General features: G+C 71.4%; 48 protein-coding genes, 1 tRNA gene and 1 pseudogene. 19 read left to right on the top strand and 31 right to left on the bottom strand.

Going from position 1 to position 53211, the window contains the following annotated elements:
- Positions 1–45: 45 nt before the first annotated feature.
- Positions 46–456, bottom strand: coding sequence for a VOC family protein (locus AB0O00_RS01145; RefSeq protein WP_363647761.1), 411 nt, complete (start codon positions 454–456; stop codon positions 46–48).
- 79 nt (positions 457–535) lie between these two features.
- Here AB0O00_RS01145 and AB0O00_RS01140 point away from each other — a divergent pair, with 79 nt between their 5' ends.
- From AB0O00_RS01140 to AB0O00_RS01130, 3 genes are all read left to right on the top strand, one after another.
- Entirely contained in the window at positions 536–1414 is an 879-nt protein-coding gene (locus AB0O00_RS01140; RefSeq protein WP_363647759.1) for a sigma-70 family RNA polymerase sigma factor, read from the top strand.
- A gap of 177 nt (positions 1415–1591) precedes the next feature.
- Positions 1592–2260, top strand: coding sequence for an HAD family phosphatase (locus AB0O00_RS01135; protein WP_363647757.1), 669 nt, complete (start codon positions 1592–1594; stop codon positions 2258–2260).
- Between the two features lie 295 nt (positions 2261–2555).
- On the top strand, positions 2556–2816 hold the full coding sequence (locus tag AB0O00_RS01130) for an ATP-binding protein (RefSeq protein WP_363647755.1): 261 nt from the start codon (positions 2556–2558) through the stop codon (positions 2814–2816).
- A gap of 226 nt (positions 2817–3042) precedes the next feature.
- Here the strand turns inward: AB0O00_RS01130 and AB0O00_RS01125 are convergent, their stop codons facing one another.
- From AB0O00_RS01125 to polA, 6 genes and pseudogenes are all read right to left on the bottom strand, one after another.
- Positions 3043–3816, bottom strand: coding sequence for a GNAT family N-acetyltransferase (locus AB0O00_RS01125; RefSeq protein WP_363647753.1), 774 nt, complete (start codon positions 3814–3816; stop codon positions 3043–3045).
- A 257-nt stretch (positions 3817–4073) separates the two neighbouring features.
- Positions 4074–5046: pseudogene (locus AB0O00_RS01120) on the bottom strand (glycosyltransferase).
- 167 nt (positions 5047–5213) lie between these two features.
- Complete coding sequence (locus tag AB0O00_RS01115; protein ID WP_363647751.1) at positions 5214–6554, bottom strand: cation:dicarboxylase symporter family transporter; 1341 nt, start codon at positions 6552–6554, stop codon at positions 5214–5216.
- A gap of 197 nt (positions 6555–6751) precedes the next feature.
- Positions 6752–7678: a hydroxymethylbilane synthase gene (gene hemC / locus AB0O00_RS01110; protein WP_363647749.1), complete on the bottom strand. Its 927-nt coding sequence runs from the start codon at positions 7676–7678 to the stop codon at positions 6752–6754.
- A 146-nt stretch (positions 7679–7824) separates the two neighbouring features.
- Positions 7825–8526, bottom strand: a complete 702-nt coding sequence (locus AB0O00_RS01105) for a hypothetical protein (RefSeq protein ID WP_363647747.1) — start codon at positions 8524–8526, stop codon at positions 7825–7827.
- A gap of 67 nt (positions 8527–8593) precedes the next feature.
- Entirely contained in the window at positions 8594–11296 is a 2703-nt protein-coding gene (polA, locus tag AB0O00_RS01100) for a DNA polymerase I (RefSeq protein ID WP_363647769.1), read from the bottom strand.
- Between the two features lie 344 nt (positions 11297–11640).
- On the opposite strand from polA, the gene AB0O00_RS01095 reads away from it, so the two are divergent.
- The 6 genes from AB0O00_RS01095 (at position 11641) to AB0O00_RS01070 (ending at position 18553) form a co-directional block, all read left to right on the top strand.
- Complete coding sequence (locus AB0O00_RS01095) at positions 11641–12105, top strand: hotdog fold thioesterase (protein WP_363647745.1); 465 nt, start codon at positions 11641–11643, stop codon at positions 12103–12105.
- Between the two features lie 606 nt (positions 12106–12711).
- Positions 12712–13944, top strand: coding sequence for a branched-chain amino acid ABC transporter substrate-binding protein (locus tag AB0O00_RS01090; RefSeq protein WP_363647743.1), 1233 nt, complete (start codon positions 12712–12714; stop codon positions 13942–13944).
- Between the two features lie 187 nt (positions 13945–14131).
- Positions 14132–15061 (top strand): branched-chain amino acid ABC transporter permease, encoded by a 930-nt coding sequence (locus AB0O00_RS01085; RefSeq protein ID WP_363647741.1) that lies wholly within the window; start codon positions 14132–14134, stop codon positions 15059–15061.
- A gap of 5 nt (positions 15062–15066) precedes the next feature.
- Positions 15067–16995 (top strand): branched-chain amino acid ABC transporter permease, encoded by a 1929-nt coding sequence (locus AB0O00_RS01080; protein WP_363647739.1) that lies wholly within the window; start codon positions 15067–15069, stop codon positions 16993–16995.
- Between the two features lie 8 nt (positions 16996–17003).
- On the top strand, positions 17004–17840 hold the full coding sequence (locus tag AB0O00_RS01075; protein ID WP_363647767.1) for an ABC transporter ATP-binding protein: 837 nt from the start codon (positions 17004–17006) through the stop codon (positions 17838–17840).
- The gene (locus AB0O00_RS01070) at positions 17837–18553 is read left to right on the top strand and encodes an ABC transporter ATP-binding protein (RefSeq protein WP_363647737.1); all 717 of its coding nucleotides are present in this window, start codon (positions 17837–17839) and stop codon (positions 18551–18553) included. Before AB0O00_RS01075 ends, AB0O00_RS01070 begins: the two co-directional genes overlap by 4 nt.
- A 59-nt stretch (positions 18554–18612) precedes the next feature.
- On the opposite strand, the gene AB0O00_RS01065 is transcribed toward AB0O00_RS01070, so the two are convergent.
- Positions 18613–19230 (bottom strand): response regulator, encoded by a 618-nt coding sequence (locus tag AB0O00_RS01065; protein WP_363647765.1) that lies wholly within the window; start codon positions 19228–19230, stop codon positions 18613–18615.
- 135 nt (positions 19231–19365) lie between these two features.
- Here AB0O00_RS01065 and AB0O00_RS01060 point away from each other — a divergent pair.
- Positions 19366–19448, top strand: a tRNA-Leu gene (locus tag AB0O00_RS01060).
- Positions 19449–19521: 73 nt separating this feature from the next.
- Here AB0O00_RS01060 and AB0O00_RS01055 read toward each other — a convergent pair.
- From AB0O00_RS01055 to pyk, 3 genes are all read right to left on the bottom strand, one after another.
- On the bottom strand, positions 19522–19821 hold the full coding sequence (locus AB0O00_RS01055) for a helix-turn-helix transcriptional regulator (protein ID WP_363647735.1): 300 nt from the start codon (positions 19819–19821) through the stop codon (positions 19522–19524).
- Positions 19818–20162: a type II toxin-antitoxin system RelE/ParE family toxin gene (locus tag AB0O00_RS01050; protein WP_363647733.1), complete on the bottom strand. Its 345-nt coding sequence runs from the start codon at positions 20160–20162 to the stop codon at positions 19818–19820. The genes AB0O00_RS01055 and AB0O00_RS01050 overlap by 4 nt, the downstream gene beginning before the upstream one ends.
- A gap of 125 nt (positions 20163–20287) precedes the next feature.
- On the bottom strand, positions 20288–21718 hold the full coding sequence (pyk, locus tag AB0O00_RS01045) for a pyruvate kinase (RefSeq protein ID WP_363647731.1): 1431 nt from the start codon (positions 21716–21718) through the stop codon (positions 20288–20290).
- 337 nt (positions 21719–22055) lie between these two features.
- On the opposite strand from pyk, the gene AB0O00_RS01040 reads away from it, so the two are divergent.
- The 7 genes from AB0O00_RS01040 to AB0O00_RS01010 all read left to right on the top strand — a co-directional run bounded on the left by AB0O00_RS01040 (position 22056) and on the right by AB0O00_RS01010 (position 30010).
- On the top strand, positions 22056–23150 hold the full coding sequence (locus tag AB0O00_RS01040; protein WP_363647729.1) for a hypothetical protein: 1095 nt from the start codon (positions 22056–22058) through the stop codon (positions 23148–23150).
- Complete coding sequence (locus AB0O00_RS01035) at positions 23147–24805, top strand: VWA domain-containing protein (RefSeq protein WP_363647727.1); 1659 nt, start codon at positions 23147–23149, stop codon at positions 24803–24805. Before AB0O00_RS01040 ends, AB0O00_RS01035 begins: the two co-directional genes overlap by 4 nt.
- Positions 24792–25259 carry a hypothetical protein gene (locus tag AB0O00_RS01030; protein WP_363647725.1) on the top strand — a complete coding sequence of 156 codons (468 nt, stop codon included), beginning with the start codon at positions 24792–24794 and terminating at the stop codon, positions 25257–25259. The genes AB0O00_RS01035 and AB0O00_RS01030 overlap by 14 nt, the downstream gene beginning before the upstream one ends.
- A 234-nt stretch (positions 25260–25493) precedes the next feature.
- Entirely contained in the window at positions 25494–27335 is a 1842-nt protein-coding gene (locus AB0O00_RS01025; protein ID WP_363647723.1) for a 5'-nucleotidase C-terminal domain-containing protein, read from the top strand.
- An 85-nt stretch (positions 27336–27420) separates the two neighbouring features.
- The gene (locus tag AB0O00_RS01020) at positions 27421–27981 is read left to right on the top strand and encodes a Uma2 family endonuclease (protein ID WP_363647721.1); all 561 of its coding nucleotides are present in this window, start codon (positions 27421–27423) and stop codon (positions 27979–27981) included.
- A gap of 136 nt (positions 27982–28117) precedes the next feature.
- Complete coding sequence (locus tag AB0O00_RS01015; RefSeq protein WP_363647719.1) at positions 28118–29044, top strand: NADP-dependent oxidoreductase; 927 nt, start codon at positions 28118–28120, stop codon at positions 29042–29044.
- A gap of 33 nt (positions 29045–29077) precedes the next feature.
- Positions 29078–30010 (top strand): AraC family transcriptional regulator, encoded by a 933-nt coding sequence (locus tag AB0O00_RS01010; RefSeq protein ID WP_363647717.1) that lies wholly within the window; start codon positions 29078–29080, stop codon positions 30008–30010.
- A gap of 15 nt (positions 30011–30025) precedes the next feature.
- Here the strand turns inward: AB0O00_RS01010 and AB0O00_RS01005 are convergent, their stop codons facing one another.
- From AB0O00_RS01005 to AB0O00_RS00910, 20 genes are all read right to left on the bottom strand, one after another.
- Entirely contained in the window at positions 30026–31483 is a 1458-nt protein-coding gene (locus tag AB0O00_RS01005; protein WP_363647715.1) for an aldehyde dehydrogenase family protein, read from the bottom strand.
- A 93-nt stretch (positions 31484–31576) separates the two neighbouring features.
- Entirely contained in the window at positions 31577–32443 is an 867-nt protein-coding gene (locus AB0O00_RS01000; RefSeq protein ID WP_363647713.1) for a helix-turn-helix transcriptional regulator, read from the bottom strand.
- Between the two features lie 479 nt (positions 32444–32922).
- Positions 32923–34383 (bottom strand): glutamate synthase subunit beta, encoded by a 1461-nt coding sequence (locus AB0O00_RS00995; RefSeq protein ID WP_363647711.1) that lies wholly within the window; start codon positions 34381–34383, stop codon positions 32923–32925.
- On the bottom strand, positions 34376–38977 hold the full coding sequence (gene gltB / locus AB0O00_RS00990) for a glutamate synthase large subunit (protein WP_363647709.1): 4602 nt from the start codon (positions 38975–38977) through the stop codon (positions 34376–34378). The genes AB0O00_RS00995 and gltB overlap by 8 nt, the downstream gene beginning before the upstream one ends.
- Before the next feature lie 451 nt (positions 38978–39428).
- Positions 39429–40157 carry a VIT1/CCC1 transporter family protein gene (locus AB0O00_RS00985; protein WP_363647763.1) on the bottom strand — a complete coding sequence of 243 codons (729 nt, stop codon included), beginning with the start codon at positions 40155–40157 and terminating at the stop codon, positions 39429–39431.
- Positions 40158–40313: 156 nt separating this feature from the next.
- Positions 40314–41324 carry a prolipoprotein diacylglyceryl transferase gene (gene lgt / locus AB0O00_RS00980; RefSeq protein ID WP_363647707.1) on the bottom strand — a complete coding sequence of 337 codons (1011 nt, stop codon included), beginning with the start codon at positions 41322–41324 and terminating at the stop codon, positions 40314–40316.
- A 150-nt stretch (positions 41325–41474) separates the two neighbouring features.
- The gene (locus AB0O00_RS00975; RefSeq protein ID WP_363647705.1) at positions 41475–42338 is read right to left on the bottom strand and encodes a thioredoxin domain-containing protein; all 864 of its coding nucleotides are present in this window, start codon (positions 42336–42338) and stop codon (positions 41475–41477) included.
- A gap of 62 nt (positions 42339–42400) precedes the next feature.
- Positions 42401–42895 (bottom strand): MauE/DoxX family redox-associated membrane protein, encoded by a 495-nt coding sequence (locus AB0O00_RS00970; protein ID WP_363647703.1) that lies wholly within the window; start codon positions 42893–42895, stop codon positions 42401–42403.
- Between the two features lie 203 nt (positions 42896–43098).
- Positions 43099–43344, bottom strand: a complete 246-nt coding sequence (locus tag AB0O00_RS00965; protein WP_363647701.1) for a hypothetical protein — start codon at positions 43342–43344, stop codon at positions 43099–43101.
- A 243-nt stretch (positions 43345–43587) separates the two neighbouring features.
- The gene (gene trpA / locus AB0O00_RS00960; RefSeq protein ID WP_363647699.1) at positions 43588–44412 is read right to left on the bottom strand and encodes a tryptophan synthase subunit alpha; all 825 of its coding nucleotides are present in this window, start codon (positions 44410–44412) and stop codon (positions 43588–43590) included.
- Position 44413: 1 nt separating this feature from the next.
- Positions 44414–45664 (bottom strand): tryptophan synthase subunit beta, encoded by a 1251-nt coding sequence (gene trpB, locus AB0O00_RS00955; RefSeq protein WP_363647697.1) that lies wholly within the window; start codon positions 45662–45664, stop codon positions 44414–44416.
- A 49-nt stretch (positions 45665–45713) separates the two neighbouring features.
- Positions 45714–45863, bottom strand: a complete 150-nt coding sequence (locus AB0O00_RS00950) for a hypothetical protein (RefSeq protein WP_363647695.1) — start codon at positions 45861–45863, stop codon at positions 45714–45716.
- A gap of 10 nt (positions 45864–45873) precedes the next feature.
- Positions 45874–46680: an indole-3-glycerol phosphate synthase TrpC gene (gene trpC, locus AB0O00_RS00945; RefSeq protein ID WP_363647693.1), complete on the bottom strand. Its 807-nt coding sequence runs from the start codon at positions 46678–46680 to the stop codon at positions 45874–45876.
- A gap of 304 nt (positions 46681–46984) precedes the next feature.
- The gene (locus AB0O00_RS00940; RefSeq protein WP_363647691.1) at positions 46985–47425 is read right to left on the bottom strand and encodes a DUF2752 domain-containing protein; all 441 of its coding nucleotides are present in this window, start codon (positions 47423–47425) and stop codon (positions 46985–46987) included.
- A gap of 87 nt (positions 47426–47512) precedes the next feature.
- A complete protein-coding gene (locus AB0O00_RS00935; RefSeq protein ID WP_363647689.1) occupies positions 47513–47776 on the bottom strand; it encodes an HGxxPAAW family protein in 264 nt (87 codons plus the stop codon).
- A 228-nt stretch (positions 47777–48004) separates the two neighbouring features.
- On the bottom strand, positions 48005–48634 hold the full coding sequence (locus AB0O00_RS00930; protein ID WP_363647687.1) for a TIGR02234 family membrane protein: 630 nt from the start codon (positions 48632–48634) through the stop codon (positions 48005–48007).
- Between the two features lie 26 nt (positions 48635–48660).
- Complete coding sequence (locus AB0O00_RS00925) at positions 48661–49137, bottom strand: Uma2 family endonuclease (RefSeq protein ID WP_363647685.1); 477 nt, start codon at positions 49135–49137, stop codon at positions 48661–48663.
- Positions 49138–49177: 40 nt separating this feature from the next.
- Entirely contained in the window at positions 49178–50701 is a 1524-nt protein-coding gene (locus AB0O00_RS00920; protein WP_363647683.1) for an anthranilate synthase component I, read from the bottom strand.
- A gap of 51 nt (positions 50702–50752) precedes the next feature.
- A complete protein-coding gene (hisI, locus tag AB0O00_RS00915; protein WP_350741272.1) occupies positions 50753–51124 on the bottom strand; it encodes a phosphoribosyl-AMP cyclohydrolase in 372 nt (123 codons plus the stop codon).
- A gap of 106 nt (positions 51125–51230) precedes the next feature.
- Positions 51231–51719 (bottom strand): hypothetical protein, encoded by a 489-nt coding sequence (locus tag AB0O00_RS00910; protein ID WP_363647681.1) that lies wholly within the window; start codon positions 51717–51719, stop codon positions 51231–51233.
- Between the two features lie 106 nt (positions 51720–51825).
- Between AB0O00_RS00910 and AB0O00_RS00905 the strand changes: the two genes are divergently transcribed.
- Together AB0O00_RS00905 and AB0O00_RS00900 are read left to right on the top strand one after the other, a co-directional pair.
- Complete coding sequence (locus AB0O00_RS00905) at positions 51826–52407, top strand: hypothetical protein (RefSeq protein WP_363647679.1); 582 nt, start codon at positions 51826–51828, stop codon at positions 52405–52407.
- Between the two features lie 25 nt (positions 52408–52432).
- Positions 52433–53077: a TIGR03085 family metal-binding protein gene (locus AB0O00_RS00900; RefSeq protein WP_363647677.1), complete on the top strand. Its 645-nt coding sequence runs from the start codon at positions 52433–52435 to the stop codon at positions 53075–53077.
- Positions 53078–53211 lie beyond the last annotated feature (134 nt).

Raw genomic sequence — 53211 nt, 5'->3', positions numbered from 1 at the left:
GTGGCTGGCGCCGGACGGCGCCAGCCACGCCGGGTCTACGAACGGTCAGCCATCGCCACGGCTCTGCCAGGCGGCGCGCTGGCGCAGCGAGATCCGGTTGCCGTCGGGGTCCACTGCCTCGATGCGAACGCCGTACCCGTAGTCCTCCGGTTCGGGCTGGTCGAACGTCACACCGCGCTCACGGAGCACCTCGAAGTCTGCGCGCAGGTCGTCCGACTCGAGGAAGACCGGGCCGGGTGTGGTGCCGGGCTGAAGCTCGGCCAGCTGCCCAGCGGCCGCGGCGTGAGGCCAGAGGATGATTTCGAGCGGGCTGCCGGGGACGCCTATGGTGAGGAAGCGTCCGTCAGGCCCCGGGTAGTCGACGCGCTTCTCCAGGCCGAGCTGGTCCGTGTAGAACCTCAGCGCGCGCTCCTGATCGGTGACATAGAGCGTCACGTACATGATGTTCGTCAGCATGGTGCTCCTTCAGCTGTTACCTGAGCCCCGTCGGGCCCGTCATCCCTCATGACGGAGCGGATTCAGGGAAGGTAACAACATGTTCGAGACCGGCTCGGCGGACCTGGTGGCCCAGGCGTTCGAAGCCCAGCGCGACCGGCTGCGTGCGGTCGCCCACCGCGTGCTCGGATCGCACGCCGACGCCGAGGACGTGGTCCAGGAAGCCTGGCTGCGGCTCTCCCGCCAGGACACGACCACCATCGAAAACCTCGGCGGCTGGCTCACCACCGTGGTCGGCCGGATCAGCCTCGACATCCTCCGGTCGCGCGCGGCCCGCCCCGAGGCATCCCTGGACGACCGTCTGCCCGATCTCGTGGTGACGCTCGACGACGCTCCCGCCCCGGACGACGACGCGGTGCTCGCCGACTCGGTCGGACTCGCGCTCCTCGTCGTCCTCGAATCGCTTCGGCCCAGCGAGCGGCTGGCGTTCGTGCTGCACGACCTGTTCGCGGTGCCCTTCGACGAGATCGGCCGCATCCTCGGCAAGTCCACCGACGCCGCCAAGATGCTCGCCAGCCGCGCCCGCAGAAAGGTCCAGGCAACCGAGCAGCCGGCCAGCGCACACCGGAAGCAGCGCCAAGTGGTTTCCGCCTTCCTGGCGGCCGCCCGCGGTGGAGACTTCGAGGGCCTGCTACGCGTGCTCGACCCCGAGGTGCGGCTCACCGTCGACACCCCCGGCGGCTTGGTCGTCACCCTCGGCGCCACCAAGGTCGCCGCCGGCGCGCAGCTGGCCGCCAGCGCGGCCACCCAGGGCCGGGCAGCCCTCGTGGGCGGCCTTCCCGGAGTTATCTCCTGGCGCGAGGACGGGACCCCTCTCTCCGTCCTCGCGTTCACCGTCACAGACGGCCGCATCACCGCCATCGGCGCCGTGGTCGACCCGGCCAAGCTCGCGCGGATGAATCTGCCGGACCCGGCGTGAGCAGCTGTGTCACGCCGCCCCCGTGACGCTCGACCAGGGCACCGCGTCCGGCGTCGCGCATGATCGGCCGGACAGCTCCTAGCCGAAGGACCTGACGACAGAAGCGCCCACCCGTCTCACCAACGCCCAGCGGGTACGGTCCTGGAGAGGCCACGACACCGGAGGACGACACCCGCCATGGCACTGACCACCCCGAGCGCCACTCACTTCCCCGCAGCCGAACGCCCGTTCTCAGCCCTGATCCTGGACTTCGTCGGCGTCCTGACCGCCGACGCCGGGTCCGCACTCCGCGCGTGGTGCCTCGCGCAGGGCCTCGACGCCGAGGCATGGCGGCGCACGCTCAACCACGACCCGGAAGCCAGCCGCCTGTACACCGAACTCGAAGCCGGACGACTGAGCCAGGCGGAGTGGAACCGGCGCGTGGCCCCCGTCCTCGGCGTGCCGGAGCACGAGAACCTGATGGGCCGGGCATGGACGGGCGTCCGACCCGCCGACGACATGATCACGCTCGCCCGCTCGGCACGTCAGGCCGGCCTGACGGTCGCGCTGCTGTCCAACTCCTTCGGCCTCGACCCGTACGACCCGTACGAGGCCCTGGGCGTATGGGAGCTGTTCGACGTGACGGTGATCTCCGAACGGGAGGGCATCGCCAAGCCCGACCCGGCGATCTACCAGCTCACCCTGGACCGGCTCGGGCTGCCCGGCGAAGCGTGCGTGTTCGTGGACGACCACCCCAGGAACCTGCCCCCGGCTGAAGCACTCGGCATCACCACCGTCCTAGCAGACGGCCAGCCCGGCACCGCAGCTCGCATCGCAGCCCTGCTTGGCGTCCCGGCAGCACCCTGAACGACCGTCAACGCGAGTGACCGGTCGAACTGTTCCGGTCCCTGGCGTGGGATGACGGGGTACCGTCCGGCTTGAGCCCGCTCACACTTCGCAGGCACCCAAGGACGCAGTGGTCCGACCACTCCACCGGCCGGCGCAGGAACGAGCCCAGCCGCTTCCGGAAGGCCGACGTCGGTCACATTGTCACAGCAGGTGTCGGCCGTCGTGTGTCCGGACGCTTGGTGCGCACCACCACCCCGGCGACGGACACCGAGTGGAGCGGCGTTGACTGGGACTTCCCGGCGCTGTTACTCATGTGCAGGAGGATAGGAGCCCTGAAGGGGGCGAACTCTTCGCCAACGCCGTCCAGCACTCCGACGCGCCCGCCGACCGCCTCATCGAGGTCCACGACGCCGGAAGCGGCCGCCCGTCCCTGCGCGCCACCTCCCCGGACGACGAGCACGGGCGCGGCCTGTTCCTCGTCAACGAGCTTGCGGTGCACTGGGGTTGCTGCCCCCGCGTGGGCGGCATCGGCAAGTTTGTCTGGGCCCTCATCGCCCCTGCCCTCGCCGTCTGAAACAGGACCCCATGCGACTCTCCCTCACCGCCCGGCACCTGTTCGAAACCGGCTCCACCCCCGCCGAGGCCTACGCCGTCCTCGCCCGCCGCCACCCACCCCCGCCCCACTACCGGCGAACTCCTCACCGCCACCCCCAACCCCGACCCCCGCATCGGGCCCGCCCTCACCCGCTGCCGCAACCACGCCACCCAAGCCACAGTGCGGGCCCGCGAGGGCTTCACCGCTACGCGGTCAGGCGAGGGGAAGCCCACCAGGTCGAGGGCGTAGCGACCGCATAACCCAGCGACTCGTACAGCGGCCTGCCCAGCTTCGACGCGGTGAGGGTCGCCGGCAGATCCGCCATGTGGGCGAGGGCGCCGAGCATGACGGCCCGGCCCGCGCCACGCGACCGGAACGCGGACGCGGTACCGACCCAGTAGTGGCTGCCGACGCCGTCCGCCACGACACTGACGCAGGCCCCCGCGGCCGCGCCGTCGAGCGAGGCGACGAACACATCCACGCCCGGCTGTTCGATCAGCGCCGGCGGGAAGAGCTCGCCGGGGCGGTAGGGCTCGAATCCGTCCAGCTCGAAGCCGTCGATCACGACCCGCTCGGCCGCCTGGAGGTCCTCGGGCCGCCGCACCCGGATCACGTCCGACGCCGGTTCGCCGACGGGCGCGGGCCGGCGCAGCATGATCGGCATCTGCCAGTTGCGCATGCCCAGGTGGCTCAGGTCGGTCGAGCTGAACGGATCCTCGGTGGTCACCGGGCCCGCGGCCCGGCGGGTCAGCTCGCTCACCTCGGCCAGTTCGCCCGGGTCGAGGTCGGGCTCCTGGATCAGGATCCGCAGGCCCGCGCGCTCGTCGCCGTCGACCGCGACGAACCCGCGGCGCCGGATCACCTCGTGCCCCCGGCTTCGGCCGGTCGCGGTCCAGAAGGCGGCGGAGTTGCGGGCCTGGCACGTCGGCGCCTCGGCCAGGGAGACGGGCTGGTCGGTCGAAGTGGATCTCGCTGTCATGATGCCTACCGTAGTGCGGAATTGACCCATCGCACGGGCCAATTCCCTGCGCACCGACTGTGCCACCTCCGGGCCGGACCACTCGGCCGACCTGTCGCCGCACCGACGCCCCGCCGACCCGCACGTCGAGATCATTCGTCGCGGCTACGACCGGGCCCAGGTCGACGAGGCCGTCCGCCTCGCCCACTCGCCGTTCAGCGTCCAGGCCCCGCGTGCACAGGAAGTCGGCCACGCCGACTTCCTGTGCGCCCGCCGAGTCAGTTCTGGGAACCATGGCCCGCCGCGGCGGCCAACAGGACGTCGACCAGCCGCTTGCCGGCGTCCGGGCGGCCGTGGGAGCGGGCGCGCGCCGCGATGCCGGCCCGCAGGGCGGGGTCGCGGAGCAGCGGTTCCAGGGCAGAGCCGAGGGTCTGCCCGGTCGTCTCGCCGAGGAGGGCGATCGCCGCGCCCGCCTCGTGCAGGTGGCGGGCGTTGTGGGCCTGCTCGTCGCCCGCCGACGAGGCGAGGGGGATCAGGACGGCGGCCTTGCCGAGCGCGGTCAGCTCCGCGATGGTTCCGGCCCCGCTGCGGGAGATCACCACGTCGGCGAGGGCGAGGACGTCCGGCAGTTCGGGGCCGACGAAGGCGGTGAGGAAGTACCGCGCCGCAAGCTCTGCGGGGAGGGAGGCAACGTGCTGACGCAGAGCATCGACATGAGCCGGGCCGCACTGGTGGATCACGTTGGCGCTGGTCAGCAGCCAGGGCAGAACCTCTGCCACCAGTCCGTTGATCTGCTCCGAGCCCTGCGCACCGCCCGTGACGTACACGGTCGGCAGATCCCGGCGGAATCCGTGCAGCCCGAGGGCCTGGATCGCCTTGTCCGCATGACCGGTCAGCACCTCGGGCCGTACCGGATTGCCGGTGACGACCGCGATCGAGCGGGCCGCCTCGGGCAGCAGCGGCAGCGTCGACTCGGAGGACACCGCGATGCGCGCCGCCCGTCCCGCGAGTGGCGACCGCCGCGAACTCGATCCCCTCACCCGCCGCGACCCGGGACTCCAAGCTGTCCGCCGTGCCAACCCACAGGACGTCCAACGCCCGGCCGGCAGCGGCGAGTCTCGCCCGTACTGTACGCACCGCGGTGAGCGCCGGATAGGTGTGCCCGCCGGTTCCACCGCCCGTCACGATCAGCCGGAAGGCCCGCGTCGGGAGACGGTCGACGGCATCGCTGGTCACAGGAGGACTCCCCATCCGTTCGGGCCAGGAAGCGGCGGCCGAACAGGGCGGACCATAGCAGGTCACCGCAGCCGTCACGTCCTGCCCTTGACGCTGGAACTATGCGATGCCGTAGGCAAGTTCACCCGATAGAGGACGAGTGTGCGGGCCGCCACCCAGCGCTCTCCCGTTTCCGGCGGTACTCAGTCGACCGCAGTCAGAGGGACGGGCGCGCGCTGCTCCGCGGGGGCCGGTACAGGCTTGCCGGCGAGTACGGCCTTGGCGCGGCCGATGTCCAGCATCCCCTCCCAGCGGGCCACGACGAAGGTGGCGACGCAGTTGCCCAGCAGATTGGTGACCACGCGCATGGTGTCCATCAGGCGGTCCGCCGCGAGCAGCAGTGCCACTGCGCCCGGCGGGAAGGCGTTCACGGCGGCGGCGGTCGCCGACAGGGCCAGGAACGCGGAGCCCGGGATGCCGGCCATGCCCTTGCTGGTGAGCATGAGCATCAGCACGATCGTGACCTGCTGGCCCAGGGACAGGTGCACGTCGAGCGCCTGCGCCATGAACAGTGTGGCCACGGAGAGGTAGATCGACGCCCCGTCGAGGTTGAACGAGTAGCCGGTCGGCAGCACCAGCCCGGTCGGTGCCTCGCCGGCGCCCGCGTCGCGCAGCTTCTGCATCATCCTCGGCATCACGACCTCGCTGGACGCCGTTGCCACCGCGAGCGAGAACTCGGACCGGGTGTAGGCGAGGAAGCGCCACAGGCTGAGCCCGGTGAACACCTTGAGCAGCACGGCCAGGCCCACCGCGAACAGCAGTGCCGCCCCGTAGCAGCATGCGACCAGCGCGCCGTACGAGGAGAGCACCGACATCCCGTACTGGCCGACCAGATATGCGGCGGAGCCGAACGCGGCGAGGGGCGCGAGCTTCATCAGGTACCCGACGACCCGGAAGATCACCTGGCCGGCCTGGTCGACCAGTTCCAGGACCAGCGGGGCGCGGGTGTGCCCCAGGTGTGCGATCGCCGTCCCGCAGAGTACGGCCAGCAACAGCACTTGCAGCACCTGGTTGTTGGCGAAGGCCCCGACCGCGCTGGTCGGCACCATGCTCAGCAGGAAGCCCGCGAAGCCCGGCAGTTGAGCGCCGGCGGTCTTCTTGTCCACGGCCGCGGCGTCGAGCTTCGGATGCCCGTCGGCGAAACCGTGCCCGGGTTCGACGAGGTTGGCGGCGGCCAGGCCGACCAGCAGCGCGATCGTGCTGACGACCTCGAACCAGATCAGTGCTTTGACGCCGATCCGTCCGACGGCCTTGATGTCGCCGGCCTTGGCGATCCCCAGCACCACGACGCAGAAGACCAGCGGCGAGATGACGGCCCTGATCGCGTTGAGGAAGCCGTCGCCGATCAGCTTGAGGTCGTGAGCGCTGCCCGGCCACAGGCTTCCCACCGCGATTCCGAGCCCGATGGCCACGATGACCTGGACGAACGGCGACAGCAGCACGGTCACGGCCCGGTTCTGGGCGGGCACGGATGCTTCGGTCATGCGAATCCCCTTCCGAAGGAATTCCGCACAGCGGAAACTCTCTTCCGCTTCGACGGGCGTGCGGTGGATTCTGCTGGCCGCGCATCACATCCCCACGTCCCCGGCGTTAACGCCGGGTATCACGGCAGGGCTGGTCGCACTCGGAAGATGGACCGGATCACCGTCTGCGCCGCCGTGGATCCGGCTCGCGTGTGCGGTCAAGCCGCGGGCCGGGCCTCCGCCAGGATCGCCTCCGCGCCCTGGTCGAGCAGGAGGCCGGCCACCTGCATGCCCAGCTTCTCCGGTTCGTCCAGCGGGCCGGAGAGACGGGCCTCCACCTGGCGGCTGCCGTCCACGGAGGTCACCTGCCCGTGCAGGGTCAGCACGTCGCCGTCGGCCTTGCCGTACGCGCCGACCGGCACCGAGCAGCCGCCGTGGAGCTCGGCCAGCATCGCCCGCTCGGCCCGGACCTCCGCGTCGGTCACCGGGTCACCGGAACCGGCCAGGATCTCGTGGGCCAGTTCGTTGTCCTCGCGGATCTGGATGCCCAGGGCGCCCTGGCCGGGCGACGGCGGGAACAGCCCGATCGGGAGGATCTCGCCGATCTCCTCGTCGCGGCCGAGCCGTTTGATCCCGGCGGCGGCCAGGACTACCGCGTCCACCTGCGGCGTCCTGAGCTTGCCGAGCCTGGTCGGGACGTTCCCTCGGATCTCCACCGGCACCAGGTCCGGGCGGACGTGCAGCAGCTGGGCGATCCGGCGCGACGCCGAGGTGCCGATCCTGCCGCCGTGCGGGAGGCCGGCCAGCGTCGAGCCGCACAGCGCGTCGTGCACGTCGGCGCGGGTGGGCGGGGGCAGGAGGATCAGGCCGGGCGGGTTCGCGGTCGGCAGGTCCTTGAGCGAGTGCACGATCACGTCGACCTCGCCGGACACCAGCGCGTTCACCTGGTTCACGGAGAACGCCGAGCCGCCACCGCGCTCCGACACCTCCCGGAGGGCCGACCTGCGGTCCTGGTCACCGGCCTCCGTGATCACCCGATGGCGGAAGACCACATCGGGGAAGTGCTCCCGCAGCGGCGCCAGGAACTCCCTGACCTGGGCCCGCGCCAGGTGACTGGCCCGCGACCCCACCACCAGTGTGCTCATACGCCAACTCCCGGCATCTGACGAGACGTTGACGGCATGCTACCCGCATCGAACACGCCCGGTTTCCGACGGTATGTCGGCACCCTGGATGGAGTCCAGGTGTTGGACACCCCCCGGCCCGCCGGTACCTACTCTGCGCCGCGCCCTCAGCCACCCCCGGAGTTGGCGGACGCCGAACCGCCGCTCGTCCAGCGCGAGCTGCGGCTGTTTCCGGGTCCGGGTTCGGATCCGGATCCGGGCGGCGGGAGCTTCGGCCGGACGCTGCGGGTGGTCTCGGCCTCGATCCGGACGCCGGCGGGCGCCAGCAGCTCCCGCAGCGCCTCGGCCAGCTCCCGGGGGTCCTCCGGATAAGGGCCGCCGTAGGGGGCCTGCTCGTTGTGCCGCATGACCATGCGCAGTGTGTACGTGTGCTCGGCGGGCTGCCTGTCGCCCTCGTACGGCTCGGTCATCCGGTGGGCGATCACGATCCGGCCGAGGTGCGCCACCGGCACCCAGGGGTCGGGGCGCCCGGCGCGGACGAACCGCATCCGCTCGGGTGCGGCGGGCGGCGCGAATTCCACCCGACGCACGGTCGTCACCTCGGCGTGCGCGGCCAGCGGCACGAACAGGGCGACCTCCCCGGCCGCGATGAACCCGAGGGCCATCAGGATCGTGCCGAGGTCGGCCCCGGCCACGATCATCACGATCGCGAGCAGGGCCGAGAACCCGGCCAGGACCAGCGGCGCGACGATGCCCGAGGAGGCGGCCCGCAGTCCGGCCCGGAGTGCCTCGGCCCTGGTCCCGCCGCCCTCGGCGAAGACGAGGTCCGTCGACTCCGGCCCTGCCCGCAAAGTCAGCCGCGCCACCATGGACCAAGCGTAGGAGTCGTGGACGTGGACCGGAACAGGTCTGCGCCCACGACTCCCTGACGGGCCATCAGTGCGCCGCCGCCTCCCAGTTGGCGCCGATGCCGACGGAGACGTCGAGCGGGGCTCGAAGCGGGTAGGCGCCGGCCATCTGCTCGCGGACGATGGCCTCGACCTGCTCGCGCTCGCCGGGGGCCAGCTCCAGCACGATTTCGTCGTGGACCTGGAGCAGCATCCGGGAGGTGAGGCCGGCCTCGCGCAGGGCGTCGTCGACGCGCAGCATGGCGATCTTGACGATGTCCGCGGCCGAGCCCTGGATCGGGGCGTTGAGGGCCATCCGCTCGGCCATCTCGCGGCGCTGGCGGTTGTCGCTGTTGAGGTCGGGCAGGTAGCGGCGGCGGCCGAGGAGGGTCTCGGTGTAGCCGGTGGCGCGGGCCTCGTCGACGACGCGGCGCAGGTAGTCGCGCACGCCGCCGAAGCGCTCGAAGTAGGTGTCCATCAGGCCCTGCGCCTCGGCCGGCTTGATGCCGAGCTGCTGCGAGAGCCCGTACGCGGACAGGCCGTAGGCGAGGCCGTAGGACATCGCCTTGATCTTGCGGCGCATCTCGGCGTCCACCGCGTCGCCCGGGACCTCGAAGACCTGGGAGGCGACGGTGGTGTGGAGGTCCTCGCCGGAGGCGAAGGCCTCGATCAGGGCCTCGTCCTCGGACAGGTGGGCCATGATGCGCAGTTCGATCTGGGAGTAGTCCGCGGTGAGCAGCGACTCGTAGCCCTCGCCGACGATGAAGGCGCGGCGGATGGCGCGCCCCTCCTCCGTGCGGACGGGGATGTTCTGCAGGTTCGGGTCCTGCGAGGAGAGCCGGCCGGTGGCGGCCACCATCTGGTTGAAGGTGGTGTGGATGCGGCCCTTGGGCGAGACGGTCTTGAGCAGGCCCTCGACGGTGGTGCGCAGCTTGGCCTGGTCGCGGTGGCGCAGCAGGATGACCGGCAGTTCGTTGTCGGTCTGGGTGGCGAGCCAGGTCAGGGCGTCGGCGTCGGTGGTGTAGCCGGTCTTGATCTTCTTGGTCTTGGGGAGGGCGAGCTCGCCGAAGAGGATCTCCTGGAGCTGCTTGGGCGAGCCGAGGTTGAACTCGTGTCCGGCGGCGGCGTGCGCCTCCTCGACGCAGCGCTGGATCTCGGCGGCGAACCGCGTCTCCAGCGTGGTGAGCCAGGGGCGGTCGGCGGCGATGCCGTAGCGCTCCATGCGGGCGAGCAGGGCGGCGATGGGCAGTTCCATGTCGTGCATGAGCTCGACGGCGCCGACCTCGGCGAGGCGGGTGTCGAAGAGGGCGGCGAGGTCGAGGACGGCGCGGGCCTGGAGCATGAGGGCCTGGGCGCGGGCCGCCTCGGCGTCGATGCCGTCGGTCTCCTCGGGGGCGTCGAAGGAGAGCTGGCCGCTCTCGGCCGCCGGGGCGGCGGGGGTGAGCGAGCGGGCCAGGTACTCCTCGGCGAGCACCTCCAGGGTGAAGGTGCGGCGGCCGGGCTTCTCCAGGTAGGCGGCGAGGGCGGTGTCGGCGACGACGCCCTCGATCGTCCAGCCGCGCTCGGCGAAGGCGCGCATGACCTGCTTGGCGATGTGCAGGGCCTTGGGGGCGGCCGGGTCGGCGAGCCAGGCGGCGAAGGCCCGCTCGTCCTCCTCGGCGAGGAGGGCCGGGTCGAACCAGGCGGCCGTCTCCCCCGTGGCGAGGGCGACTTCGGTGACCTCGCCGGTGCCGAGCGCCCACTGGTAGACGGCGGCGAGGGCGACGGTGGTCTTGGCGTCGGCGGCGTGCTCGCGCAGCCAGGCGGCCAGCGTGCCCGCGTCGGTGAGCAGTTCGCCGTCGACCTCGACGCCGGGGGCGAGTTCGGCGGCCTCCTCCTCGCTGCCGGCCGGGTCGATGCCGAAGACGCGGTCGCGGAAGTTGGCGTTGCGGAACTCCAGCGACTCCATCAGGGTGCCGACGGCGGCCTTGTCGAAGGAGGCGCGGGCCAGGTCGGGCACGCCGAGCGGGAGTTCGACGTCGCGGACGAGCTCGGTGAGGACGCGGTTGCGCTTGACGGAGTCGAGGTGCTCGCGCAGCTTCTCGCCGATCTTGCCCTTCACCTCGTCCGCGCGGGAGACGAGTTCGTCGAAGGAGCCGAACTGGTTGACCCACTTGGCGGCGGTCTTCTCGCCGACGCCGGGGATGCCGGGCAGGTTGTCGGACGGGTCGCCGCGCAGGGCGGCGAGGTCGGGGTACTGGCGCGGGGTGACGCCGTACTTCTCGGCGACCTTCTCCGGGGTGTAGCGGGTGAGTTCGGAGACGCCCTTGGTCGGATAGAGGACGGTGACGTGCTCGGTGACCAGCTGGAGGGAGTCCCGGTCGCCGGTGACGATGTCGACGTCGAAGCCGGCCGCCTCGGCGGCGGTGGCCAGGGTGGCGATGATGTCGTCGGCCTCGAAGCCCTCGACCGTCAGCCGCGGGACGTTCATGGCGTCGAGCAGCTCGCCGATCAGGCCGATCTGGCTGCGGAACTCGTCCGGCGTCTTGGCGCGGTTGGCCTTGTAGTCGGGGAACTCGACGGAGCGGAACGTCTGGCGGGAGAGGTCGAAGGCGACCGCGAGGTGGGTGGGCTGTTCGTCACGGACGGTGTTGGCGAGCATCGAGGCGAAGCCGTAGACCGCGTTGGTGGGCTGGCCGGTGGAGGTGTTGAAGTTCTCCACGGGCAGGGCGTAGAAGGCCCGGTAGGCCATCGAGTGCCCGTCGAGCAGCATCAGCCGGGGCCGCCGGCCGGCCCCGCCGCCACCCGTCGCGCCCTTGTCCGTACTCTGCGTAGCCACGTCAACGTCCGTTCCTGCCGATTCCACTACCGGTCCCCGATCCTATGGCCCGGCACCGACAAAACGGGGCGCGGCGGACGGGAGTGCGGCGCGCTGGAGCGGGGTTGACGGCGCGCGGCCCCGGGCGGCGGGGCGTGGTCGCCACCGTCGAGTAGGACGGTCGTACGATCACAGTCGGCACGACCGGCACCACGAGCACGAGCAGCACCATGAACCCGGTCAGCACGACCAGCACCGCCAGCACCACGACGTGACCCCCGAGCGGCAGGAGTTCCCCCATGACCGAAGCGGCCCCCGACGCGACCCCCGTCCTGAAGGTCCCGCAGGAGGTGCTGGACCACTTCGCCAAGCTCGGCGTCAACCCGGAGACGTTCTCCGGCGGCCACCTCGGCGAGAAGCTCGGCATCCGGATCGTCGAGGCCTCGGGCGACCGGGTGGTCGGCACGATGCCGGTCGAGGGCAACCAGCAGCCGTACGGGCTGCTGCACGGCGGCGCGTCGGCGGCGCTGGCGGAGACGCTGGGCTCGATCGGCGCGATGCTGCACGCCGGCCCGGGCCGGTACGCGGTCGGCGTGGACCTCAACGCCACCCACCACCGCTCGGCGACGTCCGGGCTGGTCACGGGCGTCGCGACGGCCGTGTTCAAGGGCCGCACCGCCGCCACGTACGAGATCGCGATCACCGACGACACCGGCCGCCGGATCACCAGCTGCCGGCTGACCTGCATGCTGCGCGACCTCTGACGGCCCGCCGCCCCCCGCTGACGGGGTCCTGCCAGGGCAGACGCACCGTCACATCCCTTGTCCGCCCCCTTGTTTGACCTTCTGCCGCACTGGGCAGGCGTTGGTTCAGACGAGGGGGCGTCGGCATGTCCGGGCACGAGCCGGGATACCCCCCACCTGTAACGCTGCGTAACAGGCAGGAAATCCAAGGATTCGACCGCTCCGGACCCCGAAAGGGACATGGGAGCGCTCTCATCTGCCTTCGTTTGTCCGCAATCCGGACGAGTACGCCCGGAACATGTACATCGGACAGTGGCGTTCGATTATCGGTGCAGCCAGGAGCAACCCTCATTTCTGGCCCTTACATCGCCCTACCAGCGCGTAAACACCCGCAATCGCCGGGCTGGTCGAGTCGGAACGACCACATGCTGAGACAAATAATACGTGTGCTCATAACAAGAGAATCACAGCCTCGCTACACCCCCTGCCCCAGCCGCCCAACGGGGCCTAGAGTCACGGCCAGTCACCGCGCCACCCGGATTGGGCTGGACACGCTCCAGGGCCCATCGCGCACCCCGGCTCCCGCCCCCCAAGGCGCGGCGCCTTTCTGAACCGAAGGGGACCCCCGTGCGTCATCGTTCCGCAGTTGTCGTGAGCATTGCCGTGATCTCCGCCCTCAGCCTCAGTGCGTGCGGATCCCGCGGCGAGAAGAAGTCCGCCGACGGCGGCGGCAGCGGCTCCGGCACCACCGTCACCATCGGCGTCGACGCCCCGCTCACCGGCGACCTCTCCGCCATCGGCATCGGCATCAAGAACTCGGTCGACCTCGCGGTCAAGAAGGCCAACGAGACGAACGAGGTCCCCGGGGTCAAGTTCGCGATCAAGGCCCTCGACGACACCGCCAAGCCGGCCCCCGGCCAGCAGAACGCCACCCAGCTGGTCGCCGACAGCAGCGTCCTCGGCGTCGTCGGCCCCCTCAACTCCAGCGTCGCGCAGTCGATGCAGCAGATCTTCAACGACGCCAACCTCGTCGAGATCTCCCCCGCCAACACCGGCGTCGCCCTCTCCCAGGGCGAGAAGTGGGCCACCGGCGAGAAGAAGCGCCCCTTCAAGAGCTACTTCCGCACCGCCACCACCGACGCCGTCCAGGGCCCGTTCGCCGCCCAGTTCCTCTACACCGACTCGAAGAAGTCCAAGGTCTTCATCATCGACGACCAGAAGACCTACGGCGCCGGCCTCGCCGCCACCTTCAAGGGCGAGTTCACCAAGCTCGGCGGCACCGTCGCCGGCGAGGAGCACGTCAACCCCGACGACCGCGACTTCGCCGCCATCGTCACCAAGGTCAAGAGCTCCGGCGCCGAAGCCGTCTACTACGGCGGCGAGTACCCGGCCGCCGGCCCGCTCTCCCTCCAGCTCAAGGAGGCCGGCCTCAACATCCCGCTCATGGGCGGCGACGGCATGCAGAGCGCCGACTACATCAAGCTCAACCCCAAGAGCGCCGGCGACTTCGCCACCGCCGTCGGCGGCGACGTCGAGAAGCTCCCCACCGCCACCAAGTTCATCGCCGACTACAAGGCGGCCGGCTACAAGGACCCGTTCGAGACCTACGGCGGCTACTCCTACGACAGCGCCTGGGCCATCATCCAGGCCGTCAAGACCGTCGTGAACGCCAACGGCGGCAAGGTCCCCTCCAACGCCCGCGCCGCCGTCGTCGACGCCGTCCAGAAGATCTCCTTCGACGGCGTCACCGGCAAGGTCTCCTTCGACGAGTTCGGCGACACCACCAACAAGCAGCTCACCGTCTACACCGTCAAGGACAGCAAGTGGGACGTGGCGAAGAGCGGCACCTTCACCGGCTGAGCACCTTCAGCGGCTGAGCCGGCGGCCCGACGCCCGAGCCGGCGGCCCGACGCCCGAGCCACCAGCCCGGTAGCCGAGGCACCTTCCCCACCAGCACCACCCGCGCGGGGGCGCCACGAGTGCCCCCGCGCGCGCCCACATCCACCCACCCCACGCGGACACCCGAACGCACAACGGAGGCCCAGCGGTGCACGACCTACCGCAGCAGCTGGCCAACGGCCTGATCCTCGGAGCCCTCTACGGGCTCGTCGCGATCGGCTACACGATGGTCTACGGCATCGTCCAGCTCATCAACTTCGCCCACGGCGAGATCGTCATGGTCGGCGGCTTCGGCGCCCTGACCGCCTACCTCGCCCTCCCCGGCGGCACCACCATGTGGCTGGCCCTACCGCTGATGCTGATCGCCGGCGTCCTGGTCTCCACCCTGACCGCCGTCGCCGCCGAACGCTTCGCCTACCGGCCCCTGCGCAACGCGCCCCGCCTCGCGCCCCTCATCACCGCCATCGGGCTCTCCATCCTCCTCCAGCAGCTCGTCTTCTCCTTCTACCCCGACGCCAAGAAGGCCCGCGTCTTCCCCAAGATCCCCGGCGACCCCATCAGCTTCGGCTCCGTCACCATCCAGCCCAGCGACCTCTTCCTCATCGCCGCGGCCCCGCTCTGCATGCTCGCCCTCGGCTGGTTCGTCACCCGCACCCGCTCCGGCCGCGCCATGCAGGCCACCAGCCAGGACCCCGACACCGCCAAGCTCATGGGCATCGACACCGACCGCATCATCGTCATGGCCTTCGCCATCGGCGCCGCGTTCGCCGCCGTCGCCGCCATCGCCTACGGACTGCGCAGCGGCCAGGTCGACTTCCGCATGGGCTTCATCCTCGGCCTCAAGGCCTTCACCGCCGCCGTCCTCGGCGGCATCGGCAACATCTACGGCGCCATGCTCGGCGGCGTCGCCCTCGGCCTCGCCGAAAGCCTCGCCACCGGCTACATCCAGCACCTGCCCGGCATGCACCTCTTCGGGGGCGGCGCCTGGAAGGACGTCTGGGCCTTCGTACTCCTCATCCTCGTGCTCCTCGTCCGGCCCCAGGGCCTGCTCGGCGAGCGCGTCGCGGACAGGGCGTGACCACCATGACCACCAGAACCGAAACCAGCCCGGTCATCCCCCTCCCGGCCCGCGCCGCCGCAGCCCTCACCGGCCTCGGCGCCATCGCCACCACCGCCTCCGCAGCCATGTCCTGGACCTGGACCTCCGACTTCCCCGGCGACCTCACCTACTACGGCTCCCCCGCCGGCCTCCAGTGGCTCGCCCTCGTCGCCGGACTCCTCACCCTCGTCCTCCTCCTCGCCACCCACGGCACCCCCGGCCTCCGCTGGGCCGCCCCCGCCCGCAACCACAACGCCGTCCTGTACGCCGCCACCGGCGCCCTCGCCGTCGCCGCGTTCGCCGTCAGCGCCATCTCCGTCGACCTCGGCGGCCTCGCCAACCTCGAACCCGGCGGCTGGGTCCTCGCCGCCGGCGGCATCCTCGGCATCGCCGGCGCCCTCGGCCTCCCCCTCGACCGCCGCACCGCCGTCCCGCTGAAGATCCTCGACCGGCGACTGTTCATCCTCGTCCCCGTCGCCCCCATCGCCTGGATCGGCGCCCACGCCATCCCCGGCGACAAGCCCGTCGCCCCCGTCATGACCGCCCTCGCCGGCGGCCTCGCCATCGCCACCGGCGCCGTCCTGCTCGTCCAGCTCGGCCACCTCGCCAACACCTGGCTGCGCCTCGGGAAGATCGACCGGCCGCTGCCCGCGCCGCGCCAACTCCCCTCCTGGGTCGAGGTCCTGATCATCGTCGCCGCCTTCGGCATCGGCCTGTTCGCGATCACCTTCGGCGTCGACACCGACTACGGCGAGCTCTTCACCGGCTACCTGCTCCTCACCGTCTTCGTCGCCGCCGCCCTCACCAGGTCCGGACTCGTCGCCCGGCTGCGCGCGCTGACCGTCAAGCACCGGCCGGTCACCACCGGCGCCGCGTTCGCCGCCGCCGCCAGCTTCCCGTTCACCCAGAGCAGCGACCAGTACACCTCCGTCGCCACCAACATCCTGATCTTCGCGACCGTCGCGCTCGGCCTCAACATCGTCGTCGGCCTCGCCGGCCTGCTCGACCTCGGCTACGTCGCCTTCCTCGGCGTCGGCGCCTACGCCGCCGCGCTCGTCTCCGGCTCCCCCGCCTCGCCCATCCACGTCCAGTTCCCGTTCTGGGCCGCGATGCTCACCGGCGCCGCCGTCTCCATGGTGTTCGGCGTCCTCATCGGCGCCCCCACCCTGCGCCTGCGCGGCGACTACCTCGCTATCGTCACCCTCGGCTTCGGCGAGATCTTCCGCATCACCATGCAGAACCTCAACGGCACCACCGGACCCAAGGTCACCAACGGCGCCAACGGCATCCCGCGGATCCCCGACCTGGAGATCTTCGGCTTCAACCTCGGCGAGTCCCACACCGTCGCCGGCGTCGAACTCGGCCGGTTCTCCAACTACTACCTGCTGATGCTGCTCGTCACCGCCCTCGTCGTGCTCGTCTTCGCCCGCGTCGGCAACTCCCGCATCGGCCGCGCCTGGGTCGCCATCCGCGAGGACGAGACCGCCGCCGAGGCCATGGGCATCAACGGCTTCCGCCTCAAGCTCCTCGCCTTCGCCCTCGGCGCCTGCCTCGCCGGCCTCGCCGGCACCGTCCAGGCCCACGTCAGCTACACCGTCACCCCCGACCAGTACACCTTCGCCGAGGCCCTCCCGCCCAACTCCGCCTTCCTCCTCGCCGCCGTCATCCTCGGCGGCATGGGCACCATCAGCGGACCCCTCGCCGGCGCCACCCTCCTCTTCCTCATCCCGAAGAAGCTCGAATTCCTCTCCGACTACCAGCTCCTCGCCTTCGGCGCCGCCCTCATCGTCCTCATGCGCGTCCGCCCCGAAGGCCTCATCCCCAACCGGCGGCAGCAACTCGAGTTCCACGAGGCCGCCATCCCGGCCCAGCCCACCGGCGAGCCGACCGCACTCACCAAGGCAGGGGCGTGACCGACCCGATGACCACCACCGAAACGCCCCCCGCCGGCACGCCCAAGACCACCGAACCCATCCTCGACGTCACCGGCGTCACGATGCGCTTCGGCGGCCTCACCGCCGTCAACGACGTCTCCCTCACCGTCGGCGAGGGCGAGATCATCGGCCTCATCGGCCCCAACGGCGCCGGCAAGACCACCTTCTTCAACTGCCTCACCGGCCTGTACGTCCCCACCGAGGGCCAGGTCCGCTACCGGGGCACCGTCCTGCCGCCCAAACCCCACCTCGTCACCCAGGCCGGCATCGCCCGCACCTTCCAGAACATCCGGCTCTTCGCCAACATGACCGTCCTGGAGAACGTCCTCGTCGGCCGCCACACCCGCACCAAGGAAGGCATCTTCTCCGCCATCCTCCGCGGCCCCGGCTACCACCGCGCCGAAGCCGAGAGCCGCGAACGCGCCATGGAACTCCTCGCCTTCACCGGCCTCGCCGCGAAGGCCGACCACCTCGCGCGGAACCTCCCCTACGGCGAACAGCGCAAGCTGGAGATCGCCCGCGCCCTCGCCTCCGACCCCGGTCTCCTCCTGCTCGACGAACCCACCGCCGGCATGAACCCCCAGGAGACCCGCGCCGCCGAGGAACTCGTCTTCGCCATCCGCGACAAGGGCATCTCCATCCTCGTCATCGAGCACGACATGCGGTTCATCTTCAACCTCTGCGACCGCACCGCCGTGCTCGTCCAGGGCCAGAAGATCGTCGAGGGCGACCGCGAGACCGTCCAGAACGACGAACGCGTCATCACCGCCTACCTCGGCGCCCCGCTCGAAGGCACCACCGCAACACCGGAGGACACCCAGTGACCGCGCTCCTGGAGGTCGAGGACCTCCGCGTCGCCTACGGCAAGATCGAAGCCGTCAAGGGCATCAGCTTCACCGTCAACCAGGGCGAGGTCACCACCCTCATCGGCACCAACGGCGCCGGCAAGACCACCACCCTGCGCACCCTCTCCGGCCTGCTCCGGCCCACCGCCGGACGGATCACCTTCGAGGGCCAGGACCTCGCCACCGTCCCCGCCCACAAGATCGTCTCCCTCGGCCTCGCCCACTCCCCCGAGGGACGGCACATCTTCCCGCGCATGACCATCGAGGAGAACCTCCTCCTCGGCGCCTTCCTGCGCAGCGACACCGCCGGCATCGCCGCCGACGTGGAACGGGCCTACACCCTGTTCCCCATCCTCGGCGAACGCCGCAAGCAGGCCGCCGGCACGCTCTCCGGCGGCGAACAGCAGATGCTCGCGATGGGCCGGGCCCTGATGTCCCAGCCCAAGCTGCTGATGCTCGACGAGCCGTCGATGGGCCTGTCGCCGCTGATGATGCAGAAGATCATGGCGACGATCGTCGAACTCAAGGCGAGCGGCACGACGATCCTGCTCGTCGAACAGAACGCCCAGGCGGCACTGTCGCTGTCCGACCGCGGCTACGTGATGGAGACGGGCCGCATCGTCCTCAGCGGAACGGGCGCGGACCTGCTGCACGACGAGTCCGTACGGAAGGCGTACCTCGGCGAGGACTGATCCCACTCATGCGGAAGGGCCCGGCAGAAACGATCTGCCGGGCCCTTCGCCATACCGTCCTACTCGGCGGACTTGCCCTCTTCCGCCTTCTTACGGTCCTGGGCCTCGCCCTCTTCGATGACCGCCTCGGCGACCGCCGCCATCGTCATGCGCCGGTCCATCGACGTCTTCTGGATCCACCGGAACGCAGCCGGCTCGTTCAGCCCGAACTTCGTCTGCAGCACACTCTTCGCCCGGTCCACCAGCTTCCGGGTCTCCAGGCGCTGGGTGAGATCCCCGATCTCCTTCTCCAGCTCCCGCATCTCGGTGTACCGCGACACCGCCATCTCGATCGCCGGCACCAGGTCCGACTTGGAGAACGGCTTCACGATGTACGCCATCGCCCCCGCGTCACGGGCCCGGTCCACCAGCTCCCGCTGCGAGAACGCCGTCAGCATGAGAACCGGAGCCAGGTGCTTCTCGTGGATCTGCTCCGCAGCCGACAACCCGTCCAGCACCGGCATCTTCACATCGAAGATCGCCAGATCCGGCCGCAGCTCCTCCACAAGCCGCACCGCCGTAGCCCCGTCCCCGGCCTCGCCGACAACGGTGTACCCCTCCTCTTCGAGCATCTCCTTGAGGTCAAGACGGATCAACGCCTCGTCCTCAGCGATCACAATCCGCGTGATCTGGGGCATATCGGTCTCAAGCGGCTGCGCCTGCTCGTCGGCGGTGCTCACGTGGCTCCTAGTTCCGGCGGGGTACTGCATGATTGAGGGTACCTAGCAGCGGTGACCCGCACACAGCCGGTATGCTCTGTCCAGACTGGCCCCGCCGGGTTGGTGGAACGGCATACACGGATGTCTCAAACACATCTGCCCGAGAGGGCTTGCGGGTTCGAATCCCGCACCCGGCACCCCGTACTTTTCTCTCTCCTCACGTAATTCACCATTTCCGGTGGCCACTCCCGGAAAATCCCACGCTCCCCCTCAGCTCGCCCTCTCCAAGGGCTCCATCTCGACGGTGAGCCGCATGTCGAGCGCCGAGGCCAGCCTCTCCAGCATCACGATGGTCGGCATCGTGCCGCCGGCCTCGAATCTTGCGATGGCGGGCTGCTGCATTCCGGTCGCGGCGGCGAGTTGGGCCTGGGTCATCCCGAGGGCCTCGCGGCGCAGGCGCACGGTCTCACCGAGTTCGAAGCGGATCCGCGCGGCCTCGTACGCCGCGCCGGCACCCGGGCGGTTCAGGATCTCCTCGCGCATGGCGCGCCAGGATGTGCGCTCACTCATCTCGCCCACTCCTCGTCCTCGTCCACGGTGTGCTGCTCGGCCACGCAGCGGCGCAGCGCCCGCCTCGCCCGGTCGATCTCGGCGGTCTCCCGCATGCGCGTCTTGCGGAACACGGTCAGCAGGATGATCCTCCTGCCTGACGCGATCCAGTAGGTGATGCGCACATCCAATTCGTTCAGGTGGAAGCGCAGTTCCCGAAGTTTGCCTTCCAGTTGTCTGGTGTGGGGTTCCCCGAGCAGTGGACCGCGGACAGCGAGCAGGTCGACGTAGAACGTGACCGTTTCCTTGTCATCCTGGCCCAGCCCGACGATCCAGTCCCGGACCTCCGGTTCCAGCTCCACCTCTCCCCAAGTCATAACATGAATGTTATGGAGCTGCCACCGCCGGGAGCCGCGATTCGGACACAGAACAGGCGGCATCCCTCCCAATGAGGGATGCCGCCCGCGAGTGGCTGTTCCAAAGCCGCTCAGACGTCCAGGGTCCCCACGTGGTGGACGCGGACGAGGTTGGTGGAGCCGGCGAGGCCGGGGGGTGAGCCGGCGGTGATGATGACGATGTCGCCCTTCTGGCAGCGGCCCAGGGAGAGCAGCGCGGCGTCGACCTGTTCGACCATCTGGTCGGTCGTCGGGGCGAAGGGGCCGAGGAAGGTCTCCACGCCCCACGTGAGGGCGAGTTGGCTCCTCACGGCGGGCTCGTAGGTGAAGGCGAGGACGGGGATCGGCGAGCGGTAGCGGGTCAAGCGGCGGGCGGTGTCGCCGGACTGGGTGAAGGCGATGAGGTACTTGGCGTGCAGGAAGTCGCCGATCTCGGCGGCCGCGCGGGCGACGGCGCCGCCCTGGGTGCGCGGCTTGCTGCCGGCGGTCAGGGGCGGCAACCCGGCGGCCAGGATGTCGTTCTCGGCGGCCTCGATGATGCGGCCCATGGTCTTGACGGTCTCGACGGGGTACTTGCCCACCGACGTCTCGCCGGAGAGCATCACCGCGTCCGTCCCGTCGAGGACGGCGTTGGCGACGTCGGAGGCCTCGGCGCGGGTGGGCCGGGAGGCGTTGATCATCGAGTCGAGCATCTGGGTGGCGACGATGACCGGCTTGGCGTTGCGCTTGGCGAGCTTGATGGCGCGCTTCTGGACGAGCGGGACCTGTTCGAGGGGCATCTCCACGCCCAGGTCGCCGCGGGCCACCATGACGCCGTCGAAGGCGTCGACGATGGCTTCCAGGTTCTCGACCGCCTGCGGCTTCTCGATCTTGGCGATGACGGGGACGAACCGCCCCTCCTCGGCCATGATCCGGTGGACGTCGAGGATGTCGCGCCCGCTGCGGACGAAGGAGAGCGCGACGAGGTCGGCGCCGGTGCGCAGCCCCCAGCGCAGGTCGGCGACGTCCTTGTCGCTGAGCGCGGGGACGGAGACGGCGACGCCGGGGAGGTTGAGGCCCTTGTGGTCGGAGACGAGGCCGCCCTCGATGACGATGCACCGCACGTGCGGCCCGTCGACCTCGACGACCTCCAGGGTGACGCGGCCGTCGTCGACGAGGATGCGTTCGCCGCGCGAGACGTCGCCGGCGAGGCCCTTGTAGGTGGTGCCGCAGATGTCCTTGTCCCCCACGACGCCGTTGTCGGTGGAGATCGTGAACTCGTCGCCGCGTTCGAGGAGTACGGGCCCGTGGGCGAAGGTGTCGAGCCGGATCTTCGGGCCTTGGAGGTCGACGAGGACGCCGACGCTGCGGCCGGTCTCGTCGGCGGCCTTGCGGACGCGGCGGTAGCGCTCCTCGTGTTCGATGTGGGAGCCGTGGCTGAGGTTGAAGCGGGCGATGTCCATCCCGGCGTCGACCAGGGCCTTGATCTGGTCGTACGAGTCGGTGGCGGGCCCGAGGGTACAGACGATTTTTGCTCGGCGCATACTGCTGAGCGTAGGCATTACCGGCGCGTAACCTCGACGTGGGTCCGGACGCCGGGATGACCTTTGCCGGAAGGCGAGTTGAACAATCTGACACATCCTCGGACCGGTGTGCGGCGGGCCCGGTCGCGGCACTCGCGACCTGCCCGGCCGATGCGATTCCGTGAAGGGGAGTTCACCCGTGGTTCACCGCCGCTTCGGCCGCCGCTCCCGGCCCGGCGGGACGCTCGTCACCCGGGGACCACCCGGTTGACGTAACGGACGTACGCACGACGTAACGGGCGTGACAGACGTAACGAACGTACGCACGACGTAAACGGACGAGGGGGAAGCGTTCGGCATGAGACGCGCGTTAGGGGTGCTGGCGGCACTGGTGCTGCTCGGCGGGGTGACGTACGCGCTGATCCCGGATCCCGATCCGGGGCCGGGGCCGGGGCCGCTGGTGAGGGTGAACGGCCTGATCGGCTCGGAGAAGCGCGCCTTCTTCGAGAACCAGGAGGTCAAGGACGAACTGGCGAAGCAGGGTCTCGAGGTGCACGCCGACTCGACCGGTTCGTGGACGATGGTCGACCAGGCGGGGCAGGCGAACATCGACTTCGCCTTCCCGGCGAGCACCTCGCCGGTGCGGGAGATCCAGAAGATCTGGGGCCTGCAGGACTCGCCGCTGGTGCCGTTCTACTCGCCGCTGGTGATCGTGACGCACGAGCCCGTCGCGGCGGTGCTGAAGGCGAACGGCCTTGCGGGGGACGGCGAGGCGAACATCGTGACGTTCCGGATGGACCAGTACGTGGACGCGCTCAAGAACAGCAGGAAGTGGGAGGACCTCACCGGCGCGGCCGCCCATCCCGAGCTGGCCGGACGGATCTTCGTGACCACGACGGACCCGCAGAGCTCGTCCTCGGGCGCGCTGTACGTCGCCCTGCTGTCGTACCTCCTGAACAACCACCAGCCGGTGGCCGACCAGGCGGGGATCGACTCCACGAAGGCCGTGCTGCGCGCGGCGACCTCCGTGCAGGGCGGCCAGAAGAGCAGCAGCGACGAGCCGTTCAAGGACTTCCTGGCGGGGGTCGGCAACCCGCTGGTGTTCGCCTACGAGTCGCAGGTCGCGCAGCTGGCGCTGAGCGGTGCGCCGACCGGCGACATGGTCGTGATGTACCCGGACACGACGATCTACTCGGACCACACGCTGGTCGCCCGCAACGACAAGGGCGCGAAGCTGGCGGGCCTGCTCCAGGACGACGCGAAGCTGCAGCAGCTGGAGGCGAAGTTCGGCTTCCGTCCGCAGGCCGACCGGAACGTGTTCGCCAAGGAGGTGGAGGGCCGCAAGCCGGCCTTCGCGCCGGATCTCTCGACGGCGAAGTTGAAGCAGTGGCAGGTGCCGACGAAGGACGTCCTGCAGAAACTGGTCGCCGCGGCGAAGGGGAACGCTCAGTGAACAGCCGTACCATCCGCACGACTTGGCGTCTCGCGGCCTCCGCCGTGGCGCTCCTGGTGGCGACGGCCTGCACCTCGTCGTCGCCGTCCCCCACGCGGTCGCCCAATGCCACGGACGCGCCCGCGCCGACCGCCAGCCCGGGCGTGCTGCGCATCCTCGCGGGCAGCGAGCTGCAGGACATGGCGCCGGTCCTGGAGGAGGCGAAGAAGGCGACCGGGGTGACGGTCCAGTTCGCGTGGACGGGCTCGCTCGACGGCGCGGACGCGGTCTCCTCGGGCAAGGCGGACGGCAAGTACGACGCGGTGTGGTTCCCGTCGAACCAGTACCTGCGGCTGGACAACAGCGGCCGCTCGAAGCTGCTGTCGGAGACCCCGGTCATGGTGTCCCCGGTGGCGGTCGGCGTGCGCTCGTCCGTCCTGGGCGAGCTCGGCTGGGGCGACGGCTCGAAGGTCACCTGGGCGCAGATCGGGGACGCGGCCTCGGCCGGGAGGCTGTCGTACGGGATGTCCGACCCGTCCCGTTCGAACTCGGGCTTCTCGACGCTGGTCGCGGTGGCCTCGGCGTTCTCGGGGGCGGGGGCGGCGCTGACCGACGAGGACGTGCAGAAGGCGACGCCGTCGCTGAAGAAGTTCTTCACCGGCCAGAAGCTGACCTCGGGTTCGTCGGGCTGGCTGGCGCAGGCGTACACCAAGGCCGAGCCGGGCAAGGTGGGGGCGCTGGTCAACTACGAGTCGGTGCTGCTGTCGATGAACAAGTCGCTGCCCGCGGAGCAGCAGCTGACGGTGGTGCGCCCGGTGGACGGCGTGGTGTCGGCGGACTACCCGCTCTCGCTGCTGTCCTCGGCCGCGCAGAGCGAGCGCGACTCGTTCCAGCGGCTCACGCAGTACCTGCTCACCGCGGACGTGCAGAAGCGGATCTCCGAGGGGACGCTGCGCCGCCCGGTGACGCCGGGGGCCGCGGCGGCGGCGCTGCTGCCGTCGGACCGCCGCCGGGAGCTGCCGTTCCCGGGCACCCGGGCGGTCGCGGACGGGCTGCTGTCGTCGTACCAGAACGAGCTGCGCCGCCCGTCGCGGACGGTGTACGTGCTGGACACCTCGGGCTCGATGGAGGGTTCGCGGATCAAGGCGCTGAAGTCGGCGCTCGGCCGGCTGACCGGGACGGACGACACGCGCGGGGTGAGCCGCTTCCGGGATCGCGAGGAGGTGACGCTGATCTCGTTCGCGTCCAAGGTGAAGTGGACGAAGACGCACGCGGTGCCGGCGGCCGGGAGCCGGCCGGGGCCGGAGGCGGAGCTGGGGGCGATCAACGCGGACGTGCAGTCGCTGTCGGCGGACGGCGGTACGGCGCTGTACGACGCGCTGGAGGAGGCGTACCGGGTGATCGACCGGCAGCAGAAGGCGGCCGGGGACGACCGGTTCACGTCGATCGTGCTGATGACGGACGGCGAGAGCAACGAGGGCGCCACGGACGGGGACTTCAGGAAGTTCCACGACGCGCTGGCGTCCGGGCCGAAGGCGATCCCGGTGTTCCCGATCAAGTTCGGGGAGGCGGCGGTGAGCCAGCTGCAGGGCATCGCGGACCAGAGCGGCGGCAAGCTCTTCGACGGGACGGGCTCGCTGGACGGCGTGTTCGAGGAGATCCGTGGCTACCAGTGAGGGTCTCGGCCGGCGGGCGCTGGACTACCTGGAGTCGGGCCGGAACCTGGTCGGCTGCGCGGGCGGGGCGATCGGGCTGGGGCTGCACTTCGCCGGCCTGGGCGGCGCGTGGTGGCCGGGGGTGGTGGCGGGCCTGTACGCGGCGGGCGCGCTGCTGACGCCCGGGCCGAAGCCCCCGCCGCCACCGCCGCCGGGCTTTCCCGAGCTGGACGCCCTGGCCGACTACCTGCGGACCGTCCCGCTGCCGCCGTCCGCCCGGGTGGGCGACCTGCTGGACGCCCTGCGCGCCGCCGGGCCGGGCCCGGCGGCCGGGCGCCGGATCGTCCGGGACGGTCTGCCGCTCGCCGTGGCCGGCTACCTGCGGGCCCGGACGTGGCAGCCGTGGGCGGGCGGCACGGACCCGGAGGCCGAACTCGCCCGTGAGGTGGGCCTGCTGGCCGCGCAAATCGGCTGAATCCCGCCCCTACCAGCGCAGGTCCCGCGCACCCACGTCACGAACGAGTCGCCAAGATCTCACCTGTTGGAAACGTCGGAGGGCTACCCAACGGTCGAGCCGCACGGCACACTTCTACGCGCGTCCTTCTACGCGCGTCAACGGGGTTGTACGGAGTTGCACGGGGGTTCCAGCCACACCGGGCCCGGTTGACGGTCCATTCGCCAGCAAGTCCCCCACTCGGGAGAGTCGTCGATGTCCCTGAACCGCCGTGACTTCGTCACCCGGTCCGCCGCCACCGCCGCCGGTGCCGCCCTGGCCGGTGGCACCGCCCTCGCCGCCGCCCCCGCCGCCGCGGCCGCCGAGCCGAGCACGGCGCACGCCAAGGGCACCAAGCAGCACGGCGAAGGCCGCAAGCAGGCCTTCACCGTCATGGGCACCACCGACCTGCACGGCCGGGTGCTCAACTGGGACTACTTCACCGACGCCGAGTACGTCGACAAGGCGCACAACGCGGTCGGCCTCGCCAAGATCTCCACGCTGGCCAACCAGGTCCGCGAGGAGAAGGGCTGGGACCGCTGCCTGCTGATCGACTCCGGCGACATCATCCAGGGCACCCAGCTCACGTACTACTACGCCCGGATCGAGCCGATCGCCACCGACGGCGACTCCGTGCCGGACCACCCGATGGCGGTCGCCATGAACCTCATGGGCTACGACGCCGCCGCGCTCGGCAACCACGAGTTCAACTACGGCATCCCGACCGTGAAGGCCTTCGAGGACCAGCTGGAGTTCCCGCTGCTCGGCGCCAACGCCCTGCACGCGAAGAACGAGAAGCCGGCCTTCAAGCCGTACGTGATCAAGGAGGTGTGGCTGGACGAGGACACCCCGATCAAGGTCGGCATCCTCGGCCTCACCAACCCGGGCATCGCGATCTGGGACAAGGCCAACGTCAGCGGCCAGATGGTCTTCCCGGGCATCGTCGAGACCGCCGCGAAGTACGTGCCCCGGATGAAGGCCGCGGGCGCGGACGTCATCGTCGTCTCGGCCCACTCCGGCATCGACGAGCCCACCACCTACGGCGACCAGCTGCCCTGGCCCGAGGACGCCTCCGGCGAGATGGCCGAGAAGGTCCCGGACATCGACGCGGTGCTCGTCGGGCACACCCACAAGGAGGTGCCGCAGCGGCTCATCGTCAACAAGAAGACCGGCAAGACGGTCGTGCTGTCCGAGCCGCTGTGCTGGGGCCAGCGCCTGAGCTGCTTCGACTTCGAGGTCGAGCTCGTCGACGGCGCCTGGAAGGTGCTGTCGGTCTCCTCGCGCGTGCTGAACTCCAACACCGTGCCGGAGAACCCGGAGATCGCGAACGCCATCACCGACCAGCACAAGAAGGTCGTGGCGTACGTCAACCAGAACATCGGCACCAGCAAGATCGAGCTGTCGATCGCCGAGGCGCGGTTCAAGGCGACCCCGATCATCGACCTGATCGGCAAGGTCCAGGCCGACGCCGTCAAGGCCGCGTTGGCGGGCGGGCAGTACGCCAACCTTCCGGTGGTGGCCCAGGCCGCCCCGTTCAACCGCACCGCGCTGATCCCGGCCGGCCAGGTCAAGCTGCGCGACGCGGCCGGCCTGTACATCTACGAGAACACCCTGGAGGCCCGCATCCTGACGGGCGCCCAGCTCAAGGACTACCTGGAGTTCTCGGCGAAGTACTACTACCAGCTCGCCCCGGGCGCCCCGGTCGACAAGGACGCCATGACCGGCGCCGAGACCACGCCGGACTACAACTACGACTCGGTCTACGGCCTGAGCTACGACATCGACATCGCGCAGCCGAAGGGCAGCCGGATCGTCAACCTGTCCTTCCAGGGCAAGCCGATCGACCCGGCCGCCCAGTTCGTCTTCGCGGTCAACAACTACCGCGCCAACGGCGGCGGCAACTTCCCGCACGTCGCGTCCGCCAAGGTGGTCTGGACGAACTCCGACGAGATCCGCAACACGATGATCACCTGGGTGAAGGCCAAGGGCGTCATCGACCCGGCCGACTTCTTCACCAACTCCTGGCGCCTGGTCCGCGCCGGCCAGCCGGTCTTCTAGGACCCCACCTCACGAAGGCCGCCGCCCCGGAACACCACACCCGGGACGGCGGCCTTCGCATCGTCGGCGGTGAAAGAATGGCGCCATGAGCGAGCCCCAGATCCCCGAGCGCCACGCGCGGCTGCTGGCCTACGCCCAGAGCCTGACGCCTCCAACCGGATGGAAGATCGAGATCTCCGGCGACGAGATCATCATGATGGCCGGGCGCTCCGTGATCCATCAGCGCAACCTCCTGCTGGTCCGCAGGCAGTTCGAGGCTCATGAACCTGCCGACCTGATGCCGAGCGAGAACACGGACCTCGCCTCCCCCAACGTCGGCAAGCTGCGCAACCCCGACCTCACCTACATTCCGCTGGAGTCGGGCGGCAACGAGGTCCCCGCGGAACAGGCGGCGATCGCGGTCGAGATCGTCTCACCGTCGAACCCGGAGAACGACCTCGTCGGCAAGGTCCGCGACTACCCGCTCATGGGCATCCCGCTGTACCTCCTGATCGACCCGCGCGAGGGCGACATCACGCTCTACTCCGAACCATCCGACAGCGGCTACCACCAGCGCTGGGACGGCAAGTTCGGCGATCCGGTCCCGATCCCGTCCCCCTTCGGCTTCGAGCTCGCCACCGACGCCCTGCTTCGCTACCCCGCCTGATCGATCAGGCCGCCCAGCGAGACGACGGGACATCTTCCGAAGACTTGAGGATATTCATCCGCTCATTCGATCTCCCTACCGTAGAGGCATCACGAACGGCCCCGCGAAGGGGCCGCCTACGGACAGGGAGAGTTCGATGCGTGCAGTGATCCAGAAGGCGTTCGGCGGGCCCGAGGTGCTGGAGGTGGCCGAGGTCGAGCGGCCGGCGCTGGTGAGCGGCGAGGTGCTGGTGCGGGTCAAGGCCGCCGGGGTGAACCCGGTGGACGTCGCCGTGCGGTCGGGGGCGTTCCCGCTGCTCGGGGAGCCGCCGTTCGGGGTCGGGTGGGACATCTCCGGGGTGGTCGAGGAGGCCGCGCCGGGGGCCCGGTACCGGGTGGGCGAGGAGGTGTACGGGATGCCGTTCTTCCCGCGCGCGGCGACCGGCTACGCCGAGTACGTCGCGGCGCCCTCGCGCCAGTTGGCCCGCAAGCCCGCCACCGTCGACCACGTGCAGGCGGCCGCGCTGCCGCTGGCCGCGCTGACGGCCTGGCAGGGCCTGGTGGACCTGGCCCGCATCGAGGAGGGCCGGCGGGTGCTGGTGCACCGCGCCGCCGGCGGTGTCGGCCACTTCGCCGTGCAGATCGCCAAGGCCCGTGGCGCGTACGTGATCGCGCTGGCGAGCGAGCCCAAGCACACGTTCCTGAAGGAGCTGGGCGCGGACGAGGTGATCGACTACCGCACCACCGACTACACCGAGGCGGTCCGGGACGTCGACGTCGTCTTCGACTCCTCCTCCGAGGGCACCAAGGCACTGAAGGTGCTGAAGCCGGGCGGCACCCTGGTGACCATCATGGAGCACTGGAACACCGGGCTCGCCACCGAGATCGAGGCTGCCGGCCGGCGCTTCGCGGGCGTCTCCGTGGAGCCGGACTACGCCTCGCTGGAGGCGATCGCCGCGCTCGTCGACGAGGGCCTGATCCGCCCGCACGTCTCGGCGGTCTTCCCGCTGGCCGAGGCCGGCCGGGCGCACGAGTCGGTCGGCTCCGGTACCGTCCAGGGCAAGGTCGTGCTGACCGTCGACTGAGCGGGGCCGCACACGAGGGAGAGGGGCGCGGAGTTGGACATCCTGACCGAGGCACTGGGCTCGATGCGCACGGCGCACCCGTTCTCCGTCCGCACCGAGGGCCGGGCCCCCTGGGGCCTGCGGATGCCGCCGGTGATGGGTGCCGGCTTCCACGTGGTCCTGTACGGGACGTGCTGGCTGCTCCCGCTGGACCGGTCGCGCGGCGGGGCGGTGGCGCTCAGCCCGGGGGACGTGGTGTTCCTGCGGGACGGCCGCGGCCACGTCCTCGCCGATCACCCGGACACCCCGCCCGTGCCGGCGGAGGACTGCCCGATCGACGGAACCCCGCCGGTCGGCATGGTCACGCTGGGCGGCGACGGCGCCCGCACCAGCCTGCTGTGCGGGAACTACCACCTGGACCAGGGCCGCCCGCACCCGCTGGTGCGCCAGCTGCCGGAGCTGATCCACCTGGAGACCCGGCACGGCCGGCACCCCGAACTGGCCGCCGCCGTACGGCTGTTGGGCGCCGAGCTGGAGCAGCCGCGGATCGGCTCGGCCGGGATCGTGCCGGCGCTGATCGACTCGCTGCTGCTGTACATCCTGCGCGCCTGGCTCGACACGCAGCCGCCCGCGACGGCCGCCGGGTGGGCCGCGGCGCTCGGTGATTCGGCGGTGGCCCCGGCGCTGGCGGCGATCCACGGCGCGCCGGCGACGGCGTGGACGGTGGAGGCGCTGGCGGACCGCTCGGGCCTGTCCCGGGCGGCGTTCGCCCGCCGGTTCAGCACGATGGTGGGCGAGCCGCCGATGGCGTACCTGACGCGGTGGCGGATGACCACCGCGGCCCGTCTGCTGCGGGAGTCGGACGCGCCGTTGACGGCGGTGGCGGCGCAGACGGGCTACGGCTCGGAGTACGCGTTCGCGAAGGCGTTCAAGCGCGAGTACGGGCAGGCCCCCGGCGGTTACCGCCGGGAGGCCCGCGCCGCGTGAGCGCACGCCGTCGGCTCAGAACGGGAAGCGGCTGCGCCCGTGCTGGATCGAGATCCACTTGACCGTGGTGAAGGCGTCCACCGTGTACTCACCGTTGAGCCGCCCGACGCCGGAGTTCTTCTCGCCGCCGAAGGGCACGATCGGCTCGTCGGCGATGGTCCCGTCGTTGACGTGGATCATGCCGGTCTCGATCCGCTGCGCCACCCGCACGCCGCGCTCGACGTCGCCGGTGTGGACGGCGCCGCTGAGGCCGAAGGGCGTGTCGTTGGCGATGCGGACGGCCTCGTCCTCGCCGTCGACGGGCACCACGAGCACGACGGGGCCGAAGAGTTCGCGCTGGAGGATGGGCGCGTCGAGGGGCACGTCGGTGAGGACGACCGGGTCCATCAGGCTGCCGACCGTCGCGCCGCGCAGCAGGACGGTGGCGCCGGCCTCGACGGCGTGGTCGACCTGGGCGTTGATGGCGTCGGCCTGGACGGGGTTGATGAGCGGGCCGATCTGGGTGGCCGGGTCCTTGGGGTCGCCGACGGTGAGCGAGGCGATCTTGGCGACGAACTTCCCGGTGAACTCGGCGACGACGCTGCGGTCGACGAGGACCCGGTTGGCGGCCATGCAGACCTGGCCCTGGTGGGCGAAGCGGCTGAACACGGCGGCGTCGACGGCGTAGTCGAGGTCGGCGTCGTCCAGGACGATGAGGGCGCTGTTGCCGCCGAGTTCGAGCACGGTCCGCTTGAAGTGCGAGGCGGCGACGGTGGCGACGTGGCGTCCGACCTTGTCGGAGCCGGTGAAGGAGATGACCTTGGGCACCGGGTGCTCGATGAAGGCGTCGCCGATCTCGGCGATGTCGGTGACGACGACGTTGAGCAGGCCGGCCGGCAGCCCGGCGTCGGCGAGGATCCTGGCGAGCAGGGTGCCGCCGACGACCGGGGTCTCCTGGTGCGGCTTGAGGACGACGCCGTTGCCGAGGGCCAGGGCGGGCCCGACGGCCTTGAGGGACAGGAACAGCGGGAAGTTGAACGGGCTGATCACGCCGACGACGCCGACCGGCAGCCGGTAGAGGCGGTTCTCCTTGCCGTCGACGGGCGAGGGCAGCAGGCGGCCCTCGGCGAGGAGGGAGAGCTGCATGCACTCGCGCAGCATGTCCTTGGTGAGGGAGAGTTCGAAGCCGGCCTTGAGGGCGGTGCCGCCGAGTTCGGCCATGATGGCGCGGGTGATCTCGTCCTCGCGCTCCTCGATGAGGCGCAGCGCGCGCTCGAACACCAGCCGCCGGGTGTAGGGGTTGGTGGCGGCCCATTCCTTCTGGGCGCGGGCGGCGGCGCGGTAGGCGCGGTCGACCTGTTCGACGGTGGCGACGGTGATGGTGGCGAGTTTGTCGCCGGTGTAGGGGTCGACGTCGACGATGTCCCACGAGCCGTCGCCGGCCAGCCATTCGCCGTCGATGTACTGGGCCGCCAACTCGGAGAAGTACGACATCCGATCCCTCTCGTGCCTGAGACTCGTGCCTAGGAAGGGTGCAACGTGGAACGTCTGTGATCAGATCTGATCGATGCTCATCGTACTGATGGCTTACAGCTCTTGGCGCACGGAGCGCAGAAGTTCCCGGGTGCGTTCGGCGCCGAGGCTGTCGGCGAGGAGGCCTTCCATGGCGCCGGTGTACTCGGCGACCTCGGCGGGCTTGTCGAGGTAGAGGGCGGTGGTGAACTGCTCCAGGTAGACGACGTCGGGCAGTTCGGGTTCGGCGAAGCCGAGCACGGTGAACGCGCCGCCCTCGGCGCGCAGTCCGCCGAAGCCGAGCGGCATCACCTGGAGGTCGACGTTGGGCAGGTCGGTGAGGTCGAGCATGCGGTCGATCTGGGCGCGCATCAGCCCGGGTCCGCCCCAGGGGCGGCGCAGCGCGGCCTCGTCGAGGACGGCGAGCAGGTGGGGGGCGCGGTCGGCGGTGAGGACGGCCTGGCGTTTGAGGCGGACTTCGACGCGGCGTTCGATCTCGTCGGGTTCGGTGACGTGGCCGCCGGCGGCGATGACGGCGCGGGCGTAGTCGGGGGTCTGGAGGAGCCCGTGGACGAACTGGACCTCGTAGCTGCGGATCTCGGTGGCGGCTTCCTCCAGGCCGACGTAGTTCTGGAACCAGGGGGGCAGGACGTCGCCGTAGCCGTGCCACCAGGAGGTGGCGTTGGCGTCGCGGACGAGGCCGAGGACGCTGGCGCGTTCCTGTTCGGCGTCGACGCCGTAGAGGGTGAGCAGGTCGGCGACGTCGCGTTCCTTGAAGCCGACGCGGCCGAGTTCCATGCGGCTGATCTTGGATTCGGAGGCGCGGATGGAGTATCCGGCCTCCTCGCGGCTGACGCCTCTGGCCTCGCGGAGTTTGCGCAGGTGTGATCCCAGCAGCAGGCGCCGCACCGTCGCGCCTCCGCCTGCCTGAGTCGTGCTCATCGCCTCAACCTCCGCACTCGCGCAGCCCCCGGGCCGTCGGCCGCAGTCTGCCATCTGGCACCGACGAACAACAGCCCGTCCGGCGGTCCGTTCCGGCCGTAGCGGCGCGGGTGCGGCGGTGGTGCTCAGGGCGGCCGGGGAGGGCCGGGGCGGGGCGGGCGGGGCAGCGGAGCTGCTGCTGCGCCCGCGACGAACCGGAACGTCCTGCGCCCCCTGGCCGGAACTCGCCAACCGCCGTGCGGCGAAGGAGATTTCACCGAATACATACCTCGGCGCCCACGCCCGGAAGACGCCCCCGAAAACGCCGCGGAAAAGCGCCCCGCGAGACGCCCCCGGGAAACGCGTCGGCGCTCGCCCCCCAACTGGTCGGGGAAGGGGGCGAGCGCCAGGAGACCGCATTGGCCCGACGACGCTGGCGGGGGCAGCGGGTTGAGCTCCCGGCGATGCGGCGCCGGGGGTTCAGGGGGCCGGTCGGACCGTCAGACCACCAGCGGGCGGTCGGTGGGCCGGATCGGGGCCGGGAGCGGGGTCTTGCCACCGAGGTGCTTGTCCACCGCCGCGGCGGCCGAACGGCCCTCCGCGATGGCCCAGACGATCAGGGACTGGCCACGGCCGGCGTCTCCGCAGACGTACACGCCATCGACATTGGTGGCGAACCGGCCGTCGCGGGCAATGTTACCGCGCGCGTCGAGGTCCACCCCCAGCTGCTCGACGAGCCCGTTCTTCACGTCCGTCCCGGTGAAGCCCATGGCCAGGGTGACCAGCTGCGCCGGGATGGCCCGCTCGGTGCCGGGGACCTGCTCGAACCTGCCGTCCTTGAACTCCACCTCGACGAGGTGCAGCTCCTGGACGTTGCCGTCCTCGTCGCCGCTGAAGTGGGTGGTGCTCACGGAGTAGATCCGCTCGCCGCCCTCCTCGTGCGCGGAGGTGACCTTGTACGTCATCGGCATGGTCGGCCAGGGCTGGTGCCCGGGCCGGTCCTCGCCCGGCTTCGGCATGATCTCCAGCTGGGTGACGGAGGCCGCCCCCTGCCGGTGCGCGGTGCCGACGCAGTCGGCGCCGGTGTCGCCGCCGCCGATGACGACGACGTGCTTGCCCTTGGCGCTGACCGGCGATTCGACGAAGTCGCCCTCCTGCACCTTGTTGGCCAGCGGCAGGTACTCCATGGCCTGGTAGACGCCCTTGAGCTCGCGCCCGGGCACCGGCAGGTCGCGGGCGGTGGTGGCGCCGGCCGCGACGACGACGGCGTCGAAGCGCGAACGCAGGTCCTGCCCGGTGATGTCCTCGCCGACGTGCACGCCGGTGCGGAAGCGGGTGCCCTCCGCGCGCATCTGCTCGATGCGGCGGTTGATGTGGCGCTTCTCCATCTTGAACTCGGGGATGCCGTAGCGCAGCAGGCCGCCGATGCGGTCGGCGCGCTCGTACACCACCACGGTGTGCCCGGCCCGGGTGAGCTGCTGGGCGGCGGCGAGGCCGGCCGGGCCGGAGCCGACGACGGCGACGGTCTTGCCGGAGAGGCGCTCGGGGACCTGCGGGGTGACGCCGCCGCGGTCCCAGGCCTTGTCGATGATGGTGACCTCGACGTTCTTGATGGTCACCGCGTCCTGGTTGATGCCGAGGACGCACGCGGACTCACACGGGGCCGGGCACAGGCGGCCGGTGAACTCCGGGAAGTTGTTGGTCGCGTGCAGCCGCTCGATCGCGCCGACGAAGTCGTCGCGGTAGGCGAGGTCGTTCCACTCGGGGATGAGGTTCCCGAGCGGGCAGCCGTTGTGGCAGAACGGGATGCCGCAGTCCATGCAGCGGCCGGCCTGCTTGGTGATGATCGGCAGGAGGCTGCGCTCGACGTAGACCTCGTTCCAGTCCCGCAGACGGACGTCCACGGGACGGCGCTCGGCCAGCTGCTTGGGCGTGGTCAGGAAGCCCTTGGGGTCAGCCATGTGCCGCCTCCATCATCTTGCGAGTGGTCTCGGCCTCGGAGAGGCCATCGCGCTCAGCGGCGTCCTTGGCGGCGAGCACTGCCTTGTAGTCGGTCGGCATGATCTTGGAGAAGCGGGAGACCCCGCTGCCCCAGTCGGCCAGGAGCTCGGCGGCGACGGTGGAGCCGGTCTCCTCGTAGTGCTGCTGCACGGTCTCGCGCAGCCACTCGCGGTCGTCGGCGGTGGGGGCCTCGATGCCGACCATGCCGTCGTTGACGTTCGCGGGGCGCAGGTCCAGGACGTAGGCGATGCCGCCGGACATGCCGGCCGCGAGGTTGCGCCCGGTCTCGCCGAGGACGACGACCCGTCCGCCGGTCATGTACTCCAGGCCGTGGTCGCCGACGCCCTCGACGACCAGGGTGGCGCCGGAGTTGCGGACGGCGAAGCGCTCGCCGGCCTTGCCGCGCAGGTGGATCCGGCCCGAGGTGGCGCCGTAGCCGATGGTGTTGCCGGCGATGACGTGGTTCTGCGCGTCGTTGCCGATGGCCGCGGCCTCGCGGGCCGGGCGGACGACGACGACACCGCCGGAGAGGCCCTTGCCGACGTAGTCGTTGGCGTCGCCCTCCAGACGCAGCGTGACGCCACGGGGGACGAAGGCGCCGAAGGACTGCCCGGCGGAGCCGGTGAAGGTGACGTCGATGGTGCCCTCGGGCAGGCCCTCGCCGCGGTAGCGCTTGGTGACCTCGTGGCCGAGCATGGTGCCGACCGTGCGGTTGACGTTGCGGATCGGCAGCTGCACCCGCACCGCCTCGCCGCGCTCCAGGGCGTCCTCGGCGAGCTCGATCAGCTGGTTGTCGAGGGCCTTGTCGAGCGCGTGGTCCTGCGTGGTGGTGCAGTGGCGCGCGGCGCCCTCGGGCAGCTCGGGCACGTGGAAGAGCGGGGCCAGGTCGAGCCCGGCGGCCTTCCAGTGGTCGACCGCGGCCTGGGCGTTGATGTGCTCGGCGTGGCCGACGGCCTCCTCGATCGAGCGGAAGCCCAGCGAGGCCAGGATCTCCCGGACCTCCTCGGCGATGAACTCGAAGAAGTTGACGACGAATTCGGGCTTGCCGGAGAACCGGTCGCGCAGCACCGGGTTCTGGGTGGCCACGCCGACCGGGCAGGTGTCCAGGTGGCAGACGCGCATCATGATGCAGCCGGAGACGACCAGCGGGGCGGTCGCGAAGCCGAACTCCTCGGCGCCGAGCAGCGCGGCGATGACGACGTCGCGGCCGGTCTTCAGCTGGCCGTCGGTCTGGACGACGATGCGGTCGCGCAGCCCGTTGAGCAGCAGGGTCTGCTGGGTCTCGGCGAGGCCGAGCTCCCAGGGGCCGCCGGCGTGCTTGAGCGAGGTGAGCGGCGAGGCGCCCGTACCACCGTCGTGCCCGGAGACCAGGACGACATCCGCGTGCGCCTTGGAGACGCCCGCCGCGACCGTCCCGACGCCGACCTCGGACACCAGCTTCACGTGGATGCGGGCGGCCGGGTTGGCGTTCTTGAGGTCGTGGATCAGCTGGGCGAGGTCCTCGATGGAGTAGATGTCGTGGTGCGGCGGCGGGGAGATCAGGCCGACGCCCGGGGTGGAGTGCCGGGTGCTGGCGACCCACGGGTAGACCTTGTGGCCGGGCAGCTGGCCGCCCTCGCCGGGCTTGGCGCCCTGGGCCATCTTGATCTGGATGTCGTCGGCGTTGACGAGGTACTCGGAGGTGACGCCGAAGCGGCCGGAGGCGACCTGCTTGATCGCCGAGCGGCGCTCGGGGTCGTACAGGCGGTCCGGGTCCTCGCCGCCCTCGCCGGTGTTGGACTTGCCGCCGAGGCGGTTCATCGCGATGGCGAGGGTCTCGTGGGCCTCGCGGGAGATCGAGCCGTAGGACATGGCGCCGGTGGAGAAGCGCTTGACGATCTCGGAGACCGGCTCGACCTCCTCGACCGGGATCGCCTCGCGGCCGAGCGCGTCCAGCTGGAACAGGCCGCGCAGCGTCATGAGGCGCTCGGACTGCTCGTTCACCCGGTCCGTGTACTGCTTGAAGATGTCGTACCGGCGGTTGCGGGTGGAGTGCTGGAGCCGGAAGACGGTGTCCGGGTCGAACAGGTGCGGCTCGCCCTCGCGGCGCCACTGGTACTCGCCGCCGATCTCCAGCGCGCGGTGCGCGGCGGGGATGCCGGAGGCCGGGTAGGCCTTGGCGTGCCGGGCGGCGGTTTCGCGGGCGATCTCCTCCAGGCCGATGCCGCCGAGCTTGGTGGTGGTGCCGGCGAAGTAGCCGTCGACCAGCTCGTGCGAGAGGCCGATGGCCTCGAAGACCTGGGCGCCGCGGTAGGAGGCGACGGTGGAGATGCCCATCTTGGACATGACCTTGAGCACGCCCTTGCCGAGCGCCTTGATCAGGTTCTTGATGGCCTTCTCGGGCTCGACGCCCTGGATGAACACGTTCTGGGCGACGAGGTCCTCGACGGACTCCATGGCCAGGTATGGGTTGACGGCGCCGGCGCCGTAGCCGACCAGCAGCGCGACGTGGTGCACCTCGCGGACGTCACCGGCCTCGACCAGCAGGGACACCTGGGTGCGCTGCTTGGTGCGGATGAGGTGGTGGTGGATCGCGGAGGTGAGCAGCAGCGAGGGGATCGGGGCGTGCTCGGCGTCCGAGTGGCGGTCGGAGAGCACGATGATCCGGGCGCCGTCGGCGATCGCGGCGTCGGCCTCGGCGGCGATCGCGGCCAGGCGGGCGGCCAGGCCCTCGCCGCCGGTGGTGACCTTGTAGAGGCCGGAGAGGGTGACGGCCTTGAGGCCGGGCTGGTCGCCGTCGGCGTTGATGTGGACGAGCTTGGCGAGCTCGTCGTTGTCGATCACCGGGAAGGTGATGCCGACCGAGCGGCAGGCGGCGGCCTCGGCGGCCAGCAGGTTGCCCTCGGGGCCGAGGTTGCTGAGCAGCGAGGTGACGAGCTCCTCGCGGATGGCGTCCAGCGGCGGGTTGGTGACCTGCGCGAAGAGCTGCACGAAGTAGTCGAACAGCAGGCGCGGCCTCTCGCTGAGCGCGGCGATCGGCGAGTCGGTGCCCATCGAGCCGAGCGCCTCGGCGCCGGTCTTCGCCATCGGGGCGAGGATGACCCGCAGCTCCTCCTCGGTGTAGCCGAAGGTCTGCTGGCGGCGGGTGACGGAGGCGTGGGTGTGGGCGATGTGCTCGCGCTCGGGGAGCTTGGCGAGCTGGATCTGCCCGGCGGTGACCCACTCCTCGTAGGGGTGCTCGGCGGCCAGGCCGGCCTTGATCTCCTCGTCCGGGACGATCCGGTTCTCGTTGAGGCAGACCAGGAACATCTTGCCGGGCTGCAGGCGGCCCTTCTGGACGACCTTCTGCTGGTCGAGGTCGAGGACGCCGACCTCGGAGGAGAGCACGACCAGGCCGTCCTCGGTGACCCAGTAGCGGGCCGGGCGCAGGCCGTTGCGGTCGAGCACGGCGCCGATCCGGGTGCCGTCGGTGAAGGTGACGCAGGCCGGGCCGTCCCAGGGCTCCATGAGGTTGGAGTGGTACTGGTAGAACGCGCGGCGGGCCGGGTCCATGGTGGCGTGGTTCTCCCACGCCTCCGGGATCATCATCAGCACCGAGTGCGGCAGCGACCGGCCGCCGAGGTGGAGCAGCTCCAGGACCTCGTCGAAGGAGGCCGAGTCGGAGTGGTCCGGGGTGCAGATCGGGAAGATCCGGCTCAGACCCTGCCCGTTCTTGTTGGCGGGGATCACGTCGGTGGCGAGCTGGGACTCGCGGGCGCGCATCCAGTTGCGGTTGCCCTTGACCGTGTTGATCTCGCCGTTGTGCGCGACGAAGCGGTACGGGTGGGCGAGCGGCCAGCTCGGGAAGGTGTTGGTGGAGAAGCGCGAGTGCACCAGGCCGAGCGCGGACGCGTAGGTGCGGTCCGACAGGTCGGGGAAGAAGGGCTCCAGCTGGCCGGTGGTCAGCATGCCCTTGTAGACGATGGTGCGGGCGGACAGCGACGGGAAGTAGACGCCGGCCTCGCGCTCGGCGCGCTTGCGGACGACGAAGGCGATCCGGTCGAGCTCGACCCCGGCCTTCTCGACGTGCGCGACGAAGAGCTGGCGGAAGCGGGGCATCACGCTGCGCGCGGTGGCACCGAGCAGGTCGGGGGTGACGGGCACGTCGCGCCAGCCGAGGACGGTCAGGTCCTCCTCGGCGGCGATGGCCTCGATCTGCGCGACGGCGGCGGCGTCGGCCGCGTCCTCGTCCGGCAGGAAGGCGATGCCGACGGCGTAGGAGCCGGCGGCGGGGAGCTCGAAGGAGACCTTGCTGCGCAGGAAGGCGTCCGGGATCTGGGTGAGGATGCCGGCGCCGTCACCGGAGTCGGGCTCGGCGCCGGTGGCGCCGCGGTGCTCCAGGTTGCGCAGGACGGTCAGCGCCTGCTCGACGATCGTGTGGTCGGCGATGCCGGTCAGCGTGGCGACGAAACCGACGCCACAGGCGTCGTGCTCGTTTCGCGGGTCGTACAGGCCCTGAGCAGCAGGTCGCGCATCCGGAACGAGCGCGTACGGCGGGCGGGCGGCGCCGGCCTGGGGCTCGTTTGCGGAGTGCATGGATGCAGACAGCATCGGCTCTCCCGTCGTCGTCTTTCGGCAAGTTGGTGCAAGTAGGGACGACGTTGGCCCTGATGCGATGGAACGATTTCGTGCAAGTTACATGATGCCCAAGATCCCGGGAAGCGGAATATCTCGTCCGCATGGTGGACGGAGCCGCAGGTCACGGGGTGGGTGGAGGGACGCGCCACAGTGCACGTCCCGACGATTGTGCCCGGCGGTCGACCACCCGAAACAGGGGCGAAACCGGACCGCCACACGAGGCGATCAAGGTCGCCTGCGAATCCATTCCCGGGGCCGCACCGCGGATGCGAATCTGCGGCTCCAGGGCTCGGATGGTGAGACTAGGCCAGGCCACGCGCGGCGGCCATGTGCGGAACGTCACGCATTCACCGGCATAGTCATGCAGAGCTCTGTGTCATTCCACAGCCCCGCCGGTCGCTACGCCCGGTCACCCCACGTGCCCGCCGATGAGCCAGCCCAGCAGGTACGTCACACCCGCGGCCGCGCCGCCCAGCACCAGCTGCCGCACCCCGCTGAACCACCAGCTGCGCGCCGTCACGCGGGCCACCATGGCACCGCAGCCGAAGAGCCCGGCCGCCGCGAGCAGCATGGCGGGCAGCAGCGACGTCGCACCCAGCAGGTACGGCAGCAACGGCAGCAGCGCGCCGAGCGCGAAGCAGACGAACGAGGACGCGGCGGCGACCAGCGGCGAGGGCAGGTCGTTGGGGTCGATGCCCAGCTCCTCGCGGGCGTGGATCTCCAGCGCCTGGCCCGGGTCGGCGGACAGCTGCCGGGCCACCTCGTGGGCGAGGTCCGGGTCCACCCCGCGCGACACGTACAGTTGCGCCAGCTCGGCCAGCTCGCCGTGCGGGTTGCGGCTCAGCTCCAGCCGCTCGGCCTCGATCTCGGCCTGGACGAGCTCGCGCTGCGAGGCCACCGAGGTGTACTCCCCCGCCGCCATCGAGCAGGCGCCGGCCGCGAGCCCGGCGAGGCCGGTCAGGATCACCGTGCCGTTGGACGCCGCACCGCCGACCACGCCGGTCATCAGCGCGAAGTTGGAGACGAGGCCGTCGACCGCGCCGAACACCGCGGGCCGCAGCCAGCCGCCGTTGACGTCCCGGTGGTGGTCCGCCGCGGGTATGCGGGGGTGGTGCCCGGCCTCGGGCTCAAGGATGATCGCGCTCACGGTTCTGCCCCTCCGTCTACGTTCGCCTGCCTCGAACGTAGCCCGGTTGACCTGGGCATTTCCAGCAAAGTAAGGCTTCCCGAACGATGCTGAGGCTGCCCTTCGCAGTGCTCGCGAAGGGCAGCCTCAGTCGGAAGAAGAGCCTGGTCAGATCGGGTTCTTGGCGTCCTTCTCGGCCTTCTTGGCCTTCTCGGTCTCCGCGGCGGCCGGCTCCTCGGCCGGCTCCTCGGGCGCATCCCCGTCCAGGATCCGAGACGGCTTCTCCCCGTCCACCGTCTCGCTCGGCTTCTCACCCGCCGGCTTCGCCGCCACCGGTTCCGCCGCCTCGTGCGCGGCCGGGTCGACGCTCGCCGGGTCCTCGCGGCCGGGCCGCTTCCTGCCGACGATCACGAAGTACGCCACGGCGCCGATGAACACCACGATCGACGTCCAGTCGTTCAGCCGCAGGCCGAAGTAGACGTGCGCCTCGTCGATCCGCAGCCACTCGGTCCAGAACCGGCCCACCGTGTACGCGGCCACGTACAGCGCGAACGCCCGGCCGTGGCCGAGCTTCCAGCGCCGGTCCGCCCAGATCACCAGCAGCGCGACCGCGACGTCCCAGATGGACTCGTAGAGGAAGGTCGGGTGGTAGACGCCCGTCACGACCTCGCCGCCCGGCAGCGTCTTGTGGATCTCCAGGCCCCACGGCAGCGTCGTCGCCCGGCCGTACAGCTCCTGGTTGAAGTAGTTGCCCCAGCGGCCCAGCGCCTGCGCGAGCGCGATGCCCGGCGCGATGGCGTCGGCGTACGCGGGCAGCGGCACGCCCCGGCGGCGGCAGCCAATCCAGGCGCCGACCGCGCCCAGGGCGACCGCGCCCCAGATGCCGAGGCCGCCCTCCCAGATCTTGAAGGCGTTCCAGGGGTTCTTGCCCTCGCCGAAGTACAGCTGGTGATCGGTGATCACGTGGTACAGCCGGCCGCCGACGAGGCCGAACGGCACGGCCCAGACGGCGATGTCACCGACCGTGTGCTTGGCACCGCCCCGGGCGACCCAGCGCTTGCTGCCGAGCCAGACGGCGGCGACGACACCGAGGATGATGCAGAAGGCGTAGGCGCGCAGCGGGATGGGTCCGAGGTACAGGACGCCCCGCGACGGGCTGGGAATGTAGGCGATATCCATGACAGCTCCGACGCTACAGGGTCGGCGGCTCCCGCCGGACACCCCCGGGGTCACAGAAACCGAACAACAGGTGGCGGGTCCGCCCGGGACGGCGGGCCGCCGCCCCCTCCGGACGGGGAAGGGGCGGCGGCAGCGGGTGGCGCGGGAGGCTCAGCCGGCGTTCGGCGAGGGGTTGTTGGCCTCCGAGGCGGCGCCGGTGGGGGCCGGCGTCTGCCCGTTGGAGCCCGGGGTGCCCAGCTGCTTGCCCTGGTTGGCGGCGTCCACCCACTTCGCCAGGTTCGCCGGGGTGATCTCCTCGGTACCGTTCTTCGGGTAGATCGGCTGGCCGTTGAGCAGCACGGTCGGGGTCGACTTGAAGCTGGACTTGTCGAAGTCCTGCTGCACCGAGGAGACCCAGCCGCCGAACTTGTTGTCGTTGACGCAGGACTCGAAGGCGGGCGTGTCCAGCCCGTCGACCTGCTTGGCGAGGTTGATCAGGACGGCCTTGTTGCCGAAGGCGTCGTTGGTCTCGTCCGGCTGGTTGCGGTAGAGGACGTCGTGGAAGTCCCGGAAGTGCCCGGCGTCCTGGGCGCAGGCCAGGGCGTTGGCGCCGTTCTTGGAGCCCTTGCCGGGCACCGCTCGGTCGATGAACGAGACGATGTGGGCGTTGGTGTAGATCTTGCCCTGGTCCTCCAGCTGGTCGATCGTCGAGGAGAACTCGCGCTCGAAGATGCCGCAGGCGGGGCAGCGCGGGTCCTCGTAGACCGTGAGGACGGACGGGGCGTTCGCGGAGCCGACCGGGATGACGAGGTTCTTGTCGCCGACCGTGCCGGCCGGGGCGGCGGCCGGGGTCTCCGGCTTGGAGCGCTGGTTCTGCACGACGACGCCTACGACGACCGCGGCGGCGATCACCGCGAGCACCGAGCCGCCGACGATGAGCTTCTTCCTGCGCCGCCCGGCGGCCTCGTCGGCCGCCCGCTGCTCCCGCATCCGCTCGCGGGCGGTGCGCTTGCCTTCTCGGTTCTTCTCGCTCATTGCCTTGACATCCATCGGGGAGGACCTCGGTCGGGGGTTGGGGTGGGGTGGGCGCACGGTGGTCAGCCGGCCAGCCAGCCGTCCACCGAGAACTTGGTGCGGGGCCGCCACAGCAGCCACCCGGCCAGCAGCAGGAACCCGGTGTCGCGCAGGATCTCCTGGAGGTACTCGGTCTGCGAGGCGTCCACGTGCCCGCCGCCTCCGAAGCAGCCGCAGTCGATGGAGATACCGCGGGCCCAGGCCGAGCCGATCCCGGCGATGAAGGCGAGCAGCAGCAGCGCGGAGACCCCGGCGACCAGCCGGACGCCGAGGCCGATCACCAGCAGCAGGGCGAGCGCCAGCTCCAGGAAGGGCAGCCCGTAGCCGATCGGCTTGACCAGCCCCTCCGGCAGGATCTCGTAGGCGCGGACGGCCTGGGCGGCCTCCGCCGGGTCGGCGATCTTGGCCATTCCGGCCCAGCCCCACACCACCGCGAGCCCGAGCCGGACGGCGGTGCCGGCCCACTGCGTCCACACCGGCACGGGTCGGCGCGCGGGCGGCGCGGAGTCCGCGGACACGGATCCGCCGGGCTGCGCTGCCGGGCCGGCCATCAGGGAACCCCCATCGGGAAACTCGTTCACTTCCTGATGAACCGTAAGGGATGAAGCCCGGTTCCTCCGTATTCAGGAATTAAGCCGTATGGGTGACACCTGATGACGTTCTGTCCGATTCCGATCAAACGTCTGTACGACCAGGGCAACTCGGCGCGCACCCCCGCGCGCTACCGGCAGATCAGCGGGCGCCCCGGGTCGACGAGGTCCACCCGGCCCTCGTGGTGCCGGTGGGAGTCCCGCGTGGCGGCCCCCCAGCGGGCCGCCTCGGCGCACACGGACGCGTCCCGCTCGGCCCGCTCGGCAGCCGCCCTGGCCAGCGCGTGCCCGACCTCGGAGTGCGCCCCGACGGCGGCGCCGAGGGCCAGGGCGGCCGCCGCCGCCCGCAGCAGGACGGCTCGGTGGAAACACCTCACCGGCTCACCCCTTCGCTCGCCCCCGTGCACGTCGTTCGTGCACTCGTCCCTCCACTCAACGCCGGTCAACCGCGGCTGATGCGTGTGCCCGCCAGTGTTCACCCGTTCGGGTTCTCTGCGAAGACCTGATGACGCTTCACCCTCCCCCGAACAGCCGACGGTCGGCAGCTCCCCCAAAAAAAAGCCGACGGCCCGTCGCTCCCCCAGGAGCGACGGGCCGTCAGCCGTCTCGACCGGTGCGCGTCAGCGTCGCCGCACGCCCTGCGCCAGCTCGCCGGCCAGGGCGCGGACGGCGTCGAGCGCCGCCGGTTCGTCCCCGTCGGCCGCCAGGATCCGCTTCACGAACGCCGAGCCGACGATCACGCCGTCCGCGAAGGCCGCCACCTCAGCCGCCTGGTCCGGCGTGGAGACGCCGAGCCCGACGCAGACCGGCAGGTCGGTGGTGGCCCGGGTGCGGGCGACGAGGTCCTCGGCGAGCGAGCCGACCGCGCTGCGGGTGCCCGTCACGCCCATCACCGCGGCGGCGTACACGAACCCGCTGCCGGCCGCGGTGACCTCGGCCAGCCGCTGGTCCTTGCTGCTGGGGGCGACCACGAACACGGTGTCCAGACCGTGCTCGTCCGCCGCCTTGCGCCACTCCTGCGACTCCTCGACCGGCAGGTCCGGCAGGATGCAGCCGGCCCCGCCGGCGGCCGCCAGGTCCGCGGCGAAGCGCGCCACGCCGTAGCGGTCGACCGGGTTCCAGTACGTCATCACCAGCACCGCCGCTTCGGGGTGCGCGGTGGCGACCTCCTGGACGGTCCGCAGCACGTCCTTGATCCGCACGCCGCCGCGCAGCGCGATGTCGTCGGCGGTCTGGATGACGGCGCCGTCCAGCACCGGGTCGGAGTGCGGCAGGCCGACCTCGACGACGTCGCAGCCGCCCTCGACCAGCGCGTTGATCGCCCGGATGCCGCCCTCGACGGTCGGGAAGCCGGCCGGCAGGTAGCCGATCAGCGCGGCGCGGTCCTCGGCCTTGGCCGCCGCGAGACGGCCACTGAGCTTGCTGGCACTGAGCTTGCTCGCCATGTCACTTACCCCCGTCGGCCGCGTCGCCGGCCGGCTCGTCGTACAGGCCGAAGTACTGGGCCGCGGTGTGCATGTCCTTGTCGCCGCGCCCGGAGAGCGAGACCAGGATGGTGGCCTCCGGCCCGAGTTCGCGGCCGAGCTCCAGGGCGCCGGCCAGCGCGTGGGCGCTCTCGATGGCCGGGATGATGCCCTCGGTGCGGGAGAGCAGACGCAGTGCCTGCATCGCGGCGTCGTCGGTGACCGGGCGGTACTCGGCCCGTCCGGTGTCCTTGAGCCACGCGTGCTCCGGGCCGACGCCCGGGTAGTCGAGGCCGGCCGAGATCGAGTGCGACTCGATGGTCTGGCCGTCCTCGTCCTGCAGGACGTAGGTGCGCGAGCCGTGCAGCACGCCGGGGTCGCCCTTGGTGAGGGTCGCGGCGTGCCGGGGGGTCTCGGCGCCCTCGCCGGCCGCCTCGCAGCCGATCAGGCGGACGCCGGCGTCCGGGATGAACTCGTGGAAGATGCCCATCGCGTTGGAACCGCCGCCGACGCACGCGACGACGGCGTCGGGCAGTTTCCCGGTCCGTTCGAGCACCTGCTCGCGCGCCTCGACGCCGATGACGCGGTGGAAGTCGCGGACCATCATCGGGAACGGGTGCGGCCCGGCGACGGTGCCGAACAGGTAGTGCGTGGAGTCGACGTTGGCGACCCAGTCGCGGAACGCCTCGTTGATGGCGTCCTTGAGCGTCCGCGAACCGGACTTGACGGCCACCACCTCGGCGCCGAGCATCCGCATCCGGGCGACGTTCAGCGCCTGGCGCTGGGTGTCGACCTCACCCATGTAGATCGTGCAGTCGAAGCCGAACAGCGCGCAGGCGGTCGCGGTGGCCACGCCGTGCTGGCCGGCGCCGGTCTCGGCGATGATCCGGGTCTTGCCCATCCGCCGGGTGAGCAGCGCCTGGCCCAGCACGTTGTTGATCTTGTGCGAGCCGGTGTGGTTCAGGTCCTCGCGCTTGAGCAGGATGCGCGCGCCGCCCGCCTCGGCGGAGAAGCGGTGCACGTCGGTCAGCGGGCTCGGACGGCCCGTGTAGTCCTTGAGCAGGGCGTCGAGCTCGGCGGTGAAGGCCGGGTCGGTCTTGGCCTTCTCGTACTCCTCGGCGACCTGCTCGACGGCGGCGACCAGCGCCTCCGGGATGAAGCGGCCCCCGTACGCGCCGAAGTAGCCGCGGGCGTCCGGCACGTGGGCGCCGGACTGGTGGTCCTTGTCGGACATGGTGGGTTCCCTTGGGGAGATGACGACAGTGACGTCTCGTGGCCGGTGATCAGCCGAACGTCCCGCGCCATCGCCGGCCGGGCACCTGCCCGGGCTCGCAGCCGATGACGTACCGCACCCGCCGCCCCAGCACCCGGCGTGCGGGCGCGCGGCAGCCGCGCGGGCGGCAGCCGGGGGCGAGGCGGGTGGCGATCTTCATCTGCGGCCGCTCAGTCCTTGTGCCGCACGGCCGGGTGGGCCCCGGCGGCGACCAGGTCGGCGACCGCGGCGCGCGGGTCCTTGCCGGTCACCAGGGACTCGCCCACCAGCACCGCGTCCGCGCCGAGGTTGGCGTAGGAGATGACGTCCAGCGGGCCGCGCACGCCGGACTCGGCGACCTTGACGATGCCGTCCGGGATCGCGTGGACGACGTTGCCGAAGGTGTCGCGGTCGACCTCCAGCGTCTTCAGGTTGCGGGCGTTGACGCCGATGATCCGCGCCCCGGCGTCCACCGCGCGCTTGATCTCCTCCTCGTCGTGCACCTCCACCAGCGGCGTGAGGCCGATCGACTCGGCGCGCTCGATCAGCGACACCAGGGCCGGCTGGTCGAGGGCGGCGACGATCAGCAGCGCGAGGTCGGCGCCGTGCGCGCGGGCCTCCCACAGCTGGTAGGCGGTGACGATGAAGTCCTTGCGCAGCAGCGGGGTGTCCACCGCGGCGCGGACGGCGTCGAGGTCCGCCAGCGACCCGCCGAAGCGGCGCTGCTCGGTCAGCACGCTGATCGCGGCGGCACCGCCGGCCGCGTAGTCGGCCGCCAGGGCGGCCGGGTCGGCGATCGCGGCCAGTGCGCCCTTGGACGGGCTGGAGCGCTTCACCTCGCAGATCACCCGGACCCCGTCGCCCCTGAGGGCGGCGACGCCGTCCTTGGCCACCGGGGCCTTGGCGGCGAGCTCCTTGAGCTCGTCCAGGGAGACCCGGGCCTGCCGCTCGGCGAGGTCCTCACGGACCCCTTCGATGATCGTGTCGAGCACACTCATGCGCCTACCTCGCTTCGCTCGCCAGGCGCTTCGCGCAACGCGCACCTGTCAATTGTCCTCCCCCAGCCTGCGGCCGGGGGGACCCCCATGCTCCGCTCGCTCACGCGCAGTGCCCCCATCATTTCCGCTAGTTCGCTAGCGAGGAGCCGTCCGGGCAGAGGCCCGGCGGCACTTCGATGGTATCGGCACCCGGGGGCGCGAACCTCATCAGCCCGGCGCGCGTCTCGCGGACCGGACGCCCCCTGGCGCGGCCCCCAACTGCGACTTCACCGCTTCTCCACCCGCAGTCGCGCGGCTCCCCCGCTCAGACCAGCGGCGGCGCCAGCCCCGCCCCGACCGGCAGGTTGCGCACCACCGTGAACACCAGCACCAGCAATCCGATCAACGCCCAGCGGCGCGCCCCGAGCGAGATCCCCGGCACCGGCCCGACCGTCAGCGCGGCCCAGGCCCAGCGCAGCCACATGACCCCGAGGACGGCGAACAGGAGCACCGCGACGGCGTTGTCGTGCAGCGCGGCGGTGAGGTCCCCGTGGGCCAGCGCGTGGACGCAGCGCAGGCCCCCGCAGCCGGGGCACCACCAGCCGGTCGCGGCCAGGAAGGGGCAGCTCGGGTAGTGCCCGGGTGCGTTCGGGTCCACCACGGAGACGTACACGGCGGGCACGGCCGCCGCGGCCAGCGCGGCCAGGGGCGGGCCCAGCCGGCGCAGCACGGGCGGCGGGGCGGAGGCGGTGGGGGCGGCGTTCACGCCCCCGATTGTGCCCGGTGTGGGTGGCGGGGATGCGAAAACGGCGGGCGTGGCGCCCGCCGTTCTGCCATGCGAAGGGTGTCGTCGTCAGGCGGCGACGGCAGCGCGCGCGGCGCGGGCCTCGGTCTGCTCCTGGACGGACGTGTAGACGTTGGTGCTCGGCTGCTTGCCCATGCCGGCCATCGACATGGCCTTGCCGACGATGCCCGCGACGACGACGACCGCGAGACCGGCCACGACCAGCAGCGGCGACGGGAGGATCATCGCCACGCCCGCGATGGCGAAGCCGACGAAGGAGATGACGACGCCGGTCCAGGCGGCGGGAGTGTGGCCGTGTGCTGCTGCTGCCATCGATGGTGCTCCTTGGCTCTCGGGGCCCGGCCGGGCCTGCGGGGCCGCCGGCGGGTTTGACGGAATCCATTGTGCCGGGCCACACGTCGGCGACCCAAAGCGGGTGGCGGGTCTATCGCGTCACACACGACGGCCGGGGGCGAGCCCCGGCGGTCACCGGCCCGTCGCCTGAGACCGACCCCTCGACCATCACCGGCCCGCGGAACGGCTGGACCCGGCCAGACCCGGCTAGACCGTCGTCGGGTCCTCGCCGCGGTCCAGCGCCTTCCACAGGTCCGCCGGGGTGTCCGCGCCCTTCGCCGGGGCCTTCCCCGGGCCCTTCGCGGGGGTCTTGCCGGTGGGCGCCTCGTAGCGGCTGCCCATGGCCGGCCAGCCGCGGCCGAACCGCAGCGTGAGCAGCCCGGCGACGGCGAGCAGCACCCCGCCGGCCACCGCGACCCACGGCCAGCCGCTGTGGCCGACCTCGGTGGCCGTCGAGCCGGCCAGGGCGAGCTTGCGGGCGGCCTCGGCGTCCAGCGCGGCGGTGTCGCCGGAGCCGGCCACCGCCGTGGCGGCCACGCCGAGCCCGGCCAGCAGGGTCAGCGCGCCGACCGCGAGCCGTCCGGCGCCGCGCACGGCGAACACCGCGATGGCGGCGGCCAGCCCCACCAGGGCCAGCCCGCCGGGCAGTTCGGAGATCTTGCCGCCGGTGACGGACACCTCCAGGGTGCCGGCCCGGCCCTGCGCCCAGTCCCGGCCGACCGAGGTCAGCACCAGGACGGCGCTCAGCACGGTCAGCAGCAGCATCATGCCGAGCGTGCGCCGGCTCGGCCGCGCGGCCGGGGCGGCGTCGGGTGCGGGGTTCTGGTCAGCGCTCACCCGTCCACTATCCCCCGGCCGCGTTCTCAGGCCGTACCCGGGGTGGGGCGCTCCGCGGGGAACTCGTCGGTCTGGAGCACGAGCGTCCGGTCCCCGAGCGGCAGGAAGAGGTCGTTGCCGAACGGCACCCGCTCGGCCTCCCGGTACACGCCGCTGGGCGAGGGCGCGGTGTGCACGGTGCAGACGGCGGCGGCCGGGTCGACCAGCACGTACAGCGGCACCCCGGACTCCGCGTATGCGCGCGCCGCCGGGCCGTGGCCGCCGCCCGGGGCCGCCACCTCCAGCACGGCCTCGACGGACGCCCCGTCGTAGCGCCCCCGTCCGTTGTGCCCGGCGCCCGCGGCGATCACCGCCAGATCGGGGGTGAGGCCGTCGGGCGCGGCCGGGAAGTCGATCGGGACCTGCGACAACACCCGTCCGTGGCCCGCCAGTTGGGACCCGATCTGGACGGCGGCGGCGAGCACGGTCAGCCACCGCAGCTCGTCGTGCGGCACCTCGGACATCCCGGCCGCCTCCCTTGCGTACGTGTGGGGCCCGGTGGGCCTACGAAAGCTCCGGCGTCCGCAGCGTATTGGCGGTGGCGATCGCCCGCAGCACGGCGGCCGCCTTGTTGCGGCACTCGGTGTCCTCGCCGTGCGGGTCGGAGTCGGCCACGACACCGGCGCCGGCCTGCACGTACGCCGTGCCGTCCCTCAGCACCGCGGTCCGGATCGCGATCGCGGTGTCGGAGTCGCCGGCGAAGTCCAGGTAGCCGACGCAGCCGCCGTACAGGCCGCGGCGGGTGGGCTCCAGTTCCTCGATGATCCGCATCGCCCGGGGCTTGGGCGCGCCCGAGAGGGTGCCCGCCGGGAAGCACGCGGTCAGCACGTCGAAGGCGGTCCGTCCGGGCGCCACCTTGCCGGTGACGGTCGAGACGATGTGCATGACGTGGCTGTAGCGCTCGATGTGCATGAAGTCGACCACCTCGACGCTGCCCGGCTCGCAGACCCGCCCGAGGTCGTTGCGCCCGAGGTCGACCAGCATCAGGTGCTCGGCCCGCTCCTTGGGGTCGGCGAGCAGTTCGGCGGCCAGCGCCGCGTCCTCGTGCGGGCTCGCGCCGCGGTGGCGGGTGCCGGCGATCGGGTGCAGCATCGCCTCGCCGTCGGTGACCTTGACGAGCGCCTCCGGGCTGGAGCCGACCACGTCGAAGCCGCCCTCCGCGCCGCCGTCCGGGCCCGGGAAGCGGAACAGGTACATGTACGGGCTCGGGTTGGTGGTGCGCAGCACGCGGTAGACGTCCAGCGCGGAGGCCGGGCAGGGCGCCTCGAAGCGCTGCGAGGGCACGACCTGGAAGGCCTCGCCGGCCCGGATCCGCTCCTTGATCACGTCCACCGCGGCCCGGTAGGGCGCGCCGCCGAACGGGGAGCGGACGTCGCCGGGGCCGGCCGGGGTGAAGGTGGCGAGCCCGGGGTCGACGGGCCCCCGAAGGTCGGCCTCCATCGCGTCGAGCCGGGCGACCGCGTCCGCGTGGGCCTCGTCGACGCCGCTGGCGAGGTCGTTGTGGTTGACGGCGTTGGCGATCAGCAGCACCGTGCCGTCGACGTGGTCCAGCACGGCGAGGTCGGTGGCGAGCAGCATGGTCAGCTCGGGGAGCCCGAGGTCGTCCGGGTTGAGGTCGGGCAGCTTCTCCAGGCGGCGGACGACGTCGTAGCCGAGGTAGCCGACCAGGCCGCCGGTGAGCGGCGGCAGGCCGTCGTCGGCGTAGCGGGGGGTGTGCAGGGCCGCCAGGGCGGCGCGCAGCACCTCCAGCGGGTCGCCGGTGGTGGGGATGCCGACCGGCGGGGCGCCGAGCCAGCGGGCGTCGCCGTCCGGGCCGACGGTGAGGGTGGCGGCGCTGCGGACGCCGACGAAGGAGTAGCGCGACCAGCTGCGGCCCTGTTCGGCGGACTCCAGCAGGAAGGTGCCGGGCCGCTCGCCGGCCAGGCTGCGGTAGAGGCCGATCGGGGTGAGGCCGTCCGCGAGGAGCCTGCGGGTGACCGGGATGACCCGGGTGTCGACGGCGAGCTTGCGGAAGGCTTCGAGGTCCATGGCGGGCGGCACCTTCTGGTCTGGTCGGCTGGTCGGCTGGTCGGGGTGGGGTCAGGCGAGCGGGAGCACGTCGGCGTCGAAGCAGGTGCGGTCGCCGGTGTGGCAGGCCGCGCCGGTCTGGTCGACCTTGACCAGCAGGGTGTCGCCGTCGCAGTCGAGCGCCACCGACTTGACCGCCTGGACGTGCCCGGAGGTGTCGCCCTTGACCCAGTACTCGCGGCGGCTGCGGCTCCAGTAGGTGCAGCGGCCGGTGGTGAGCGTGCGGTGCAGCGCCTCGTCGTCCATCCAGCCGAGCATCAGCACCTCGCCGGTGTCGTACTGCTGCGCGATGGCGGGCAGCAGGCCGTCCTCGGTGCGCTTGAGGCGGGCCGCGATCGCGGGGTCCAGGGCGGTGGTGCCGGGGGCGGCGGGTGTGGTGGACATGGGGACATTGTGTCAGCCCGGCCGGGGCCGCCGGTGCGCCGTCCGCATCGCGGCCGGTGCAGGTCAGCGGGGGCGCTCGCAGCCGGGCGCGTGTAGCCGGCGGGCGCTAGCTGGGGCGCTCGCAGCCGGCGGGCCAGATCCGGTGGACGAACAGGCCGGCCGCCTGGGCCAGGCCGGCGACCCTGGCCGGGCCGTTGCCGGGCTCGCCGTCCCAGGGCCGGCCGTCCCAGACGGCGATCAGCTCGTCGATCATGCCGACGAGCGCCCGCCCGGTGTCGTCGCCGAGGCCCCCGCGCTCGGCCGAGGCGAGGCGGTGGACGGCACTCGCCTCGTTCATCAGCTGCAGCCGGGTGGCCCGGTGGTGGTCGTCGGCGCGGCCGACGATCGGGGCGCTCGCGGGGACGATGATCTCCAGCTTGCCGCCGTGTTCGAGGACGGAACGGGCGAACCAGCTGTCCGGCCCCTCGTCCGCACACGTGACACCGACCAGCTCGTACGAGCCGAAGGTGGTGACCAGCTGCCAGAGGTCGCCGCGGACGAGCATCTCCGTGATACCGCCCGACAGGCCCTGGTGGCCGGTGATTCCGACGCGCATTCCCAACTCCCGGGATCGTGTCGTGCCGCCGGGAGCCTATCCAATGCGGGGACGAGTTCGGCCAACCACCTGCCGCGGGGCAGCGCTTTGGGCCATCCTCATGGCCATGACCTCCGAGCAGCCGCCGCCCGCAGCCGCCGGCTCCCGCCCGTCCCGCGGCCTGGTCCTCACCGTCGGGGCCGTCCTCGTCGCACTGCTCGCGGTGGTGGCCACCGTCATGCTCTGGCCCGACGACAGGAAGCCGGCCGCCGCGCCGCCACCGCCCACTCCCACGGCCACCCCGACGCCGACGCCGACCCCCACACCGACGCCCACCCCCGCGCCGACCCCGACCCCGCCGTACGCCTTCTTCCCGGTCGGCACCTGCTTCGACCACCCGCAGCTGACCCCGGCCATCGCCCGGTCCGAGGAGCGGCCCTGCACCGGCGAGCACGACGGCGAGGTGATCGCCGATCTCAAGCTGCCCGAGGGCCTCAGCGGCGACCTCAAGATCAACCTCGCGATGCTCGACGGCTGCCGGGAGGCCGAGACCGCCGCCAAGGCCCGCCAGGGCGACAACCGCACCTACTACGGGCGCCCGGTCGGCCCGACCATGGCCAACTACCAGCAGGGGTGGCGGGATTACACCTGCGCGCTGACGATCAGCACCCGCCAGGGCGGCCCGAAGCTCACCGGCCACCTCCGCTGACCCGGCCACGTTCTAAGGTGACGCCATGTCGAACCACGCCCTCGCCGAGCGTCACCGCCTCGCCGAACTCCTGGCCGCCGCCGGTCCGGACGCCCCCACCCTGTGCGCCGGGTGGACCACCCGCGACCTCGCCGCCCACCTGGTGATCCGCGAACGCCGGGCGGACGCGGCCCCCGGCATCCGCGTCGGCGCCCTCGCGGGCTGGACCCACCGGGTGCAGTCGGCCTACGCCGAGCGCCCCTACGACGAGCTGGTCCGCCTCTTCCGCTCCGGGCCTCCGGTGCTCTCCCTGTTCGCCCTCCCCGGCGCGGACGAAGCAGCCAACACCGTCGAGTACTTCGTCCACGCCGAGGACGTCCTGCGGGCAGCGGACGACTGGACCCCGCACCCCGTCCCGCCCGGCCGCGCCGAAGCCCTGTGGCGCCGCCTCCCCCTCCTCGCCCGCTTCGAAGCCGGCCGCCGCTCCCCCGTCCGCCTGGAACTCCACCACCCCGACGGCCGCACCATCACCACCGGCCCCACCGGCACCCCCACCGTCCACCTCACCGGCGAACCCGGCGACCTGATCCTCTTCACCTACGGCCGCGGAGCCCGCACCACCCTCGACGTCGACGGCCCATCCGACGCCATCGAGGCCCTCCGGCACGCTCTTCCGCTGCCGGCCCAGTAGGACATCGAGAAATGCGGGGGTGGTTGATGGGGGGAATCCCGCCGGCAAAACCCCCAAAAAAAGCCCCCGCCCACTGGCTCACATAAAAAAGGGAGGGCCAAGAAAAAAACAAACGACAAACCGAGGGGGGGCCC

The organism is Kitasatospora sp. NPDC093558, from assembly GCF_040683475.1.
Taxonomy (GTDB): Bacteria; Actinomycetota; Actinomycetes; order Streptomycetales; family Streptomycetaceae; genus Kitasatospora.
This window is presented reverse-complemented; position numbering and strand designations above follow the sequence as displayed.

Coding starts and splice junctions, on each gene's coding strand:
- AB0O00_RS01055 (WP_363647735.1), bottom strand. CDS start 19,821: ATGAGTGAGCGCACATCCTGGCGCGCCATGCGCGAGGAGATCCTGAAC.
- AB0O00_RS00975 (WP_363647705.1), bottom strand. CDS start 42,338: ATGAGCGAGAAGAACCGAGAAGGCAAGCGCACCGCCCGCGAGCGGATG.
- gltB (WP_363647709.1), bottom strand. CDS start 38,977: ATGCACTCCGCAAACGAGCCCCAGGCCGGCGCCGCCCGCCCGCCGTAC.
- polA (WP_363647769.1), bottom strand. CDS start 11,296: ATGCTGCTCGACGGGCACTCGATGGCCTACCGGGCCTTCTACGCCCTG.
- AB0O00_RS01000 (WP_363647713.1), bottom strand. CDS start 32,443: ATGAGCACGACTCAGGCAGGCGGAGGCGCGACGGTGCGGCGCCTGCTG.
- AB0O00_RS00935 (WP_363647689.1), bottom strand. CDS start 47,776: ATGGCAGCAGCAGCACACGGCCACACTCCCGCCGCCTGGACCGGCGTC.
- AB0O00_RS00925 (WP_363647685.1), bottom strand. CDS start 49,137: ATGTCCGAGGTGCCGCACGACGAGCTGCGGTGGCTGACCGTGCTCGCC.
- trpB (WP_363647697.1), bottom strand. CDS start 45,664: ATGTCCGACAAGGACCACCAGTCCGGCGCCCACGTGCCGGACGCCCGC.
- AB0O00_RS00910 (WP_363647681.1), bottom strand. CDS start 51,719: ATGCGCGTCGGAATCACCGGCCACCAGGGCCTGTCGGGCGGTATCACG.
- AB0O00_RS01015 (WP_363647719.1), top strand. CDS start 28,118: ATGCGTGCAGTGATCCAGAAGGCGTTCGGCGGGCCCGAGGTGCTGGAG.
- AB0O00_RS01025 (WP_363647723.1), top strand. CDS start 25,494: ATGTCCCTGAACCGCCGTGACTTCGTCACCCGGTCCGCCGCCACCGCC.
- hemC (WP_363647749.1), bottom strand. CDS start 7,678: ATGAGCACACTGGTGGTGGGGTCGCGGGCCAGTCACCTGGCGCGGGCC.
- AB0O00_RS01040 (WP_363647729.1), top strand. CDS start 22,056: ATGAGACGCGCGTTAGGGGTGCTGGCGGCACTGGTGCTGCTCGGCGGG.
- trpA (WP_363647699.1), bottom strand. CDS start 44,412: ATGGCGAGCAAGCTCAGTGCCAGCAAGCTCAGTGGCCGTCTCGCGGCG.
- AB0O00_RS01075 (WP_363647767.1), top strand. CDS start 17,004: ATGACCACCACCGAAACGCCCCCCGCCGGCACGCCCAAGACCACCGAA.
- AB0O00_RS01005 (WP_363647715.1), bottom strand. CDS start 31,483: ATGTCGTACTTCTCCGAGTTGGCGGCCCAGTACATCGACGGCGAATGG.
- pyk (WP_363647731.1), bottom strand. CDS start 21,718: ATGCGCCGAGCAAAAATCGTCTGTACCCTCGGGCCCGCCACCGACTCG.
- AB0O00_RS00995 (WP_363647711.1), bottom strand. CDS start 34,383: ATGGCTGACCCCAAGGGCTTCCTGACCACGCCCAAGCAGCTGGCCGAG.
- trpC (WP_363647693.1), bottom strand. CDS start 46,680: ATGAGTGTGCTCGACACGATCATCGAAGGGGTCCGTGAGGACCTCGCC.
- AB0O00_RS01065 (WP_363647765.1), bottom strand. CDS start 19,230: ATGCCCCAGATCACGCGGATTGTGATCGCTGAGGACGAGGCGTTGATC.
- lgt (WP_363647707.1), bottom strand. CDS start 41,324: ATGGATATCGCCTACATTCCCAGCCCGTCGCGGGGCGTCCTGTACCTC.
- AB0O00_RS01140 (WP_363647759.1), top strand. CDS start 536: ATGTTCGAGACCGGCTCGGCGGACCTGGTGGCCCAGGCGTTCGAAGCC.
- AB0O00_RS01135 (WP_363647757.1), top strand. CDS start 1,592: ATGGCACTGACCACCCCGAGCGCCACTCACTTCCCCGCAGCCGAACGC.
- AB0O00_RS00905 (WP_363647679.1), top strand. CDS start 51,826: ATGACCTCCGAGCAGCCGCCGCCCGCAGCCGCCGGCTCCCGCCCGTCC.
- AB0O00_RS00950 (WP_363647695.1), bottom strand. CDS start 45,863: ATGAAGATCGCCACCCGCCTCGCCCCCGGCTGCCGCCCGCGCGGCTGC.
- AB0O00_RS01080 (WP_363647739.1), top strand. CDS start 15,067: ATGACCACCAGAACCGAAACCAGCCCGGTCATCCCCCTCCCGGCCCGC.
- AB0O00_RS01020 (WP_363647721.1), top strand. CDS start 27,421: ATGAGCGAGCCCCAGATCCCCGAGCGCCACGCGCGGCTGCTGGCCTAC.
- AB0O00_RS01145 (WP_363647761.1), bottom strand. CDS start 456: ATGCTGACGAACATCATGTACGTGACGCTCTATGTCACCGATCAGGAG.
- hisI (WP_350741272.1), bottom strand. CDS start 51,124: ATGTCCACCACACCCGCCGCCCCCGGCACCACCGCCCTGGACCCCGCG.
- AB0O00_RS01115 (WP_363647751.1), bottom strand. CDS start 6,554: ATGACCGAAGCATCCGTGCCCGCCCAGAACCGGGCCGTGACCGTGCTG.
- AB0O00_RS00920 (WP_363647683.1), bottom strand. CDS start 50,701: ATGGACCTCGAAGCCTTCCGCAAGCTCGCCGTCGACACCCGGGTCATC.
- AB0O00_RS00900 (WP_363647677.1), top strand. CDS start 52,433: ATGTCGAACCACGCCCTCGCCGAGCGTCACCGCCTCGCCGAACTCCTG.
- AB0O00_RS01105 (WP_363647747.1), bottom strand. CDS start 8,526: ATGGTGGCGCGGCTGACTTTGCGGGCAGGGCCGGAGTCGACGGACCTC.
- AB0O00_RS01095 (WP_363647745.1), top strand. CDS start 11,641: ATGACCGAAGCGGCCCCCGACGCGACCCCCGTCCTGAAGGTCCCGCAG.
- AB0O00_RS01125 (WP_363647753.1), bottom strand. CDS start 3,816: ATGACAGCGAGATCCACTTCGACCGACCAGCCCGTCTCCCTGGCCGAG.